53 protein-coding genes (1 of these 53 cut by a window edge) are annotated in these 56,545 nt (G+C 67.0%); 28 read left to right on the top strand and 25 right to left on the bottom strand.

Going from position 1 to position 56,545, the window contains the following annotated elements; genetic code table 11:
• Positions 1-474: the 3' portion of an SMP-30/gluconolactonase/LRE family protein gene (locus FQU96_RS29490; RefSeq protein WP_146544963.1), read on the top strand. Its footprint begins 378 nt before the window's first position; the window shows 474 of its 852 coding nt (coding positions 379-852); its start codon lies off the left edge, out of view; it ends in the stop codon at positions 472-474.
• Between the two features lie 29 nt (positions 475-503).
• Here the strand turns inward: FQU96_RS29490 and FQU96_RS29485 are convergent, their stop codons facing one another.
• Positions 504-1,268 (bottom strand): alpha/beta fold hydrolase, encoded by a 765-nt coding sequence (locus FQU96_RS29485; protein ID WP_146544962.1) that lies wholly within the window; start codon positions 1,266-1,268, stop codon positions 504-506.
• A gap of 46 nt (positions 1,269-1,314) precedes the next feature.
• On the opposite strand from FQU96_RS29485, the gene FQU96_RS29480 reads away from it, so the two are divergent.
• Positions 1,315-2,376, top strand: coding sequence for a hypothetical protein (locus FQU96_RS29480; protein ID WP_146544961.1), 1,062 nt, complete (start codon positions 1,315-1,317; stop codon positions 2,374-2,376).
• Here FQU96_RS29480 and FQU96_RS29475 read toward each other — a convergent pair.
• Entirely contained in the window at positions 2,371-2,805 is a 435-nt protein-coding gene (locus tag FQU96_RS29475) for an NUDIX domain-containing protein (protein ID WP_146544960.1), read from the bottom strand. The genes FQU96_RS29480 and FQU96_RS29475 overlap by 6 nt on opposite strands.
• Before the next feature lie 222 nt (positions 2,806-3,027).
• Between FQU96_RS29475 and FQU96_RS29470 the strand changes: the two genes are divergently transcribed.
• Together FQU96_RS29470 and FQU96_RS29465 are read left to right on the top strand one after the other, a co-directional pair.
• On the top strand, positions 3,028-3,345 hold the full coding sequence (locus FQU96_RS29470) for a 2Fe-2S iron-sulfur cluster-binding protein (protein ID WP_218574923.1): 318 nt from the start codon (positions 3,028-3,030) through the stop codon (positions 3,343-3,345).
• Positions 3,346-3,372: 27 nt separating this feature from the next.
• Positions 3,373-4,293, top strand: a complete 921-nt coding sequence (locus tag FQU96_RS29465; protein ID WP_146544959.1) for a catechol 2,3-dioxygenase — start codon at positions 3,373-3,375, stop codon at positions 4,291-4,293.
• 70 nt (positions 4,294-4,363) lie between these two features.
• Here FQU96_RS29465 and groL read toward each other — a convergent pair whose 3' ends face one another.
• Together groL and groES are read right to left on the bottom strand one after the other, a co-directional pair.
• A complete protein-coding gene (gene groL, locus FQU96_RS29460) occupies positions 4,364-6,010 on the bottom strand; it encodes a chaperonin GroEL (protein WP_146544958.1) in 1,647 nt (548 codons plus the stop codon).
• Positions 6,011-6,063: 53 nt separating this feature from the next.
• A complete protein-coding gene (gene groES / locus FQU96_RS29455) occupies positions 6,064-6,393 on the bottom strand; it encodes a co-chaperone GroES (RefSeq protein WP_370461407.1) in 330 nt (109 codons plus the stop codon).
• A 318-nt stretch (positions 6,394-6,711) separates the two neighbouring features.
• On the opposite strand from groES, the gene FQU96_RS29450 reads away from it, so the two are divergent.
• Positions 6,712-6,978 (top strand): usg protein, encoded by a 267-nt coding sequence (locus tag FQU96_RS29450; RefSeq protein ID WP_146544956.1) that lies wholly within the window; start codon positions 6,712-6,714, stop codon positions 6,976-6,978.
• A 5-nt stretch (positions 6,979-6,983) separates the two neighbouring features.
• Here FQU96_RS29450 and FQU96_RS29445 read toward each other — a convergent pair whose 3' ends face one another.
• Positions 6,984-7,967 (bottom strand): nitronate monooxygenase family protein, encoded by a 984-nt coding sequence (locus FQU96_RS29445; RefSeq protein ID WP_146544955.1) that lies wholly within the window; start codon positions 7,965-7,967, stop codon positions 6,984-6,986.
• Positions 7,968-8,044: 77 nt separating this feature from the next.
• Here FQU96_RS29445 and FQU96_RS29440 point away from each other — a divergent pair, with 77 nt between their 5' ends.
• Positions 8,045-8,833, top strand: coding sequence for an HpcH/HpaI aldolase/citrate lyase family protein (locus tag FQU96_RS29440; protein ID WP_146544954.1), 789 nt, complete (start codon positions 8,045-8,047; stop codon positions 8,831-8,833).
• Between the two features lie 42 nt (positions 8,834-8,875).
• On the opposite strand, the gene FQU96_RS29435 is transcribed toward FQU96_RS29440, so the two are convergent.
• Complete coding sequence (locus FQU96_RS29435; protein WP_146544953.1) at positions 8,876-9,184, bottom strand: cupin domain-containing protein; 309 nt, start codon at positions 9,182-9,184, stop codon at positions 8,876-8,878.
• Positions 9,185-9,619: 435 nt separating this feature from the next.
• Between FQU96_RS29435 and FQU96_RS29430 the strand changes: the two genes are divergently transcribed.
• The gene (locus FQU96_RS29430) at positions 9,620-11,527 is read left to right on the top strand and encodes a potassium transporter Kup (RefSeq protein WP_146545068.1); all 1,908 of its coding nucleotides are present in this window, start codon (positions 9,620-9,622) and stop codon (positions 11,525-11,527) included.
• Between the two features lie 158 nt (positions 11,528-11,685).
• Positions 11,686-15,204 carry an FAD-dependent oxidoreductase gene (locus FQU96_RS29425; protein WP_146544952.1) on the top strand — a complete coding sequence of 1,173 codons (3,519 nt, stop codon included), beginning with the start codon at positions 11,686-11,688 and terminating at the stop codon, positions 15,202-15,204.
• A gap of 90 nt (positions 15,205-15,294) precedes the next feature.
• Here FQU96_RS29425 and FQU96_RS29420 read toward each other — a convergent pair whose 3' ends face one another.
• Positions 15,295-16,467 carry an MFS transporter gene (locus FQU96_RS29420; protein ID WP_146544951.1) on the bottom strand — a complete coding sequence of 391 codons (1,173 nt, stop codon included), beginning with the start codon at positions 16,465-16,467 and terminating at the stop codon, positions 15,295-15,297.
• Between the two features lie 219 nt (positions 16,468-16,686).
• Here FQU96_RS29420 and FQU96_RS29415 point away from each other — a divergent pair, with 219 nt between their 5' ends.
• The gene (locus tag FQU96_RS29415) at positions 16,687-17,343 is read left to right on the top strand and encodes a protein-L-isoaspartate(D-aspartate) O-methyltransferase (protein ID WP_146544950.1); all 657 of its coding nucleotides are present in this window, start codon (positions 16,687-16,689) and stop codon (positions 17,341-17,343) included.
• Between the two features lie 103 nt (positions 17,344-17,446).
• Here FQU96_RS29415 and FQU96_RS29410 read toward each other — a convergent pair whose 3' ends face one another.
• The 6 genes from FQU96_RS29410 to FQU96_RS29385 all read right to left on the bottom strand — a co-directional run bounded on the left by FQU96_RS29410 (position 17,447) and on the right by FQU96_RS29385 (position 23,274).
• A complete protein-coding gene (locus FQU96_RS29410) occupies positions 17,447-18,610 on the bottom strand; it encodes a mandelate racemase/muconate lactonizing enzyme family protein (protein WP_146544949.1) in 1,164 nt (387 codons plus the stop codon).
• Positions 18,610-19,017 carry an MAPEG family protein gene (locus FQU96_RS29405; RefSeq protein WP_146544948.1) on the bottom strand — a complete coding sequence of 136 codons (408 nt, stop codon included), beginning with the start codon at positions 19,015-19,017 and terminating at the stop codon, positions 18,610-18,612. Before FQU96_RS29405 ends, FQU96_RS29410 begins: the two co-directional genes overlap by 1 nt.
• Positions 19,018-19,047: 30 nt before the next feature.
• Positions 19,048-19,755, bottom strand: coding sequence for a sulfite exporter TauE/SafE family protein (locus tag FQU96_RS29400; RefSeq protein ID WP_178130774.1), 708 nt, complete (start codon positions 19,753-19,755; stop codon positions 19,048-19,050).
• 164 nt (positions 19,756-19,919) lie between these two features.
• A complete protein-coding gene (locus FQU96_RS29395; protein WP_146544946.1) occupies positions 19,920-20,624 on the bottom strand; it encodes an ABC transporter ATP-binding protein in 705 nt (234 codons plus the stop codon).
• Positions 20,621-22,372 carry an ATP-binding cassette domain-containing protein gene (locus tag FQU96_RS29390; RefSeq protein WP_146544945.1) on the bottom strand — a complete coding sequence of 584 codons (1,752 nt, stop codon included), beginning with the start codon at positions 22,370-22,372 and terminating at the stop codon, positions 20,621-20,623. The genes FQU96_RS29395 and FQU96_RS29390 overlap by 4 nt, the downstream gene beginning before the upstream one ends.
• On the bottom strand, positions 22,369-23,274 hold the full coding sequence (locus FQU96_RS29385) for a branched-chain amino acid ABC transporter permease (protein WP_218574921.1): 906 nt from the start codon (positions 23,272-23,274) through the stop codon (positions 22,369-22,371). Before FQU96_RS29385 ends, FQU96_RS29390 begins: the two co-directional genes overlap by 4 nt.
• A 91-nt stretch (positions 23,275-23,365) precedes the next feature.
• On the opposite strand from FQU96_RS29385, the gene FQU96_RS29380 reads away from it, so the two are divergent.
• The gene (locus FQU96_RS29380; protein ID WP_146544944.1) at positions 23,366-24,490 is read left to right on the top strand and encodes a COX15/CtaA family protein; all 1,125 of its coding nucleotides are present in this window, start codon (positions 23,366-23,368) and stop codon (positions 24,488-24,490) included.
• A gap of 28 nt (positions 24,491-24,518) precedes the next feature.
• Entirely contained in the window at positions 24,519-25,673 is a 1,155-nt protein-coding gene (locus FQU96_RS29375; RefSeq protein WP_146544943.1) for an SEL1-like repeat protein, read from the top strand.
• Positions 25,674-25,675: 2 nt separating this feature from the next.
• Here the strand turns inward: FQU96_RS29375 and FQU96_RS29370 are convergent, their stop codons facing one another.
• The 3 genes from FQU96_RS29370 to FQU96_RS29360 all read right to left on the bottom strand — a co-directional run bounded on the left by FQU96_RS29370 (position 25,676) and on the right by FQU96_RS29360 (position 30,263).
• Entirely contained in the window at positions 25,676-26,551 is an 876-nt protein-coding gene (locus tag FQU96_RS29370) for a 4-(cytidine 5'-diphospho)-2-C-methyl-D-erythritol kinase (protein WP_146544942.1), read from the bottom strand.
• Between the two features lie 43 nt (positions 26,552-26,594).
• Entirely contained in the window at positions 26,595-28,460 is a 1,866-nt protein-coding gene (locus FQU96_RS29365) for a tetratricopeptide repeat protein (RefSeq protein ID WP_146544941.1), read from the bottom strand.
• Between the two features lie 147 nt (positions 28,461-28,607).
• Positions 28,608-30,263, bottom strand: a complete 1,656-nt coding sequence (locus FQU96_RS29360; protein ID WP_146544940.1) for an electron transfer flavoprotein-ubiquinone oxidoreductase — start codon at positions 30,261-30,263, stop codon at positions 28,608-28,610.
• Positions 30,264-30,440: 177 nt separating this feature from the next.
• Here FQU96_RS29360 and FQU96_RS29355 point away from each other — a divergent pair, with 177 nt between their 5' ends.
• Positions 30,441-31,301 (top strand): uracil-DNA glycosylase, encoded by an 861-nt coding sequence (locus FQU96_RS29355; RefSeq protein WP_146544939.1) that lies wholly within the window; start codon positions 30,441-30,443, stop codon positions 31,299-31,301.
• A gap of 15 nt (positions 31,302-31,316) precedes the next feature.
• Here the strand turns inward: FQU96_RS29355 and FQU96_RS29350 are convergent, their stop codons facing one another.
• Positions 31,317-31,991 carry a GntR family transcriptional regulator gene (locus FQU96_RS29350; protein ID WP_255468628.1) on the bottom strand — a complete coding sequence of 225 codons (675 nt, stop codon included), beginning with the start codon at positions 31,989-31,991 and terminating at the stop codon, positions 31,317-31,319.
• 139 nt (positions 31,992-32,130) lie between these two features.
• Here FQU96_RS29350 and FQU96_RS29345 point away from each other — a divergent pair, with 139 nt between their 5' ends.
• From FQU96_RS29345 to FQU96_RS29330, 4 genes are read left to right on the top strand one after another with little or no spacing between them, the layout of a single operon-like run.
• Positions 32,131-33,471: an aspartate aminotransferase family protein gene (locus FQU96_RS29345; protein WP_178130773.1), complete on the top strand. Its 1,341-nt coding sequence runs from the start codon at positions 32,131-32,133 to the stop codon at positions 33,469-33,471.
• Between the two features lie 23 nt (positions 33,472-33,494).
• Complete coding sequence (locus FQU96_RS29340; protein WP_146544937.1) at positions 33,495-34,532, top strand: ABC transporter ATP-binding protein; 1,038 nt, start codon at positions 33,495-33,497, stop codon at positions 34,530-34,532.
• Between the two features lie 28 nt (positions 34,533-34,560).
• Positions 34,561-35,589, top strand: coding sequence for an extracellular solute-binding protein (locus tag FQU96_RS29335; protein ID WP_146544936.1), 1,029 nt, complete (start codon positions 34,561-34,563; stop codon positions 35,587-35,589).
• The gene (locus FQU96_RS29330) at positions 35,529-35,957 is read left to right on the top strand and encodes a hypothetical protein (protein ID WP_146544935.1); all 429 of its coding nucleotides are present in this window, start codon (positions 35,529-35,531) and stop codon (positions 35,955-35,957) included. The genes FQU96_RS29335 and FQU96_RS29330 overlap by 61 nt, the downstream gene beginning before the upstream one ends.
• Here FQU96_RS29330 and FQU96_RS29325 read toward each other — a convergent pair.
• Both FQU96_RS29325 and FQU96_RS29320 read right to left on the bottom strand, forming a co-directional pair.
• The gene (locus FQU96_RS29325) at positions 35,872-36,591 is read right to left on the bottom strand and encodes a DUF6064 family protein (RefSeq protein ID WP_146544934.1); all 720 of its coding nucleotides are present in this window, start codon (positions 36,589-36,591) and stop codon (positions 35,872-35,874) included. The two genes, FQU96_RS29330 and FQU96_RS29325, sit on opposite strands and share 86 nt — an antisense overlap.
• Complete coding sequence (locus FQU96_RS29320) at positions 36,591-37,520, bottom strand: aldo/keto reductase (RefSeq protein WP_178130772.1); 930 nt, start codon at positions 37,518-37,520, stop codon at positions 36,591-36,593. The genes FQU96_RS29325 and FQU96_RS29320 overlap by 1 nt, the downstream gene beginning before the upstream one ends.
• Positions 37,521-37,626: 106 nt before the next feature.
• Between FQU96_RS29320 and FQU96_RS29315 the strand changes: the two genes are divergently transcribed.
• Complete coding sequence (locus tag FQU96_RS29315; protein WP_178130771.1) at positions 37,627-38,691, top strand: alpha/beta fold hydrolase family protein; 1,065 nt, start codon at positions 37,627-37,629, stop codon at positions 38,689-38,691.
• Between the two features lie 39 nt (positions 38,692-38,730).
• Here FQU96_RS29315 and FQU96_RS29310 read toward each other — a convergent pair whose 3' ends face one another.
• Complete coding sequence (locus FQU96_RS29310) at positions 38,731-40,941, bottom strand: rhodanese-like domain-containing protein (protein WP_146544932.1); 2,211 nt, start codon at positions 40,939-40,941, stop codon at positions 38,731-38,733.
• 183 nt (positions 40,942-41,124) lie between these two features.
• On the opposite strand from FQU96_RS29310, the gene FQU96_RS29305 reads away from it, so the two are divergent.
• A complete protein-coding gene (locus FQU96_RS29305) occupies positions 41,125-43,068 on the top strand; it encodes a lytic transglycosylase domain-containing protein (protein WP_178130770.1) in 1,944 nt (647 codons plus the stop codon).
• Between the two features lie 117 nt (positions 43,069-43,185).
• Positions 43,186-44,331, top strand: coding sequence for a CaiB/BaiF CoA-transferase family protein (locus tag FQU96_RS29300; protein ID WP_146544930.1), 1,146 nt, complete (start codon positions 43,186-43,188; stop codon positions 44,329-44,331).
• A 2-nt stretch (positions 44,332-44,333) separates the two neighbouring features.
• Here FQU96_RS29300 and FQU96_RS29295 read toward each other — a convergent pair whose 3' ends face one another.
• Positions 44,334-45,971, bottom strand: a complete 1,638-nt coding sequence (locus tag FQU96_RS29295) for an NAD(P)/FAD-dependent oxidoreductase (RefSeq protein ID WP_146544929.1) — start codon at positions 45,969-45,971, stop codon at positions 44,334-44,336.
• 102 nt (positions 45,972-46,073) lie between these two features.
• On the opposite strand from FQU96_RS29295, the gene moaB reads away from it, so the two are divergent.
• From moaB to FQU96_RS29265, 6 genes are all read left to right on the top strand, one after another.
• Positions 46,074-46,622, top strand: coding sequence for a molybdenum cofactor biosynthesis protein B (gene moaB, locus FQU96_RS29290; protein ID WP_146545064.1), 549 nt, complete (start codon positions 46,074-46,076; stop codon positions 46,620-46,622).
• Positions 46,623-46,712: 90 nt separating this feature from the next.
• Positions 46,713-47,915: a PA0069 family radical SAM protein gene (locus FQU96_RS29285; RefSeq protein WP_178130769.1), complete on the top strand. Its 1,203-nt coding sequence runs from the start codon at positions 46,713-46,715 to the stop codon at positions 47,913-47,915.
• Positions 47,916-47,996: 81 nt separating this feature from the next.
• Entirely contained in the window at positions 47,997-48,602 is a 606-nt protein-coding gene (locus FQU96_RS29280) for a ribonuclease HII (RefSeq protein WP_146544927.1), read from the top strand.
• 173 nt (positions 48,603-48,775) lie between these two features.
• Positions 48,776-49,882, top strand: a complete 1,107-nt coding sequence (locus FQU96_RS29275; RefSeq protein WP_146544926.1) for a site-specific DNA-methyltransferase — start codon at positions 48,776-48,778, stop codon at positions 49,880-49,882.
• A 38-nt stretch (positions 49,883-49,920) separates the two neighbouring features.
• A complete protein-coding gene (locus FQU96_RS29270; protein WP_178130767.1) occupies positions 49,921-50,484 on the top strand; it encodes a GNAT family N-acetyltransferase in 564 nt (187 codons plus the stop codon).
• Positions 50,485-50,603: 119 nt separating this feature from the next.
• On the top strand, positions 50,604-51,038 hold the full coding sequence (locus FQU96_RS29265) for a hypothetical protein (protein WP_146544924.1): 435 nt from the start codon (positions 50,604-50,606) through the stop codon (positions 51,036-51,038).
• A 22-nt stretch (positions 51,039-51,060) separates the two neighbouring features.
• Here the strand turns inward: FQU96_RS29265 and FQU96_RS42295 are convergent, their stop codons facing one another.
• From FQU96_RS42295 to FQU96_RS29250, 4 genes are all read right to left on the bottom strand, one after another.
• A complete protein-coding gene (locus FQU96_RS42295) occupies positions 51,061-51,216 on the bottom strand; it encodes a hypothetical protein (protein ID WP_178130766.1) in 156 nt (51 codons plus the stop codon).
• Positions 51,217-51,298: 82 nt separating this feature from the next.
• Positions 51,299-52,420: an A/G-specific adenine glycosylase gene (mutY, locus tag FQU96_RS29260; protein ID WP_146544923.1), complete on the bottom strand. Its 1,122-nt coding sequence runs from the start codon at positions 52,418-52,420 to the stop codon at positions 51,299-51,301.
• Positions 52,421-52,515: 95 nt separating this feature from the next.
• Positions 52,516-52,905, bottom strand: coding sequence for a hypothetical protein (locus FQU96_RS29255; protein ID WP_146544922.1), 390 nt, complete (start codon positions 52,903-52,905; stop codon positions 52,516-52,518).
• A 71-nt stretch (positions 52,906-52,976) separates the two neighbouring features.
• On the bottom strand, positions 52,977-53,516 hold the full coding sequence (locus FQU96_RS29250; protein WP_178130765.1) for a hypothetical protein: 540 nt from the start codon (positions 53,514-53,516) through the stop codon (positions 52,977-52,979).
• Positions 53,517-53,665: 149 nt separating this feature from the next.
• On the opposite strand from FQU96_RS29250, the gene FQU96_RS29245 reads away from it, so the two are divergent.
• The 3 genes from FQU96_RS29245 to FQU96_RS29235 all read left to right on the top strand — a co-directional run.
• Positions 53,666-54,199, top strand: coding sequence for a DUF721 domain-containing protein (locus FQU96_RS29245; protein WP_178130764.1), 534 nt, complete (start codon positions 53,666-53,668; stop codon positions 54,197-54,199).
• Positions 54,200-54,370: 171 nt separating this feature from the next.
• Entirely contained in the window at positions 54,371-55,009 is a 639-nt protein-coding gene (locus FQU96_RS29240; RefSeq protein ID WP_178130763.1) for a DsbA family protein, read from the top strand.
• A gap of 39 nt (positions 55,010-55,048) precedes the next feature.
• A partial coding sequence (locus FQU96_RS29235; RefSeq protein ID WP_146544918.1) for an AAA family ATPase occupies positions 55,049-56,545 on the top strand: 1,497 nt, incomplete at its 3' end.

Below are 56,545 nucleotides of genomic sequence, written 5' to 3'. Positions count from 1 at the left end.
GTGATCGACATCGATGGCACGGCGCGCACCATCTCGGACGGCATCATGCTGACCAACGGGCTGGGCTTCTCGCCCGACGGCAAACGCCTGTACCACTCGGATGCCCGTGGCGGGCTGGTCCGGATCTATGACGTCAACGCCGACGGCTCGGTCGGCCCCTGGCGCAAGTTCGCGTCGCTGGGCGAAAACGGCGTGGCCGACGGCCTCAAGGTCGCCGGCGATGGTTCCGTGTGGGTGGCAGACGCGCATGGCGGCCGGGTCGCGGTGTTCAATGCCGACGGCAGCCATCGCACCGACGTCGCCGTACCGCTGCCCATGGTCACCAGCCTCTGCTTCGGCGGTGACGATTTGCGCGACCTCTACATCGTCACCGGCTCGCGTGGCGGCCCACACGAGAATTGCGGCACCGTGTTCCGCACCCGTGTCGACACCCCTGGCCTGGCCCTGGCACCGGCGCGCGTGACAGCGCGTTAATCCTTCTCCCGCCTCCGCGGGGAGAGGAACTACTCCAAATATCCTTCCAGGAAATCGAACACTGCGGCCTTGAACAGTGCGTGCGGGATGGCGGAGAAATGATCGCAGCCCGGCAGCGTCACGGCCCGTGCACCCGCAATGGCCGACACCAGGTCGTCGGGGCTGCCCGCCAGCGAGTCGCGGGCGCCGACGACCACCAGGACCGGCATCCGCAGCGTGGCCAAGCTCGCGCGATCGACCGGCGCACCGCCGGCGCGCGAACAGGCGGCGAGCGCCAATCGATCCTCGCGTTGCTCGTCGGCGAAATGGCGGAAGCTGCGCAACAGTGGATCGTCGATGCCGGCCGGGTCGTCGATTTCCATCGCCGCCGCCATGCGGCCGTCGTTGGGACGGGGCTCCAGCAGGCGGCCACCGACGCCGCCCAGCACCAGGTTGTCGATACGCTGCGGCTGATCGAGCGCCGTTGCCAGCGCCAACCCGGCACCCATCGAGTAGCCCATGAGATCGACCCGATCGAGGCCGAGGTGATCCATCAATGCCACGATGTCACGCACCATGGCGGCACGATCGTAGGCGGCGGGATCGTGCGGCTTGCCGCTTTCGCCATGACCGCGGCAATCCAGCGCCACGGCGCGGATCGCCTTGCGCTCCAGCGCGTCGTACCAGCCCATGCGCTTCCAGTTCTCGTAGCGATTGGACGTGAAGCCATGGACCATGACGACCGTACGGCCGCTGCGCCGCGGACCGCTGTCGTCGTACGCGATGGCCACGCCATCGGAGGTGAACTGTGCCATGTTCCTCCCGAACTCCTTTGTCCTTCAGAAGGTGTAGCCTAACCCGATGACCGATCCGTCCGCGACAGCCCAACCCGACATGTCAGCCGCCTATCAGGCGCTGGCCGCGCTCTACAACGCCCTGATGACCGGCACGGTGCTGTCGCTGGTGACGCGGCGCGGCGCCGACACCGCGCGCGAATTCGTGTTCCGCCACTTCCGCCGCCAGCACCACGAAAAGTTCCTGCCCGGCCTGAAAAAGCTCGGCCTGGACGACCAGCCGGCCGCCGTCGCCTGTGCCCTGTATCACTACCATTCCAACGCGCTGGGCGGCGTGAAGACCGAGTATCTGCGCGTTTCGGACCGCAAGGCCTGGGTGCGCTATCCGCCGCCGCGCTGGATCTGGCGCGGCACCGCCGCCTGCGGCGTGCCGCATCCGGTCAACGAAGCCATGCTGCACGGCTGGCACGGACACAACGGCGTTTCGTTGGGCAATCCACGCCTGGGCTTTGTCTGCACCGGCATGATCACGACAGGCGCGCCGGGCCTGGAGGGCTACTACTACGAACACGACCACGATTTGGCACCCGAGGCGCGCGTGCGCTTCGTCGACAACGAGCGCATGCCGCGGATCGATCCGGCGGCACAGCCGCAGCTGGATACGGCGACATGGCCGGCGGAGCGGTTGCGCCGCACCTATCGCTCCTATGCCATGGAGTATGTGCGTACGATGATGCCGACATTGATGGATCTGCTCGGTACACGCGATGCCGAGACCGAGATCGGTCGCACGGCACGACTGATCGGCATGCAGCTCCACGAGGAAACGGTGGCAGCATTGGGAATCGATCCGCGCGGCGGGGCAGCGGGATTTGCCCGCTATCTCGCAACGCTGCTGGCAGCCCAGGGCGAAGAGGTCGCCAGCACCGTTGACGGCGGCAACGCCGTCGTGCGGCAGAACGGTTGGCGGCTGATGAAGGGCATTGCGTTCGCCAGCGACGGTGACGCTGCCGCCGGATTGCGCGCCTGGAATGAGCTGTGGGTCGGTGCGGCGCTGGCGCACGACAGGTTCATGACGGTTGCCATGGCCGGAAACCCGCGCGACACGATCACCTGGACGATTTCATAGCGACCCGGAAGCGCGGTCGTCTCGCCCGCGCTCCCAAGCGTTCCACGTATCGATGACCGCGCGATAGCCGTCGTGCAATGACAAGCCGCCGATCTCCCCCACGGGCCAGAAGCGCAGTTCACGGTGCTCTGCGCTGACAAGCGCCGTCGCCGCACGTGCGAGCTGGCAACCGTAGGCAGCGATCCACACGCAGCGGCCGGGCAGCACTTCGTAGGGCCATTCGTGCAGCAGCGGTCCGACCTCGACCGACAGATTTGCTTCTTCATCGATCTCGCGCTGCAGCGCCTGCGGCCATGTCTCAGCCGCCTCCGGTCGGCCACCGGGCAGCTCCCATTCATCGCGATCGTTACGCAGCAGCAGCACCTGCCGGTCGACGAAAAGGACGCCTTTCACCGACACGGGATGGCCGTGCCTGTGCGTCGCCGTCATGCCGGCATGACCGAAAGCGCGGCCGGACGGCCGATACGGCCGCTTGCGCCGCCCCGGCGCGCGGGCAAAGATCGTGACAGAGCGCGTTCGGTTCGTGGCATGTGCCCTCCATCGAAGCTGGCTGGTCCCGCAGACCCGCCGTCGCCTGACGTCACTCCATCCTCATTCCGGTCCAGCGCCAAGCAGAATCCGGATCGGCAACCTGTTGCCGCGGCGACAGACGTGCCCGACGTGGCGCGGCGCTTTTCGATCATGGTCGACGGCGCGGCAGGCGCATTCGCCTGCAATGCCGACACACCCGTGCTGATCGCCATGGAACGCAGCGGCAGAAAGGCGATCGCCGTGGGCTGCCGCGGCGGCGGCTGCGGCTTCTGCCGCGTGCGCATCCGCGCGGGCGCCTATCGTACCGGCCGGATGAGCCGCGCCCATGTGACGGCGGAAGAGGAACGCCAGGGTTACGCGCTGGCCTGCCGGCTCTTTCCCCTGGAAGACCTGGTGCTGGTACCGGCCCGCCGGGTCGCCGGGACCGGACCGCCATGATCACCAACGACGTTGAAGGAGGAAGCGATGTCTCTGACGGGAGTGCTGCGCCCAGGCTATGTCCAGCTGCGTGTCCTCGACCTGGCGGCGGCGGTGACACACTATGTCGACCGCATCGGCCTGGATGAGGTCAGCCGCGAAAAGGATGGACGTGTCTATCTCAAGGGCTGGGACGAGTTCGACCGGCACAGCGTGATCCTGCGCGAGGCCGATACACCGGGCATGGACGTCGTCGGTTTCAAGGTCGCCAGCGACGGTGAACTCGACGCCTTCAAGAACCGCATCGAAGCGAAGGGCATCGCGGTGCGCGAGGTTCCCGCCGGCGAGCAGCCCGGCATGGGCCGCAGAGTAAGCTTTGTCGTGCCGACCGGACATCGCATCGAGCTCTTCGCCCAGGTCGAGCAGTCAAAGACAGCACCGCCGATCATGAACCCCGACGTCTGGCCGTCCGAGCCGCGCGGCATGCGGGCCACCCGCTTCGATCATGTGCTGCTCTATGGCCCCGACATCGACGGCGTGACGGCGTTCTTCACCGAGGTGCTGGGCTTCGGCGTGGCGGAGAAAGTCGAGATGCCGGACGGAACGCTCGCGGTGTGGCTGAGCTGCTCGAACAAGGCGCACGACATCGCCTTCGTGAAACACGCCGAGCCCGGCAAGTTCCATCACGCGGCGTTCTTCCTGGAGTCGTGGCACGATGTGGGGCACGCTGCCGACATCATCGCCCGCTACAACGTATCGCTCGACATCGGACCGACGCGGCATGGCATCACGCGCGGCCAGACCATCTATTTCTTCGATCCCTCGGGCAATCGCAACGAAGTGTTCGCCGGCGGCTACACGCACTATCCCGATCATCCGACCCGGATATGGACGGCGGACGAACTGGGCAAAGGCATCTTCTACTATCAGAAAGAGCTCAACGACCGCTTCCTCGGCGTCGTGACCTGATCGACGCCAAAACAAAAGGGCCGGGGTTTGCACCCCGGCCCTCGTGTTCCGTGCGGAACAGGCGTCGGACTTAGAAGTCCATGTCGCCCATGCCGCCCATGCCACCAGCGCCACCCGGCATCGGCGGCGCCTTCTTCTCCGGACGCTCGGCGATCATCGCCTCCGTGGTGATCAGCAGGCCGGCCACCGAAGCGGCGTCCTGCAGAGCCGTGCGCACGACCTTGGTCGGGTCGATGATGCCGGACTTCACCATGTTGACGTACTCGCCCTTCTGGGCGTCGTAGCCGTAGTTGGCGTCCTTCGACTCCAGCAGCTTGCCGACCACGACCGAGCCGTCATCACCGGCGTTCTCGACGATCTGACGCACCGGCGCCTGCAGCGCGCGGCGGATGATGTCGACACCAGCCTTCTGGTCGGCGTTGCCGGTCCGCAGCTTGTCGAGAGCGCGGGTGGCGTACAGCAGCGCAACGCCGCCGCCAGCCACGATGCCCTCTTCGACCGCGGCGCGGGTCGCGTGCATCGCGTCATCAACGCGATCCTTGCGCTCCTTCACCTCGACCTCGGTCGAACCACCGACCTTGATCACGGCCACGCCGCCGGCCAGCTTGGCCAGCCGCTCCTGCAGCTTCTCCCGGTCGTAGTCCGAGGTGGTCTCCTCGATCTGCGCCTTGATCTGCACGATGCGCGCCTCGATGTCCTTCTTCTTGCCGGCGCCATCGACGATCGTGGTGTTCTCCTTCTGGATGATCACCCGCTTGGCCTTGCCCAGCATGTCGAGCGTGACGTTCTCGAGCTTGATGCCGAGATCATCGCTGATCAGCTGGCCGCCGGTCAGGGTCGCCATGTCCTCCAGCATCGCCTTGCGGCGGTCACCGAAGCCCGGCGCCTTGACGGCCGCGACCTTGAGGCCGCCGCGCAGCTTGTTGACGACCAGGGTGGCCAGCGCCTCGCCCTCGACGTCTTCGGCCACGATCAGCAGCGGCTTGCTCGACTGCACGACCGCCTCGAGCACCGGCAACATCGCCTGCAGGCCCGAGAGCTTCTTCTCGAACAGCAGGATGAACGGGCTCTCCAGCTCCGACGTCATCTTCTCGGCGTTGGTGATGAAGTACGGCGACAGGTAGCCGCGATCGAACTGCATGCCCTCGACGACGTCGAGTTCGGTCTCGAGGCTCTTGGCCTCCTCGACCGTGATCACGCCCTCGTTGCCGACCTTCTTCATCGCCTCGGCGATCATCTTGCCGATGGCTTCCTCGCCGTTGGCCGAGATCGTGCCGACCTGCGCGACTTCATCGGACGACGAGATCTTCTTGGCCCGGCCCTTGATGTCCTCGACCGCAGCCGCGACGGCGATGTCGATGCCGCGCTTGAGGTCCATCGGGTTCATGCCGGCGGCGACCAGCTTGGCGCCCTCGCGCACGATCGCCTGGGCCAGCACGGTCGCCGTCGTGGTGCCGTCACCGGCCACGTCGTTGGTCTTGCTGGCGACCTCGCGCACCATCTGCGCGCCCATGTTCTCGAACTTGTCGGCGAGCTCGATCTCCTTGGCGACGGTGACGCCGTCCTTGGTGATGCGCGGCGCGCCGAACGACTTGTCGAGCACGACGTTGCGGCCCTTGGGGCCGAGCGTCACCCTCACGGCATTGGCGAGGATGTCGACGCCGCGGACCATGCGGTCACGCGCGTCACCCGAAAAACGTACGTCTTTAGCAGCCATCGTTCCTACCTCTCAAAAATGGAAAATCCGTCCGCGCGGCGGCGCAGGACGGATCAGGCGGCTTTCTTCGCGCTCTTCGTGACCTCGAGGATGCCCATGATGTCGGACTCCTTCATGATCAGGAGATCCTGGCCATCGAGCTTCACCTCGGTGCCCGACCACTTGCCGAACAGGATGCGGTCGCCAACCTTGACGTCGAGCGCAACGAGAACGCCCTTCTCATCGCGGGCGCCGGGGCCGACGGCGACAATCTCGCCTTCCATCGGCTTTTCCTTGGCGGTGTCGGGAATGATGATCCCGCCCTTGGTCTTCTCTTCTTCCGCGACGCGCTTCACCACGACGCGGTCGTGCAGCGGACGAAACTGCATGGACTCCCTCCTCATAGGTCAAAAACGAGCGCCCCCAATCGAGCCATGGGGGCCTGGATATCGCCGTTAGCACTCCCTCAAAGTGAGTGCCAATGCGCGGCGTGGATGTAAGAGGCGGTCGGAAATGAGTCAAGGCGCGCGGAGGCGGATTGCCGTTATTTTTCCGATCTTTACCAATCCGGCGCGGGGTTGTCCGGGACGACGCGCGGCAAGAATGGCAGCACTCTTCACCAATTGCTGCTAATACATTGATTTCTTTGCATAATTCTTGCAGGTCGATGAGGAACGTGTGACTATTCGACAGCGTTCGCGTTGTCAAGGAGCCTCGTTCCCATGACCAAGGCGTTCGAAAAGCAACTCAAGAACTACCGCCTGACGACAGCTGAGATCCTGTACTGGATGCCGGACCACCAGCATGTCCTCCAAACGTTCGTGTGGCAGGACCTGGATATCGCCCCCAAGTTCCCCGTTCTCGCCCGTTTCCTGGGCTTCTGGCACCGCAACCTCGAGGGCAAGCTGCACCGTGTGCGCATCGCCAGCGCGGGGCTGATCCAACCCGCCGAATTCCGCTTCACGGAAGCGTTTCACCGGCTTCACTAGAGTTTTCAAAGCGAGAGCATGTCACGCCGCGCCGCGGCGTACTCGTCGGACGTCCGCGCGACCAGATCCGCCACGGCCGGGACATCGGCGACGCCTGATACCGAATGCCCGGCGCTCCAGATGTCCTTCCAGCGCTTGGCCTCACAGGCATCGGTTTCTTCGCGCGCGCTCCGGTTGATGTCCTTGGCCACGTCGATGGTGCCGCGGGCCGGTAGCCGATCCGGATCCAGCCCTGCCGCCAGCAGCGAGGGCCGCAGGATATTGGTTTCCAGGCCAGTGATCGCCTTGGTCAGCAGCACGTCGTCCAGCCGCGACGTCACCAGCATGTCCTTGTAGCCGCGCGCGGCCATGCTCTCGCGCGTCGCGATGAACCGCGTGCCCATATAGGCGAGGTCGCAACCCAGCGCCTGGGCAGCGAACAAGGCCTGGCCGTCCGACACGCCACCGGCCAGCACGATCGGTCCATCCCACATCGCCCGCACCGCGCGAACGAAGGCGAACGGGTTGGCCCAGCCGGTCTGGCCGCCGGCGCCGGCCGTGAGCAGCACCAGACCGTCAGCACCGGATGCGATGGCCTTTTCGGCGTGGCGGAGCGTCGCGACGTCGGCCAGGACCCGGCAGCCGATATCGTGCAGGGCGGGAATGATCGGCGCCGGGTTGCCGACGCTGGCGATGACCAGTTCGACCCGGTGCGCGACCAGCACGGCAACGTCGGCATCGCGCCGGTGATTCGACGGATGCACCAGGATATTGGGGCATAGCGGTGCCGCTCGGCGTCCGCTGCACTGCTCGCCGCCTTGCACCCGCTTCTTCATGTCCGCCAGCCAGGCGTCGAGCTCATCCGTCGTCCGGCAATTCACCGTCGGGAAGGCGCCCACGACGCCGGCACGGCAGGCCTCGACCACGAGATCCGGCCCCGACACCAGGAACATCGGCGCCGCGATCAGCGGCAGCGACAGGCGGTCGGCAAGGTCCTGCGGCAGCGTCATGTCTCTCCCCCTCTGGCATTGCTTGAGGGTCGCGTAGACCGCGCGCTACGGTCACGCAAGAGCTCGAGGGAGAGACGATGGCAGGATCCGGCAACAAAACGGGATTGCGTTCGCATGTCGGCACGCCGGCACCCAAGATCGGCACGTTCGTCTTCGAATTCGTCGTGCCCGGGATCGGCCAGATCCTGAAGGCGGCCGGCGCCGACTTCGCGGTCATCGACATGGAGCACACCGGTTTCGGTTTCGATACGGTGCGCGCGACGGTGAAGTACATGCACGCCGGCGACCTGCCGGCGATCGTGCGCGTGCCGTCAAAAAGCTACGACCACCTGGCCCGCGCCATGGATATCGGCGCCGACGGCGTCATGGTCCCGATGGTCTCGTCGCTCGAGCAGGCCGTCCAGGCCGTGCGCACGGTGAAGTACTTCCCCGACGGTCATCGCGGCGTGGCCATGGGCCTGGCGCATGAACGCTATCGCATGACCGGCGGCACGCTGGCCGAACGCTTTGCCGAGCACAACGCGCGGACCCTGGTGATCCTGCAGATCGAGGATGGTGCCGGTGCGGCAGCGGCCGACCAGATCGCGGCATTGGACGGCGTCGACGTCCTGTGGATCGGCCATAACGATCTTTCGGTCGCGCTGGGCAAACCCGGTGCCTTCGACGATCCGGCCTTTGTCGCTGCCGAGGAGCAGACCATCGCCGCTTGCCGACGGCATGGGAAATCGGCCGGCCGACTGGCACGCGACGCAACCGAGGCCGCGGCCTTTATCAAAAGGGGCTACGACTGGGTATCGGTCGCTGGCGACGTGATGCTGCTGCAGGGCGCGCTGGCCGACGGGATCGCCCGGGCAAAAGGACGGTGAACGCGCCGCATTCACCGCGCCGAATCATGAAGCGACCTCGTGCTACGGCTTGATCTCGATCTCGATGAACACGAACTCGAAGCTGTTGGGATTGATCACGTCGTGCTCGACGCCGGCGGCACGGGTGTAGGAGACACCGCTGACCAGCGGCGAGCGGATCTCCTGCGTCCCGTTCCAGATCGCGAGGTCGCCTGATGTGATCGGCACCACGATGTAGTCATGCCCATGCCGATGCCAGCCGGTATGACCGCCGGGCGGGAAACGCCATTCGGTGATGATCGCGCGATCGGTCTCGCCTTGTTTTGTCCCTTGCGCCAGCACCCGCTTGGCATCCTCGGGCCGCTCCGCCATGTCACCCTCTCCTTCACCGAAGTCTGTCGGGGTGGACCATATCAATCCCGCTTTGTTGCAGCCATAACCTGTTGAAACACTTGTCAGTTTTTTTGAGAACGCGCAGACTGCGACGTCTGGGAGCGCGGCATCGCTTGACTTGCGGGGAGAGCAAGCGCATCACGCGGCCCCACGTCGACCGGGGTCCCTTCAATCGGGCCGGACGATGACTGATGGTGCCATCCGGCCGGGACCTTCTTACGTATGACTTCTTCGGACAGCGCCGCCACAGGCGCTTCTACCGGTCCGGCCGGGCAGCCGGGTCACGGTCGGGATGGAACTGCCGCCGACGGACCGGTTGCAGCAGGTCCTTCGCCCGAGCCGGCTGTCGTCGGCGCGCCCAGCGCTGCCGCGGCTGAGCCCGTGCTGGGCAATCCGACTCTGGCCGATGCCATGATGCCCGAGCACAACCCCGACAGCGCCGCCACCGACAATCGTCATAAAGGTGCATTGCAGGCGCTGACCATTGCCGCGCTGGGCGTGGTCTACGGCGATATCGGCACCAGCCCGCTCTACACCGTCCGCGAAGCCTTCCATCCCGGCGGCGGCCTGTCCGTCCGGGATCCCACGGCGGTGCTGGGTGTGCTGTCGCTGGTGTTCTGGGCGATCATGCTCACCGTGACGGTGAAGTACGTCATCCTGATTCTGCGCGCCGACAACCGTGGCGAGGGCGGCGTGCTGGCGTTGGCACGACTGGCGTCGAATGCCTTGCCGGTCGGCGCGACCCGGCAGCGCTCGCTGATCCTGCTGGCATCGATCATCGGCCTGACACTGTTCTTCGGCGATGGACTGATCACGCCGGCGATGACCGTGCTGTCGGCGGTCGAGGGCATCCAGGCGGTCCAGCCCGGGCTGAAGCATTTCGTCGTGCCGATCGCGGTCGGCATTCTGACCTTGTTGTTTCTCATCCAGGCGCGCGGCACCAGCCGCGTGGGTCAGCTGTTCGGGCCGATCATGTGCCTGTGGTTCATCACCCTGGCCGGGCTGGGCGTGTGGCACATCGCGCACAATCCCTCGGTCCTCAAAGCGCTGAATCCCTACTACGGCATTGTCCTCATCGATGCGCTGGGCTGGAAGACGTTCCTGGCCCTGGGCGCGATCGTGCTCGCCATCACCGGCGGCGAAGCGCTCTACGCCGACATGGGTCATTTCGGCCGTAAGCCTATTCGCATCGCCTGGTTCGGCATGGTCCTGCCGGCCCTGGTCCTCAACTATTTCGGCCAGGGCGCACTGCTGCTGCGCCACCCCGAAGTGCTGGATCACCTGTTCTTCGAGTTGGCGCCCGACTGGGCCCTGATCCCGATGATTGCGCTGGCCACCGCAGCGGCCATCATCGCCTCGCAGGCGGTGATCTCGGGTGTCTTTTCACTCACCCAGCAGGCGATCCAGCTCGGCCTGCTGCCGCGCATGACCATCCGGCATACGTCGGAAACCGAGATCGGCCAGATCTACATCCCGCGCGTGAACTGGATCATGATGGCGGGTGTCATCGCGCTGGTGATCGGCTTCGGTTCGTCCAGCAACATTGCCGGCGCCTATGGCATCGCCGTGACCGGTGCCATGACCATCGATGCCGGGCTTGCCGCCATCGTCGCCGCCCTGATCTGGAAGTGGAACAAGTGGACGGCGCTGGCGGTCTTCGCGGCACTGGGGCTGGTCGACGTCGCCTTCTTTGCCGCCAATGCGCTGAAGATCCCGGAAGGCGGCTGGTTCCCGCTGGCCATGGCGGTGGGCGCCTGGTTCGTGATCACCACGTGGCGGCGCGGGCGTGCCGTGCTGTACGAAAAGCTGCATGGCAGCGCCATGCCGGTCGACCTGTTCCTGTCGACCATGCGTGAGGCGCCACTGCGGGTCGCCGGCACTGCCGTGTTCATGACCGGCGACATCAACACCGTGCCGCTGGCCCTGCTGCACAACCTCAAGCACAACAAGGTGCTGCACGAACGCATCATCCTGCTGCAGGTGCTGACGGTCGACATCCCGCGCGTGGCCGAGGTCAAGCGGGTGGAGGTGCGGCGCCTGGGCAAGGGCTTCCATGCCGTCGTCGTGCGTTACGGCTTCATGGAACAGCCCGACGTACCGGGCGCGCTGTCGAAATGCCGCGTGCACGGTCTTGCCTACGACGAGATGCAGACCTCGTTCTTCCTCGGCCGCGAGAGCCTGATCCCTGCGGCGCGCTCGACCCTGGGCCGCATTCGGCAGGCACTGTTCATCTTCCTGTCGACCACGGCGCTGGCATCCAAGGTCTTCTTCCGCATTCCGCCCAACCGCGCTGTCGAATTGGGTGGTCAGGTCGAGATCTAAGTGGACCTTGCCGGCCGACGCGCGGCCGGCCACATGTGTCGCATGAGCACGCCTAATTCCAGCCGCGACGGGACGTCGTTTGAATGCCGCCGCGGCCTTGGCTACAATTTAATGTCGTTCGTATACAAACAATCGCAGCCCAGGCTGCGGGAGCCAGCATGACCGCCCTGAGCCTCCAGCACGGTCTCGCCTTCGAAGACCTCTATCGCCGCGACGGGCTGGCCCGTCTCGATGCCGCCTTCGTTGCCGGCCTGGCCGCCGCCAATGTCGAGTTGCACAACCGCTTCGTGACGGCCCGCGCCCATCCGGACGCGCTGGCCGCCAAGGACGAATCGACGCTGCTGATCGATCTGGCGCCGCATGTGGAGGACTTCGTCGCCGGCCTGTTCGGAGTCTCGGCTGAAGCCGGGGCGCTGCGCGCCCGGCACGACCGGCTGATGCCGGCCTATGACTGCAAGCGACTGTTCGTGCAACGCCATGCCGCCCGCGCCGTCAAGGCGCCGGAAGCGGCTGCCCTCGACGGCGCCGCCGTGACGGCGGCGGCAAATGCGGTGGCCGGCGTCGACCTGGCAGACGCCACGATCGATCTGGAAGTGCGCGAACTGGCCTTCGCCGAAGCCGTGCGACAGCGGCTCGGCAGCGAATACAAGGTCGCCACGCCCACGCCCGATATCGACGCGCTGACCCGCTATGCCGCCTGGGCACTGAATGCCGCGGAGGGCAAGAAGCGGCACCGGCCGGGCGTTCTGTTCAAGCAGCCGCACAAGCTCGATTTCGAGCATCTGGTGCCGCTGGAAACCGAAGCGGCCGATGGCGTGACCAAGCTGAAGCTGCCGCTGGCCTTGCAGCGTCATCGCGAGGGCTTCGCCCTGACCGATGCCGGCTTCGACCTCAATCATGCGCTCGACCAGAGCCAGTACTGCATCTGGTGCCACAACCAGGGCAAGGACAGCTGCTCGCGGGGCTACAAGGACAAGAAGACCGGTGCATTCCAGAAATCACCCTTCGGGGTGACGCTCGCCGGCTGTCCGCTGGAGGAGAAGATCTCCGAGATGAACCTGGTCAAGGGCCAGGGCTTCTCGGTCGGTGCGCTGGCGATCGTCGCCGTCGACAATCCGCTGTGCGCCGCCACCGGCCATCGCATCTGCAACGACTGCATGAAGGCCTGCATCTACCAGAAGCAGGAGCCGGTCGACATCCCGCAGGTCGAGACCCGCACCCTGAAGGACGTGCTGTCGCTGCCCTGGGGTTTCGAGATCTATGGGCTGCTGACCCGCTGGAACCCGCTCGACCTGCGCCGGCCGTTGCCCAAGGCTTCCAGCGGCCGCAGCGTGCTGGTGGTCGGGCTGGGACCGGCCGGCTTCAACCTGTCGCATCACCTGATGAACGACGGCCACACCGTGGTGGCGATCGACGGGCTGAAGATCGAGCCGCTGGCCACCGACATCTCGGGCGTGAAGCCCGACGGCACGCGCGTACCGTTCCGTCCGATCCGCAGCATGGACGAGCTGCGCGAGGATCTGGGCGATCGCGCCATGGCTGGCTTCGGCGGCGTCGCCGAGTACGGCATCACCGTGCGCTGGGACAAGAACTTCCTGAAGGTGGTGCGCCTGCTGATCGAACGGCGGGCGCAGTTCTCGATGTTCGGCGGCGTGCGCTTCGGCGGCACCGTCACCATCGAAAGCGCCTTCGCCATGGGCTTCGACCACATCGCGCTGTGCGCCGGTGCCGGCAAGCCGACCGTGATCGACATGCCCAACAAGCTGGCGCGCGGCGTGCGCCAGGCGTCGGACTTCCTGATGGCGCTGCAGCTGACCGGCGCCGCCAAGAAGGACTCGCTGGCCAACCTGCAGATCCGCCTGCCGGTGGTAGTGATCGGCGGCGGCCTCACCGCGATCGACACCGCGACGGAGTCGCTGGCCTACTACCCGCTGCAGGTCGAGAAGTTCCTGTCACGCCACGAGGCCCTGATCGCTGAGCGCGGGGAGACGACGGTGCGCGACGGCTGGAGTGCCGAGGAACGCACCATCGCCGACGAGTTCATCGAGCATGCCCGCGCCATCCGTGCCGAGCGCGAGGCAGCGGCGCGCGACGGCCGCGAGCCCGATCTGGCGGGACTGATCAACGGCTGGGGCGGTGTCACCGTCGCCTATCGCCGCAAGCTGATCGAGTCGCCTTCGTACACGCTGAACCACGAAGAGGTTCACAAGGCGATGGAGGAAGGCATTCGCTTCGCCGAGGGCCTGTCGCCGATCGGTGTGGAGATCGACCAGTACGGCCACGCCAGCGCCCTGCGCGTCACGGGTGAGCAGGGCGGCGAGCGCATCGAGGCGAGCCTGCCGGCGCGCTCGATCCTGGTCGCCGCCGGCACGCAGCCCAACACGGTGCTGGCCCGAGAGGATGCCGAGCACATGATGCTCGACGGCAAGTATTTCCGGGCCCTGGACGAAAACGGCGAACCCTGCTCGCCCGAGCGCGTCGCCAAGCCGACGGCGGTGCGCGTGCTGACCTATCGCCACGACGATGGCCGCATGGTGTCGTTCTTCGGCGACCTGCACCCGTCGTTCGCCGGCAATGTCGTGAAGGCGATGGGCGGTACCAAGCAGGGCTATCCGGTGGTGAGCCGGGTGATGGACCAGCTGCCGGCCGCCACCCGCGCACCCGAGACGATCCTGGCCGAGGCCAACACGCAGTGGCGCGCCTCGGTGCATGTGGTGAACCGCCTGACACCGACCATTGTCGAGATCATCGTGCGGGCGCCGGCCGCCGCACGCGCCTTCTCGCCCGGCCAGTTCTATCGTCTGCAGAACTACGAGTTCCACTCCCGACGGGTCGAAGGCACGCTCTTGTCGATGGAAGGCTTGGCGCTCACCGGCGCCTGGGTCGACAAGGACGAAGGCCTGCTGTCCCTCATCACCCTGGAAATGGGCGGCTCGTCCGACCTCTGCGACCTGCTGGAGCCGGGTGAGCCGGTGATCCTGATGGGCCCGACCGGCACACCCACCGAGATCGAGCCCGGCGAAACCGTGGCGCTGGTCGGCGGCGGACTGGGCAATGCCGTGCTGTTCTCGATCGGCGCCGCGTTCCGCAAGGCCGGCAGCAAGGTGCTGTATTTCGCCGGCTACAAGCACATACAGGACCGCTACAAGGTCGAGGAGATCGAGGCAGCTGCCGACGTGATCATCTGGTGCTGCGATGAGGCGCCGGGCTTCACGCCCAGCCGGCCGCAGGACAAGTCCGTCGTTACCAACATCGTCGAGGCGATGCGCCTGTACGCCGCCGGTGAACTGGGTGAGCAGCCGATCCCGTTCAACCACACCAACCGCCTGATCGCGATCGGCTCGGACGGCATGATGAATGCCGTGCGTCAGGCACGACATGGCGTGCTGAAGCCGTTCCTCGATCCCAAGCACAAGGCGATCGCCAGCATCAACAGCCCGATGCAGTGCATGATGAAGGAGATCTGCGCCCAGTGCCTGCAGCGCCAGGTCGATCCCGAGACCGGCGAGGAGACGATCGTGTTCTCCTGCTTCAATCAGGACCAGCCGCTGGACCGCGTCGACTTCCACTGCCTGCGCCAGCGCCTGATCCAGAACAGCGTGCAGGAGAAGGTGGCCGAGCAGTGGATCGACCGTTCCCTGCGCCGCGCCGGCCTGCGCGCGATCGCGGCGGAGTAGGAAATCCCGGGAGCGCGGGCGTCCCGCCCGCATTGGCGCGCAGCGCCAAGGTATGAGCGGGCGGAACGCCCGCGCTCCCATGTCGGACCGTTACCGTGCCGTCCGCTCCGCCGTTGTCCTGACGCGCGCCCGCAGGCTGTAGAGCCCGACCACCAGTGCCGGCAGAGCTCCGATCAGGAAGCCGACACGGTAGCTGCCGGCCAGGACCAGCATCGCGCTGAAGACCAGCGGCAGCAGCAGCGAACCGGCATCGCCGAAGGCCAGCACGACACCGGTCGTGCTGCCGATGCGTCCGCTGGGCGACAGGCGTGCGACTTCGGCCAGCAGCACGCCATGCCAACTGACGGCCGTCGCGCTGAATACCATCGTGACCGCAGCAATGGCCCAGAACGGCCATTGCCCATGGATCGCCGCAGTGCCGGCAGCGGCGGCCGACATCGCGATGGCGAGGGCCGCCAGCAATGTGCCGGGCCGTACCAGGCGCGACGCCACCCAGCCCCAGCCGATGCGGGCCGGCACCGCGACCGCGACCGCGATCGAGAAGACCAGGCCGGCATTGGCCAGGTCGTGCTGCAGGTCCTCGACGAGATAGAGCACGAAGAAGCCGGTGAAGAGCGCTTGCAATCCCACGAAGCTGAACATGGTGAAGCACAGCAGCCGCAGCGCCGGGTCACGCAAAACCTGCAGCGCGTTGCTGCGCATATCGGCCGGCGACAATTTCTGTGCCGGATTGCGATCGGTATCGAACCGCTCACGCAGGGGCTGCAGCGCCACCGCGGTGCCGGCACAGATCGCCGCGATGCACAGCAGTGTCGCCTGCCAGCCGACGCGTTCGACCAGCGCCGGCGCCAGGATACCGCCCAGCATCAGCCCGGCCGGAACACCGGTCTGCTTCAACGAAAAGATCAGCGGCGCCAGGCGCGGCGGCGCGTAGCGCCCCAGGATGTGGGAGCTGGACGGCGTCGAAACGGCCTGGCCGAGCCCACCGGCCAGCGCGCCCGGCACGAAGGCGGCCAGGCTGCCCGTGGCGCACAGGCCAAGCCCGCCGCCGAGGAACAGCATGCCCACCTGCGTGATGCGCAGCGCGCCGTAGCGCAGGATGAAACCGCCGCACCCCAAGGTCGACAGGAATGCGGCGGCCGACGACAGGCTGAGATAGACACCCACCAGCGCTGCGCTGATATCGAGGCTGGCGACGATCGCCGGCGCGATCAGCGGGATCACCGAGCGCCCCACCGTTGCACAGGTCTGCTGGGCCAGCATCGCGGCGAGCGCAATTTGGAGATGTGAGATGTCGGGCTCCCGTTCGCCGAAGACTGGACTGTGATCGCTATCATGGATCCGGTGCCGCGACCCCTGCAGCTTTGCAGGTCTGATCGCCGCAGCAGGACCTTGCCAGGCCGCCGAACGGGTTCCGCATCAACCCGGCCTGACGTAGAGTCGAGGGCATGCGGTTCAGCCGCGCGCAAGCCCGAGTGCTTGATGACGAACGATCCGTACGCCGCGCAGCGCAACGACATGGTGGATCGGCAGATCGCCGCCATGGGAATCGAGGACGGCCGCGTACTGGCGGCGATGCGCGCCGTACCCCGCCATGCGTTCGTGCCGGATCGGTTCAAGATCGCCGCCTATGCTGACACCCCGCTGCCGATCGGCGAAGGCCAGACGATCTCGCAGCCTTACATCGTGGCCCATATGATCGAGGCGCTGCAGCTGCAGGGCGCCGAGCATGTCCTGGAGATCGGAACGGGTTCCGGATACGCAGCCGCCGTATTGGCGCAGATGGCGGCCGATGTCGTCACCGTCGAGCGGTTGGCAGCGCTGGCGGCACCGGCGCGGGCGCTGCTGGCGTGTCTTGAATACCACAACGTTCAGGTGGCCCTGGGCGACGGCACGCTGGGATGGCCGGAGGCCGCGCCCTACGACGCCATCGTGGTCAGCGCCGGCGGTCCCTCGATTCCTCCAGCCTTGCGCCAACAGCTCAAACCGGGTGGCCGGCTGGTGATGCCGGTCGGACCCGATAGCCACGGCCAGATCCTGGTGCGCGTGACGCACGGCGTTGATGGCCAGGACCACGAAGAGCAGCTGAGCCTGGTCAGCTTCGTACCGCTGATCGGCGCACAGGGATGGCATCCGTGATGCAGTTGCCACTGTCATCCCGAGCGAAGCGAGGGATCTTTCGATCGGCGCTTGATCATCCACCGACGAAAGATTTCTCGCTACGCTCGAAATGACAGTATCGTCAGTCGAGCAATGTCTTCATCACGGCCCACAGATCGTTCTTGGCCTCGAAGCCGATGCCCGGCAGGTCGGGCAGCCGCACGCGCCCGTCCACCACCGGGCAGTCGTCGGCGAAACCGCCGAACGGCGCGAACACCTGCGGATAGGACTCGTTGCCGCCAAGCTGCAGGCCGACCGCGATGTTGAGCGCGAACTGATGCCCGCCATGCGGCACGCAGCGGCGCGGCGACCAGCCGTTGGCCTTCAACATCTGAAGCGTGCGCAGATATTCGACCAGGCCGTAGCTCAGCGCCGGATCGAACTGCAGGATGTCGCGATCCGAACGCAGCCCGCCATGGCGGACCAGATTGCGGGCGTCTTGCATCGAGAACAGGTTTTCGCCCGTGGCGATGACGCCGTCGTACTGCGTCGCCAAGGCGGCATGGGCGAGGTAGTCGAGCGGATCCAGGGGCTCCTCGTACCATTTGAGCCCATAGGGCGCGAGCGCACGGCCCCATGCCATCGCGGTCGGCAGATCGAACCGGCCGTTGACGTCGACGGCCAGCCGTTCGCCCTCGCCGACCAGCTTGAGAACCGCCTCGATGCGTTTCAGATCGTCGGCCAACGGTACGCCGCCGATCTTCATTTTCACGTGCCGGTAGCCGAGGTCGAGGTAGTGGCGCATCTCCTCGGTGAGCTGTTCGACATCCTTGCCGGGATAATAGTAGCCGCCGGCGGCGTAGACCCAAGCCGCCTCGTCGGCCTGGCTGCCGTTGTAGCGATCGGCCAGCAGCTTCCACAGCGGCTTGCGCTCGGCCTTGGCCACGGCATCCCACACCGCCATGTCGAGCACGCCGACGGCGACCGAGCGCTCGCCATGCCCGCCGGGCTTCTCGTTCTTCATCATCGCAGCCCAGCACCGGGCCGGATCGAGCAGGCCGTTATCGCCCAGCAGCGACTCGGGTTCGGCCAGTTGCAGGCGTGGCATGAAGCGCTCGCCGAGCAGGCCGTGCTGAGCGTAGCGTCCGTTCGAGTTGAAGCCGAAGCCGACCACCGGCTTGCCGTCGACCATGTGGTCGGTGACGACGGCCACGACACTGGCCGTCATCTGGCTGAAGTCGATATAGGCGTTGGCGATCTGCGAACGGATCGGCGCGACGATGTCGCGGATGGCAACGATGCGCATCAGAGAACGGCGCCCCGTGCGGTCCAGATCAGGGTGATGCCTGTCACCAGCATCACCGCCCATGTGGCCACCATGCCGACCACCCGCCCCGTCGACACGCCGCGGCTACCGGTGATTCCCCACGCATGCACGAGGCGCCCCAGCAGCAGCGCCGCGCCGCAGAGGTGGATGAGCCAGCGCGGGCCCGCCAGCATGTCCAGCAGCGCGATCATGATCAGGCAGATCGCCGTATACTCCGCGAAGTTGCCGAAGACGCGTGTGGCGCGGATGAGTTCTTCGTGGCCGCCGTCGCCCAGGCCGACATCGAGCTTGCGGCGCAGACGCACCACGTTGATCGAGAGCACGACTCCCAGCAGGCCGATCAGGCCAGCCCAGAACGCCGTGATCAACGGCAGTGTTGTCGGCATCAATCTCTCCTCCCCGAGTTTGTGACGATCCTACCCCATGATCCAGTCGCGCAGCAGGCCGAAGGCACCGGCACCGAACAGAATGACGAGCGTCACGTTGCGGTAGAGACGTTCATTGCGCGGATCGAACAGCAGGCGGCCGACCCATGCGCCCAGCAGCATGAGCGGCAACAGCACCAGGCCGCGCGCGATCGAGCCGACACCGGCCAATCCATACCAGAACATGATCAGGATCAGTGGGAACTGCGTCGCCATGTAATAGGTGATGATGTTGGCGCGATGCCGCACCGGGGGATCGTTGCCGGCCAGCAGGTACATCAGCACCGGCGGACCGCCGACGCTGGTTGTCGCCATCATCACGCCGGAGACCGCCCCGACCGCCATCCCGGCGGCAACCGAGCGCTGGCCGCGATAACGCACGCCGGTGGCCATGATGGCGACGAATACGACAATGATCCCCGACACCGCTTTGACGATGAGGCCCTTGTCCACGCTGGCCAGCAGCCAGGCGCCCAGCGGCATGGCGAGACAGGCCACGACGCTCATCGGGCCGATGATACGCCAGTCGCAATCGCGCCGCGCGGCGGGAAACAGCTGCAGGCTGACGGCCAGTTCGATGGCCACCACAGTGGCGATCATATCGGTGGGACCGAACAGCACGGCGAACACCGGCGCCATGAGCATCGCCGAGCCGAAGCCCGCGAAGCCGCGCATCAGGCCGGCGATGAAAACGACCACGGCGGGCATCCAAAAGCCCGTGGACGCGAACAGCGACGCTATGTAGGCCAAGGCAGAGTCGATCACGCGACGGTCCGGCGGGCAAACGCCCGCGATACGGGCCACCCGTCGTATCATCACGAGCCGCGTGGCGACAAGCACGTCGCTCCCGCACGCGGCGCTTGTCAGGCCAGCAGGGCCATCAGTGCGTCGTCGTCAGCCGACATCGTCTTGGCGGCGCCGGCCAGCGCAATGCGGCCATGCGCCAGCACAACGGCTTCGTCGGCGATCGCCAGCGCACGCGCTGCGTTCTGCTCCGCCAGCAGGACCGCAACGCCATCGTCGGCGATGGCGCGCAGGCGTGCGAACACAGTCGCTGCCACCTGGGGCGCCAGGCCCAGGGAGGGTTCGTCGAGCAGCAGCACCCGCGGCCTGCGTGCCAAGGCGCGGGCGATCGCCAGCATCTGCTGCTGGCCGCCCGATAGCCGCCAGGCGCGCTCGGTTGATTTGGCCGCCAGGTCGGGAAACAGCGCCAGCATGTCGGCAACGCGTCCCGCACGCTGACGCGCGGCGGCGTCGACGACGACCTCGATGTTCTCGCGCACGGTCAGGCCGGCGAACACGCGCCGGCCCTCCGGCACGTAACCCAGTCCGGCATCGGCACGCTGCTCCGGCGGCAGCTTTGCGAGATCGCGGCCATTCACGACGAGCCGGCCGGCGACCACCGGCACCAGCCCGATCACCGCGCGCAGCAGCGAGCTCTTGCCGGCGCCGTTGGCGCCCAGAAGAGCCACCACCTGCCCGCCGCGGAGCGTGAGCGACACGTCATCGACCGCCCGGGCACCGCCGTAGCTGACCGACAGGCCGGTAATCTCCAGCGCCGGTGTCATGAGTCTACCGCTGCATCGTCGCGGCCGAAGTAAGCCTGCCGCACCTGCGGGTCGCGCCGCACGGTTTGCAGGGGTCCGTCGGCGATGACGCGCCCCCGCTCCAGGCAGATCAGGCGATCGACGCACGCGGCCAGAAAATCGATGTCATGATCGACAACCAGAAGCGCCGTACCGCTGCTGTGCAGGGTGCGCAGCCGCTGCGCCAGTTCGATCCGCTCGCCGCGTGACAGGCCGGCGCCGGGCTCGTCGAGCGCAAGAAGGCATGGACGCACCATCAGCGCACGCGCCACCTCGACCAATCGCCGCCGCCCGGCCGGCAGCGCACCACAGCGCAACGCCGCGGCGTCGACGATGCCGACCCGCATCAGCCAATGCCGCGCCTCGGCGCGGGCCACCGCGCGCGTGGGCCGCGGCGCGCGGGCGAACGCCGCCGTCGCGACGGCATCGAGTACCGTCGTGTCGGCCGACAGCTCGGCCTGCTGAAAGGTACGCGCGATGCCCAGGCGCGCGATCGCGAAGGCAGGCTTGCGCTGCAGAGAGTCGGTGCCCAGGCGTACCTCGCCCTCGTCAGCGGACAGAACGCCGGTCACGACGTTGAGCAGCGTCGTCTTGCCTGATCCGTTGGGGCCGATCACGCCGACCGCTTCGCCCGGTGCCACGCTCAGGCTCACGTCGTGCAACGCACGTACGCCGCCAAACGCCTTGCCGACATGCGCGACACGCAGCGCCCCGGCCTGTCGGATGATGTGCGCCGGTGGTGCCAGCACAGCGTTCGATGTCTCCGGCTGCGGTGGCCACAGACGCTGGCGCGCCGTCGCCAGCAGATCCGCCAGGCCGTTGGGCGCCACGATCACCATCGCCAGTGCCAGCAGGCCGAAGGCGATGAGGTGCCGGTTCTCGAGGAACCGAAACCATTCCGGTGCGTGCGTCAGCAGGATGGCACCCAGCGCCGCACCGGCCACGGCACGGCGGCCGCCGATGACAGTGGCGATCAGGCAACCCACCATCACCGGCATGTCGGTCACATCCGGCGACACTACGCCTACGACATGCGCGTGCAATCCACCGGCGAGGCCGGCCAGCCCGGCGCCGGCGACGAAGGCCGTGAAGCGCAACGCGCCGACATCGATGCCGACGCTTTGCGCCGCCGACGGATGCTCGCGCGCGAGGTCCAGCGCCAGACCGTTCAACCCCGCCAGCACACGCGCCACAGCCCAGGCCGCTGCCGCGAACAGGCTCCACGCCAGCACGAGCATCGGCCAGCCGCGCCCGAGTGCGACGCCGGCCAGTGTGACCGCCGGCACACCCGGCAAGCCGTTGGCACCACCGGTCAGCGTCTCCAGATTGACGGCCGCGAGGTGGATGAGCTGCGCGACGGCCAGCGTCGCCAGCGCGAAGTAGTGGGTCTCCAGGCGCAGCACGATGGCGCCGACCACGGCCGCGACCAGCATCGCCGCCAGCGCCGCCGCCGGCAGCGTCAGCGACAGACCCCACGGCGCCTGCAGCGAGACCATGGCCGCCACGTAGGCACCCAGGCCGAATAGCGCACCCTGCGCCAGGGAGAGTGCGCCGGCATGGCCGAAGACCAGCTGGTAGCCCAGGACCAGCAGCGCCTGGGTGCCGGCCAGCGTCGCCAGCCGGATCGCATACGAATCACCCGTCGTGGCCAGCCAGGCAACAGCCGCCACGACCACGATCGCCACGGGCGCGGGTCCACGCATGATGGCGGCGAATGGCTTCGTACTCACGCGCGTCGACCGACCACTTCGCCGAACAGGCCTTGCGGACGCCACAGCAGGATCGCCAGAAGCGCGAGGTAGAGCAGCGCCTGGGCCCACACGGCCGACAACACCGCCGATACCAGCGTCTCGAACAGCGCGATCAGCAATGCGCCCAGCAGCGCACCCGGCACACTGCCCCATCCGCCGACGGCGGCGGCGATGTAGGCCTTGAGCATGTAGCCCGGCCCTTGACCGGCACTGACGAAGAACTGATGCCCCAGGAGCGCACCGGCAAGACCCGCCAGGCCACCGGCCAGCACGAACGCACCCACGACCAGGCGTACCGCACGAATGCCCAGCGCGCGCGCCATGTCGCGATCCTGCGCCACGGCACGGAAGCGCCGGCCGGCCTGCGTCCGCTCGAGCAGCGCATAGACACCGGCAATCGCCAGGCCGGCGATGATGATGAGCGCAATCGGTTGTCGGCCGAGCGCGACGCCACCGATCATGAGCGGCGCCCCGTCCCACACCGGCGGCGCGGTGCGCGGCTCGGGGCCGAAGAACGCCGTCGCCGATTGCTCGAAGACGGCGGCGAGCGCAATGGTGGCGACAAACATCGCGCTCGGCGGCTTGTCGCGCAGCGGCCAGAATCCCAGCGCAGCAACACCGAGACCGACCAGCCCCGCGACCATCACGACCAGCGGCAGCAGGACCACGCCTGGCAATCGCCAGCCGGCGCCCGCCAGCATCGCCGCCATCGTGACGGCAGCGACGCCGCCCAGCATCACCATATCGCCATGGGCAAAGTTCACGGCACCTGCAGCGTTGAGCACCAGCACAAATCCGAGCGCCACCAGAGCGTAGGCGGCGCCCAGCGCCAGCGCGTTGATCAGGAGCTGCACCGTCAGCATGCGACGGTTATACGGCACCATCCCTCGCTGTCGAAGCCGCATCCCGGGCGGGCAATCCTGGCTCCCGTATGGCCGACCGCGACGCTGGCGCGGGTTGACTCCGTGATCCATGCTGCCCACAACCCGCGCCATGAGCTTGGCAACGCCGACCGTCGACAGACCAGCGATCGCCACGACCGGCCGCGCCGATGAGCGCGCCATCGGTCGCTGGCTTGCCGTCGTGACGGCCATGGTGCTGGCCATGATCGTCCTGGGCGCGCTCACCCGACTGACCGAGTCGGGCCTGTCGATGGTGGAGTGGAAGCCGGTGACCGGCTGGCTGCCGCCGCTGAGCGAAGCCGCCTGGCAAGCTGAGCTGGCGAAATACGCCCAGTCGCCGCAGGGCCGTCTGGTCAATCAGGGCATCAGCGTCGCGCAGTTCAAGGAGATCTTCTGGCTGGAATACCTGCACCGGCTGTGGGGACGTTTGATCGGGCTGGCGTTTGCCCTGCCGATGCTGTGGTTCTTCGTCAGGCATCGCGTGCCCAACTGGCTCAAGCCGCGACTGATCGCGCTGCTGCTGCTGGGTGGCCTGCAAGGCGCGGTGGGGTGGATCATGGTGGCCAGCGGCCTGCAGGACGCGCCCGCCGTGAGCCACTACAAGCTGGCCATGCACCTGGTGCTGGCCGTCGGCCTCTACGCCTACATGCTCTGGCTCACGCTTGGCCTGCTGCAGTCTCAGCCGCTGACACCGCGGGTCGGTGACCGACGGATCGGCCGCGCGGCCGCGGTCTTGATCGGCCTGCTGCTCATCGTCCTGACGTTCGGCGCGTTTGTCGCCGGCCTGCGCGCCGGCCAGATCCACACCACGTTCCCGACCATGTCGGGCTACTGGGTGCCGCCGGGGCTGTTCGAGCTGTCGCCGTCGTGGCTGAATTTCGTCGCCACGCAGACCGGCACGCAGTTCGCGCATCGTTGGCTCGCCAAGCTTCTGGTGGTGCTGTGCCTGGCGCTGTGGGTATGGGTGCGACGCATCGAGGCCTCGGCGCCCGTGCGGCGCGCCACGACCATGGTGGCCATCATGGCGCTGATCCAGCTCGGCCTGGGTGTCGGCACCATCCTGACCGGCGCGCAGATCGCCCTGGCCACGGTCCATCAAGCCGGCGCCGTGCTGCTGTTGTCCACGCTGATCCTGACCTTGCGGCGCGCATGGCCGCCGATCAACGCCCTCGCCGTGCCGACGCGGGCGGGCTAACGTCGCGCGTCCACCCCCGGGACTTCGCATGACCTACAGAATGCCGATCAAGCACAGGACCGACGTGATCACCGAAGCACAGCCGTTGTCGGCACCCAGGACATCGCGCGGCATGGCCGCCCTCGCCGGACTGATCGCGGTCGTCGCCGCCGGCGCATCCACCTGGTCGGCCTTCAGGCCGCACCATGAGCTGCAGGCACAGCCAACGACCACCCCGCCGCCCGCCGCGCCAGCGCCGGCACCGGCTCCCGCCGTCAGCGGACCACCGTTGCAGCCACGCACCGGTCCGATCACCGACGAAGCATTGGATCTGGTGAAGCGCCGCGCGGCAGCCGGCGAAACCGATGCGATGGAGGAGCTGGGACGGCGCTACCTCGAAGGCGCTGGCGTCAAGGTCAACCCGGCCGAGGGTACTCAGTGGCTGCAGCGCGCGGCTGAGCGCGGCGCGCCGGGCGCCATGTACAACGTCGCCGTCATGTATGAGCGCGGCATCGTGCTGAAGCAGGATCCGGCCCAGGCGTTGGCGTGGTACACCAAGGCGGCCGCCGCGGGCGTGCCGATGGCGATGCACAACCTGGCGCTGATGTACCGCGAGGGTGTCGGCGTACCGGCGGACCACAAGCGGGCCAGCGAACTGCTGCTGGCCTCGGCGCGCAACGGCATGAGTGCCTCGATGTACGCGCTCGGGGACATGTACGAAGCGGGCGTGCAGGGGTTTGATCGGGACCTGGTGCGGGCCGTGGTCTGGTACGCCATGGCACTGCAATTCCAACGCGCCAGCCCGATGACGCAGCACAGCAACCTGGCGCAGCGGGCCGAAGAGAAGATGACCGGTTTGCAGCTGATCCTGCCGACCGAGGATCTTCAGCGTGCGCAGACCCTGGGCGAGACGGAATTCCGCCTGATCGTCGACACCATCAAATCCGGCCCCAAGCCGCCCCCGGCATCGGTCCTGACGCCGCCGGCAGCGCCGAGCGATCCCAAGGAGCAGTTGGCCGATATCCAGAAGCTGCTGTCGGCGCTGGGCCTGTACAACGGCAAGCCGGATGGCGCCATCGGCCCCGCGACCCGTGCCGCGATCAAGTCGTTCCAGCGCTCGGCGGGCATGCCGGAAACGGGCGAGCCCTCGCCGGCGCTCGCCGAGGCTCTGCGCGACAAGGTCGAAGCTGCCAAGAAGAAGTAGCGCTACGGGAGGAACGTCCCGCTGTAGGTCCACCAGCGCGGATTGGCTTGCGTTATGTCCAGCCGTGCTGCTTCGGCCATCAGCACATCGTCGAACAGCGCGAAGCATGTGGCGCCGCTGCCGCTCATCGCGGCATAGCGGCATCCTGGCGTGGCATGCAGGGTCGCCAGGATGGTGCCGATTTCCGGCATGAGGGACAGCGCCGCGTCGGTCAGATCGTTGCCGCGTGTGGTCAGGGCCTGCGCCAACGCGGCAACCGTCGTCGGCACGCGTGTGATCGGCAGGGGCGCGGTGGCCGGCGCGACGCCGATGCGGGCGGCGTTGGCACGGAAGACCGCGACCGTCGCCAGCGGCGCCATCGGATACACCAGCACCAGGCCGCACTCGGGTAAGCCGATCGCCGGGCCGATCTCCTCGCCAATGCCGGCCACCGTGGTGGTACGGCCTGCCAGGCACATCGGCACATCGGCACCCAGGCCGGTGGCGATGGCGACGAGCTCGCTCTCCGGCAGGTCGGCCCGCCACAGGGCGTTCAACACACGCAGCGTCGCGGCGGCATCGGCCGAGCCGCCGCCCAGGCCGGCCGCGATCGGGATGTTTTTGGTCAATCGCAGGCGCGCCTGGGGCGTGATCCCCAGTCGGGCAGCCAGGGCGCGCGCGGCACGCAGCACCAGATTGTCGTCGGTTGTCTCGACTGCCAGCGGATAGGCGAAGGGGCCGTCCAGCGCGAGCGACAGGTCATCGGCGGTGTCGGCTTCGAGCCGATCGGCCACCGTGGCGAAGGCCACCAGCGAGTCGAGCAGATGGTAGCCGTCGGGGCGGCGGCCCACGACGCGCAAATAGAGGTTCACCTTGGCCGGCGCGTTGCGCGCGATCATCGGCGCGCGTCACGGATCACGGCCGTCATCCCCGGTAGCGGCACTACTTCTTCTCGGCCGGCTTGTCCGCCGCCGGTGCTTCCGCCGGCGACCTGATGATCGTCGGCTGATCGAGTTCCTTGGTGAGCCCCTCGGCGAGCTTGCGGTTGAGCGGCTCGACGCGATCGGGTTCGGGTTTCTGGCGCAGCGCCCGCTCCCACTGGAACCGCGCCTCGCGCTGGCGGCCGACATGCCAATAAGCATCGCCGAGATGCTCGACGATGGTTGCGTCATCGGCCTTGAGCTGGATGGCCTTCTCCAGCAGGGCGACGGCCAGGTCGTATTTCCCCAGACGATAGTAGGCCCAGCCCAGCGAGTCGGTGATGGCCCCGTCGTTGGGTACCAACTCGACGGCTTCCATCAGAAGCTTGAGGCCTTCGTCGAGGTTCACGCCCTGGTCGATCCACGAATAGCCCAAGTAGTTCAGGACGAAACCGCGGCTGCGCCGCTTGGGTTCATCGACCGGCGGGACCATGGACAGGGCGCGACGGAAATCAGACTCGGCGGCCGGCCAGTTCTTGATGCGCTCCCTCGTGATGCCGCGCGCATAAAAGAGCGCCCAATGCCGATCCTCGGGTTTGTGCAGCCGGTCGACGGCCGTGTCATAGGCCTTCGCCGCCTCGGCGAAGCGCTCCTTGCCGCGCAGCAGGTCGCCCAGCGCCGCGGCGGCATCGATCCGCTCCGGCCGCTCGGCAACCATCGCCTGCAGGCCTTTCACCGCGTCGTCGACCTTGCCGACCTCCGCCAGCAGGGCGGCGGCCCGCATGCGGGCCCGCCACTGCAGCGGCGAGGCGCTGTCGACGGCGGTCAACTGGGCGATCGCCTTCTCGGGCTGGTTCAAGCCCTCGAGCAGATCGGCGGCCAGCAGGTGGGCGTTGTCGGACGTCGGCGACAGTTCAAGCGCCAGCCACGTAAAGACAAGGCCGAGATCACCGGCGTTCTCGCGCTGGGCAGTGGCAATGGCGCCGCCGATATCGAGCAGGATGTCGGCGATCATGTCGGCCGCCGTCGGCTGCCGCGGCAGCGAATCGTTGCGGATCAGGCCGTCCAGCACCACGGCATCGGCATTGGCCTCGCCGTACTTGCGCAGCATCTCGCGCGCTTCGTCGGTCTTGCCGGCCCGGCGCAGCACGCCTGCCAACACCATGACCGCACGCAGCGGCGCCTGCTCGTCCGATTTCACGATTTCGCGCAGTTTGCGCACCGCCGCCTCGCGGTCGCCGGCGGCCTCGTCGATCAGCGCTTCATGGATGCGGAACATGCCCATCAGCGCTTCGTCGTCGGGCCGCGCCGCTTCGAGCCGGCCGCGCGCCGCCTCGAAGTCCTTCTGGGCGACCTTGAGCCATGCCTCGATGATCGGACGCATCAGGCCGGTGGAGGCTTCGTCGCCCAGATTGGCGGCGTAGGACTCGGCGGCCTTGAAGTCACCCTTGCGGATGGCCATCACCGCCAAGGTCAGGTTCGGCAGGCCTTCGCTCGACGCGGGTTGTCCCTCGTTCGCGCTGGTCGGCAGGACCTTGGACGCGAGTTCGGCGGCAGCCGGTATCTTGCCGGCCAGCAGGCGCAAACGGAACGTCAGCAGCTGCACGTACGGATCGTCGGGGGAGCGGCGGAAAGCCTGCTCGACCTGCGCCAGGGCGCCTTCATAGTCCTTGCCCAGTTCCGCGACACGGGCCGACAGGTAAAGGCCATCGATGCTGCGGGCCATGCGGCCCCGGGCCGGCGGATCGCCGCTGCCCCGCCCCGGCCCCGACTGCGCCAGCGCCGGATACTCTCGCCGTACCAGGTCGACCGCGATCACGGCCGCCGCCCCCAGGGCGAGCGTGACGAAGGAAGCGACGACCAGAAAACGTCCCGCCTTGGCATTCATGCGCACGTGCTCCGCGCCATATCTGTCGGAAATCCCGCCGGCTTTCTGCAAGGGAAATGGGGCGGGACTGTGCTCCAGCCCCTCGCATAGCAGGGGCGGCCCATCACGTCCACGTGGCTGCGCCGCCCCGGCCCGGGGGAATAACCCCTACATGCTGGAGTAGTTCGGTCCGCCACCGCCCTCGGGAACGGTCCAGTTGATGTTCTGCGACGGGTCCTTGATGTCGCACGTCTTGCAGTGCACGCAATTCTGGGCGTTGATCTGGAAGCGCTTCTGGCCGTTGTCGCCGTCGACCACCTCGTAGACTCCCGCCGGGCAATAGCGCTGGGCCGGTTCGGCCCATTTGGGCAGGTTCACGCCGATGGGGATCGACGGATCCTTGAGCTTCAGGTGGACCGGCTGGTCCTCTTCATGATTGGTGGCTGACAGGAAGACCGACGACAGCTTGTCGAAGCTCACCACGCCGTCAGGCCTGGGATAGGCGATCGGCTTGCACTCGCTGGCCGGCTTCAGCGTCTCGAAGTCGGCCTTGTGGTGGTGCAGGGTCCACGGCAGGCGCATCCCCAGATCATGCATCCACATGTCAAAACCGCCGTAGACCGTGCCGACCAGGGTCCCCCACTTCAACGCCGGCTTGACGTTGCGCACCTTGTCGAGGTCCTTCCACAGCCACGACTGACGCAGCGCTGCGGGATAGGTGGTCAATTCGTCGCGGCCCTGGCTGCCGTTCTTCAGGGCCTCGAACGCCGCTTCGGCGGCCAGCATGCCGCTCTTCATCGCGTTGTGGCTGCCCTTGATGCGCGGCACGTTGACGAAACCGGCCGAGCAGCCGATCAGCGCCCCGCCCGGGAACGTGAGCTTGGGGATCGATTGGATGCCGCCCTCGTTGATGGCGCGCGAGCCATACGCGATGCGCTTGCCGCCCTCCAGGTACTGGCGCACGTCCGGGTGCGTCTTGAACCGCTGGAATTCGTCAAACGGCGAGACGTAGGGATTTTCGTAGTTGAGATGCACCACGAAACCGATCGAGACGAGATTCTCGTCGTAGTGGTACATGAACGAGCCGCCCTGCGTGCCCGACTCGGTCAGTGGCCAGCCCTGGGTGTGCACGACCAGACCCGGCTGGTGCTTGTCCTTGGGAACTTCCCACAGCTCCTTCAGGCCGATGCCGAACTTCTGCGGGTCGACGCCGTCGCGCAGCTTGAACTTCTCGAACAGCATCTTGGCCAGCGAACCCCGCACGCCCTCGGCGATCAGGGTGTACTTGGCGTGCAGTTCCATCCCCGGCGTGTAGCTGTCCTTGTGATGGCCGTCCTTGGCGATGCCCATATCGCCGGTGGCGACGCCTTTGACGCTGCCGTCTTCGTTGTAGAGCACCTCGGCGGCCGCGAAACCGGGATAGATCTCGACTCCCAGCGCCTCGGCTTGCTGGCCCAGCCATCGGCAGACGTTGCCCAGGCTGACGATGTAGTTGCCGTGATTGTCCATCAACCGCGGCATGGTGAAGTTGGGAAACCGGATCGACGACGGTTGCGTCAACCACAGGAAGCGATCGTCCGTCACCTGGGTCGCAATCGGCGCGTCCTTCTCCTTCCAGTCGGGAATCAGTTCGTTCAACCCGATCGGATCGATCACGGCACCCGACAGGATATGGGCGCCGATCTCCGAGCCCTTCTCCAGCACGCAGACCGAGACCTCGTGCCCATGTTCGGCAGCGAGTTGCTTCAGCCGGATCGCCGCCGACAGGCCTGCGGGCCCACCACCCACGATCACGACGTCATATTCCATCGACTCGCGCGACATCGACCCCTCTCTGCACTGCGCCACCGGGTCCGCGGCCGGACGCTCCCCTGTTGGCAAAAGGACGATAGACGGACCGCATCGCATCGCCCATGCTTATGCTAGCAATAGCGTACCCGTTTGCGCCGCGCTACCTGCGGCCGCGGATCATTGCTCGCCGCATTGCGAAACGCCCGTCCGATGGATTCGTTGCCACCCACCACCTCTGTCGCTGCCCTGTTGCGCTGGTACGCCGACGCCGGGGTTGACGAGACCATCGAGGAAACCGCGCTCGACCGCTACGCGCTGACGGCGGCGCTGACGGCACGACCGGCTGCGACAACTGCGACAACAACGCCCCCCCCGGCGTCGACGCCACCACCGCCGCGAACCGCCGTCCGCGAGCCGCCGATGACGGCACCCTCGCGCGTGCCGCTGGAATCACCGCAGCTGGTCGAGGATGCTCGGGCCGCGGCCGCCAGCGCATCGTCGCTGGCCGAACTGGAAGCAGCCATCCGCGCTTTCGAAGGTTGCTCGCTGAAGCGGCTGGCCAAAAACACGGTGTTTGCCGACGGTGCCGTCGATGCGCCGGTGATGGTGGTGGGCGAAGCGCCGGGCGAGGACGAAGACCGGCAGGGCAAGCCGTTCGTCGGTGTCAGCGGCCGGCTGATGGACCGCATGTTCGCGGCGATCGAGCTCACACGCGAACGCGATGTCTACATCACCAACATCCTGAACTGGCGGCCGCCGGGCAACCGCACGCCCAACCTCAGCGACGTCGCAATCTGCGTCGCCTTCGCGCGCCGCCACATCGAACTGAAGCGGCCCCGCCTGCTGGTGCTGGCCGGTGGCGTGCCGGCCAAGAGCCTGCTGGAAACCGAGACCGGCATTACGCGCCTGCGTGGCCGCTGGTTCGAATACACCTTGCCCGATGGCACGCGCATTCCGGCCATGCCGATGTTCCACCCGGCCTATCTGCTGCGCTCGCCCGGCGGCAAGCGGCAATCGTGGATCGACCTGTTGAACATCCGCGACCGGCTCGACCAGATCCTGGCGACCTAGCACCCAGCCAAAGCGCTATCGCGTGTCGGCGCGCTCCAACTTGGCGATGATGAGCGTGGCTGCCTCTTCACGTTCCACGCGCAAGGCAAGACAGAGCGCCTCGACATCGCCCGCCTCGATGGCGGCGATCTGTTCGCGCGCGCGCTGGATACCGATGCGGTCGATGGCGTATTCGGGGTAGCACAGGTGCAGCATGGGGCCTGCGAGCAGCCACAGGCTCTCCAGGATGCGCAGCGCGATGGGTAGTTGTGCCGCTTCGAGAATCGCAAAGATGAAATCGCGATTGAGCTGCAGCGACGTGCTGAAGTCGTCCCGGTCAAGTGCCGCGACACGACCGGCGACGTTCTCCTTCAGCATGTCGATATGTGCGCGCCCCAGATGCGGAAACGCCGCGCGCGTTGCCATCTCCTCGAGCGGAATGCGGATCTCGTAGAGTTCGCGCGCCCGCTCCGGGTACAGGCGCGGCAGCCGGTAGGTCCGGTTCTGCTCGAACTCCAGGGCGCCCTCGGCCACCAGGCGGTTGAGAGCCTCGCGTGCTGGCGTCGGGCTGACCTCCATCAGGCGGGCCAACGAGCGGATCGTAAGCCGTTCGCCGGGTTGGAACGCACCGCCGATCAGGGCGCGGCGCAGGCGCGCGTAGACCTTCTGCCCCAGCGTGTCGCCGCGCTCGATGGCCGCCAGTTGCTCCATCACGAACCTTTCTCACCAGCCAAGTCCTTGAAAACCCATACCCCATTACAGCGTGGGAGACTCGCCTTGTTGTCTCATTAAATTTGTTATAACAGATAACATACGTCACATAACGTACGCGATGGCCAGGAGGCCTGAAATGGTTGAAGCAACGGCGGTGTCGACATATCCGTCCAACACCGGCACGGCGTCGGCGGCCCTGTACGCCCGCGCGCTGAAGGTGTTTCCGGGCGGAAACACGCGAATCACCTATGCGATGAAGCCATTCGCGCCCTACGCATCACGCGGCGCCGGTGCTTACGTGTGGGACGCCGACGGCAAGGAGCACCTTGACCTCGTCAACAATTTCTTCTCCCTGATCCACGGCCACGCCCATCCCGACATCGTGCGGGCGATTACGGCGTGCGCAGCGTCCGGCACGGCGTTCGGCCTGCCGACGGAACATGAGGTCCTGCTGGCCGAGGCGATCTGCCGCCGTTCGCCGGTCCTCCAAGAAATCCGCTTCGTGGGCAGCGGCACCGAGGCGGTGATGACGGCGATCAAGGCCGCGCGCGCCTACACGGGCCGGGCCAAGATCGCCAAGGTCGAGGGCGCCTATCACGGCGCCTATGATCACGTCGAAGTCAGCCTCGATCCGACACCGCAGACCTGGGGCGCCGGCGATCCGTCGCCCGTCGGCTACGTCCGGGGCACGCCGCCCAGCGTGATCGCCGACACGGTCGTCCTGCCGTTCAACGATCCCGAGCGCGCGATCGCCTGCATCGAGCGGCACGGCAGCACGCTGGCCGCGGTGGTGATCGATCCCCTGCCCTCACGCGTGGGGTTGATCGCGGCGACATCCGACTATCTGAAGGCGCTTCGCGAGGTGACGCAGCGTCTGGGCATTCTGCTCGTCTTCGACGAGGTGATCAGCTTCCGCCTGCATCACGGCGGCGCGCACACGCTGTTCGGTATCAGCCCCGATCTTGTCGCCTTGGCCAAGGTGATCGGCGGCGGATTGCCCGTGGGCGCCGTCGCCGGCCGACGGGACGTCATGGCCGTTTTCGACTGGCGTGACGGCAAGCCCTTCCTGCCGGCCGGCGGCACCTTCAACGCCAATCCCCTCACCATGACGGCGGGCCTGGCGGCGATGACGTTGCTGACGCCGGCGGTCCTGGCGGAACTCAACGCGTTGGGCGACCGCTTGCGGGCTGGTGCCACGGCAGTCTTCCGCGATCTGAACGCGCCCTGGCAGATCACGGGTCTGGGGTCGCTGTTCCGGCTGCATCCCCATCAGCGCCCCATCCATGACTATCGGACTTGTTACCCCACACCGGTCGAGCGCGAGGCGCTCAGCCGGCTTCATCGCCATCTGCTGGAGCATGGCGTTTTGATCACGCCGACGGGCTCGGGTGCTCTCTCCACGCCCATGCGCGAGGCCGACGTCGAGCGCTTCCTGTCGGCATTGCGCGACGCGGTGATCGCCGTCACCGCCCCCTGACCGTCGACTGAAGGGGCTGCGCGATGAGTGCGATCCGGCTCGAGGATCTGGGCAAGACCTATGGCGCCCTGCGCGTCATCGAGGGGATCGACCTCGTCGTCGCCGATGGCGAGTTCTTCACCATCCTGGGGCCGAGCGGATCGGGCAAGACCACGCTGCTGACACTCATCGCCGGGCTGACGACGCCCAGCGGTGGGCGGATCCTGTTCGACGACCGCGATGTCACGCACGTGCCGGCCGCCGGCCGCGATGTCGGCCTCGTGTTCCAGAACTACGCGCTGTTTCCCCACATGACGGTGTTCGACAACATTGCCTTCCCGTTGTCGGTGCGCCGCACGCCGCGCGCCGAACTGGAGCGACGTGTCGCCGAAGCGTTGTCGATCGTCCGCCTGACCGGACTGGAGCGCCGCAAGCCGTCGCAATTGTCGGGCGGGCAGCAGCAGCGTGTTGCCCTGGCGCGCGCGATCGTATTCCGGCCGGCGATCCTGCTGTTGGACGAGCCGCTGGGGGCGCTGGACCGCAAGCTGCGCGAGGAGTTGCAGGTCGAGCTCAAGGAACTGCAGCGTTCGCTGCGCATCACCACGATCCTGGTGACCCACGACCAGGAGGAAGCGCTGTCGCTCTCCGATCGGATCCTGGTGATCGACAAGGGCGCGGCGCAGCAGATCGCGCCACCGCAGGAAGCCTATCTGCGTCCCGCCAATCGCTTCGTCGCCGAGTTCCTCGGCATTCCCAACTTCATTCCGACCGATGGCGGACGCGAAGGCATCGTTCGTCCCGAGCGCCTCGAGGTCGCCCCGTCCGATCAGCACCGCTCTGGCAACCCGAGCCGACAGGGTCGCGTGCGCGAAGCGGTGTATCTCGGCCAGACGGTCCGCCTTCACGTGACCCTCGATGAGGGCCGCGAGGTGATCGCGGCCGTGCCGTCAAGCCAACCCGCCGCCGCTTTGCGGGCGGGAGATGCCGCCACGGTGTCCTGGAAACCCCAGGACGTCTGGCCGCTGACACCGGCTGTGCCCACAGCGCCACACCCGGGCGCCGTGGCAGCTCAGCCGTCATGAAGAAAGACTCGCTGAACAGGAGAGGAACATGAAACGCAGGAACCTTACGTTGGCGCTACCTGCCGTCGTTGCCGCCTCGTCGCTGGGGCTGTCGCGACCGGCCGCCGCGCAACCGCGGACGCTCCGCATGGTCGAGTCCGGTGGCAAATCAGGCGAATCGATCGAGGCGGCCTACGTCAAGCCGTTCACCGAAAAGACCGGCGTCAAGGTGGTGCGCGAGGCGCCCAACCAACTGGGCAAACTGCGTGCCATGGTCGAGAGCGGCAATGTGACGGCGGCGCTGTTCGAGCTCGGATCGCCCAACGTCGCGCAGGCCAAGGCGCTGGGACTGCTCGACAAGCTCGACTGGCAAGAGATCAACCCGTTGCCGATCTTCCCCGAGGCGCGCGACGACTACGCCATGGGTTTCCAGTATTTCTCCACGGTCATGGCGTGGCGCACCGATGCCAAGGCGCCGGCGACGTGGAGCGATTTCTTCGACGCTGCCCGCTTCCCGGGCAAGCGGGCCCTGCCCGACTATCCGCATTACGTGCTGCCCTTCGTGCTGATCGCCGACGGTGTGGCGCTGGATCAGGTCTTTCCGCTCGATGTCGATCGCGCCTTTCGCAAGCTCGAGTCGGTCAAGAAGTCCATATCGATCTGGTGGAAAGCCGGCGCGCAGCCGCCGCAGCTCCTGGCCGACAACGAGGTCCAGTATGCGATCTCGTGGTCGACCCGTGTCGTCGACGAACCCAAGGCGCATTTCACCTACCAGCAGGGCATGTACGACATCTCGTGCCTGGTCGTCCCCAAAGGCACCAAGCCGGCCGAAAAGGCCCTGGCGATGAAGCTGCTGCACGAAGTCACGGTGCCACAGAACCAGGTTCGCGCATCACAGATCCTGAAGCTGGGCGGCAACAGCCCCGACCTCGAAAAGCTGGTCGGGGCCGAGAAGTTCGCCAGCTTCCCGACGGCGGCCAAGAACAAGGCTGGCCAATTCCGCCAGGACGGGGAGTGGTGGCGCGCCAATGGCGACGTGATCAACAAGCGCTGGGAAGCATTCAAGCTCACCCTGTAACGTCCCGTCGCATCCACGAACACCGCGGTGTTGTCGGCAGCACCGCCTACCATTCCATGAAAATCCATCCGCCATCTGCCGACACACAGCGTGTCTGGCCTCTGCTCGTCCTGTTGCTCGTCGTGTTCGACCTGCCGCTGCTGTTCACGCTCGGCCTGTCGATCCATGGCAAGGACGGCTTCACGCTCGACCGCTACAGCGATGCGCTGGGCCGCCACGTGATTGGCCCGCGCGATGGTTCGGCCGACGGGAACGGGGGCGAATTCACCGTTGGAGGTGGAATCAAGCCTGATCGGCAGTATCGGCTGGCTGGCCATCGCTTCCTCCTCTTGCTCTGGTTCCTGACCTCTTCCAAATCGCAGTGCTGACAACCACGAGTGCCGCCAGTGGCGTCACCAAGGCATCCGTTGCCTCCATCGTCCACAAGGTCATGCCGGTGATGGCGCACCACGCGAGCGGCCCCGCGGCAAGCCACCAGAAGGCGCGGTCGGCCGTACACAACAGGGCGCCAAGCGTTGCGACAGCGGTGGGGTCGGGCGCCACACCAAAGAGTTCCACCTGCCCCAACGCCCTGCCCGTCAGAGGACCGATCACGGGTTGGACGACGAGGGCAAACAGAAAGATGCCAAGCCCCACGCGATGAATGGTGTCGTCGACTGGGAGCCAGGCACGGCGTGCGGCCAGGCCCAGGCCGATCAACAGCAATCCCTCCGCCGCGAAGCCGAGCGCGACATAGGTCGCGGCCCAGTTGATCGTCGCATACCGTTCGTAATGAAACGCCCACGCGATCCAGATCCAGCACAGGCCGAGAATCGCGGTGACAGCGCGTCCGCGCCACGCACCGCCCCAGCCGATCAGCGCCGCAATCGCGAACCCCAGCAGCAGCGCCATGATCTGGGCCGGCCAGATGTCGGCGTTATACAACTCGAACAGCCGGTAGTACGTCCGCGGCGAGAACAGCAGGAAGTCCGAGAGGGTATAGGTCCACCACTGCGACGGCATCAAAGCGCCTCGATATGCGCGATCATGCGCCGGCGCAACGCCTCGTCCGGCAAACGACTGTAGGCGGCCTGCATGTTCTCGCGCACGTGCGCCACACTCGTGGTTGCCGGTATGACACACGTCACGGCCGGATGCGACGCGATGAACTTGAGGATCACCTGGGCCCAGCTGGTGCAATCGATCTCCTGCGCCCAGGCCGGCAGTGGATGGCGCATCACCTTCTTGATCAGCGCGCCTTCGCGGAATGGTCTGTTGACGATGACGCCGATTCCACGATCGCGCGCCAACGGCAGGATGCGGGACTCGATCTCGCGATCCACGACATTGTAGGTGACCTGGACGAAATCGATCGGATGGCGGCGCATGATCTGCTCGATCTCGTCGTGGCGACGGCCTTCCGATGTCGTGATCCCGACATAGCGCAACTGCCCGGCCGCCTTCATCGAGAACAGCATCGGCAGATGCTCCTCCCAGGCCAGCAGATTGTGTACCTGCATGAGATCGAAACGCGCGACGTCCCAGTGCCGGCGCGACTGTTCGATTTGATCGCGACCGCGGGCGCCACGCGAGATCCAGACCTTGTCGGCGGCGAACAAGGCCGCCGGCTTGCCCAGCTTGGCAAGACCGTAGCCGATGACGTCCTGCGAGGACGCATACATGGGCGAGGAGTCGATCAATCGCCCGCCGCCGCTGAAGAAAGCACGCATGACATCGGCGCAGCCGTCGCGCGCCGCCCGGTCGTTGCCGACATTGAACGTGATCCAGCTGCCCAGCCCGACGACGGGCAGCGCCTCGCCGCTGGAAGGCACGGCACGGGTGATCATCGCCACGGGCTGCGCCCCGGCCGCGACTGGTAGGACAAGTCCGGCACCAGCGGCACCGAGTCCACGCATGAGCGTGCGACGACCGATGTTCGACGACGACGGCATCGCTGAAGTCTCCATGTGAACCGCGCGTCCTGGCAATGCTACCATCCGCATGATGTTCCTGAGGCCGGCCCCGCCAGCCTCTTCACGAAATCTTGTGAGGTCGGATATGGATGGCGAACTTCCGGGCGTCGAGGGCAAGACGTTCACGTCGCGCAATTTCGCGCTCGACCTGGGCGGCACGCTGCCACAATGCGATGTCGCCTACGAAACGCACGGGACACTCAACGCCACCGGCGACAACGCCATCCTGATCACCCACGGCTACACGTCGAGCGCCCACGTCGCCGGCCGCTATGCGCCTGGCAAGGCGGCCAAGGGCGTGCCGCAGGATCAACTCGGATGGTGGGACGCGCTGATCGGACCAGGCAAGGCGGTCGACACCACGCGCTACTTCGTGGTGGGCGCCAACGCCCTGGGTTCGGCGCATGGCTCCTCCGGCCCCAACACCATCGACCCGACGACCGGCAAACCCTACGGCCCGACGTTCCCCGATGTCACGCTGCGCGATTCGGTGCGGGCGCAGAAGCAGTTGCTCGATGCACTTGGCGTGAAACGGCTGCAAGCCGTCGTCGGCCCCTCGATGGGCGGTTTCCAGGCCTTCCAGTGGGCCGTGACATTTCCCGATTTCATGCGCGGCATCGTGCCCACGGTAACGGCGCCGGCGATGCGCGGCGGTTTGTCTCCCATCGAAACGCTGATCGAGCGGCTGGCCACCGACCCGAACTGGAACGGCGGCTGGTACTACGACAACGGCGGCATTGCGAAGGTACTGGAGGACATCCGCTACGACACGCTGGTGCAGTACGGCCAGCGCGAGATCCTCGCCGCCTCGATCCCTGACCCGAAACAGCGCGAGGCGGCGATTCGCGACACCGCCCGCGCCTGGGCAGCGACCTACGACGGCCACTCGCTGGTCGCGCTGCGCAAGGCCATTCAGCGGTTCGACATCACGGCCGAGTACGGCCGCATCAAGGCCAAGGTGCTCTACGTCATCGCACCCAACGACAAGTTGTTCCCCGGTACCATCGGCCCGGGCTACGCCACCGATCTGCGCCGCGCTGGCGTCGACATCACCTACGTCGAGCTGGTCACCGACAAGGGTCACCTCGCCAGCCACGCCGACGCCGAACAATGGGCGCCGATGCTGCGCGCTTTCCTGGATCGGTTGTAGTTCAGTTCCTTCCCCCTCCGGGGGGGAAGGAACTGTTCGTCACGACACCTTCAGCACGTTGAACCGCGTGTCGCCATCGCGCTGAACCTGTCCCACGAGGTCGACTTCCCAGGTCAGGTACTGGTTCATCGCCGCTTCGATGTTCTCGGTGCGGTCATAGGGGCGGTACCAGACATCGGTCGGCGGATCGGCCATGCGGGTCTGCCCCTTTTCGATCGGCAGACGCGTATCGCGCCACGCCCGCATGCCGCCTTCGAGCACCGAAACGGGCAGCGTGGTCGAGCCGTTCTCGATCACATCGATCGCCGCCAGCCGCGCCGAAACGCTGTCGGGTGACACCAGTACGACATGCTTGGCATTGGGCGTCTGCGCCAACATGTCGGCCAGAGTCTTGCCCAGGCCCGCCCGTACGGCGAACCAGGCGCCGGGCACATGGCCGTCGCGATAGCGGAGCGACGTGTCGAGATCGACCACCAGCACCTCGCCGGCGTCGACCGCGGTCTTCAGGTCGGTCGGCGCGATCGTGGGCACGCTGATCCGGTTGAGACCCGGAACGGCGCGGCGCTCCGGGCCCGTCTCGATCTCATCGGTCATCGGCCGATGCTTCAGCACGTGGACCTTTTGCCAGCCCATCTGCACCAGCCAATGCGCCGTCATGATCGCCCGCACGCCGTCATTGTCATGCAGCACGATCGTGGCGTTGCGCACGCCGACATAGTGATCGGTGGACTGCACCAGCTGGCCGCCCGGGGCGTGCCGGAAGCCGACCAGATGGCCTTTGGCGTATTCCGCCGGATCGCGCACATCGAACCTGTAGACGCTGCCGCCGGCCGCCGCGGTCTCCTCCTCGATCCGACGCAACGCCGACATGGGGATAGGCCGGATGCCGGCCTTCTGCGCCACGCGCGACGCGGCCTCCTTGGCCCAGCCCGCCGCCGCGGCGCTCTGGCCGCGGTAGGTGTCATGCCGGCCGCGCGCCACCTGCAGGCCGGCAAGGTGCCAGCCCATGGTGCCGTTCTTCAGCGCGATCACCTTGTTGGGGAGCCCGGCGTTGATCAGCGACTGCGCACCGATGATGGAGCGTGTGCGGCCAGCGCAATTGACCACAACCAGCGTTTCCGGCTTGGGCGCGAAGTCCTTCACCCGATAGACCAGTTCGGCACCGGGGCAATCGATGCCGCCGGGGATCGACATGTTGCGGAACTCGTCCATCGGCCGGCTGTCGAGGATCACCAGATCGGTGCCTTCGTCGACCAGCTTCTTCAGGTCGGCCGCCTCGATGCGCGGCGTGTCGCAATCATGCTCGACGACCTCGCCGAAGGCCTTGCTCGGCACGTTGACGCCGCCGAACACCTCGTAACCGGCCTCGCGCCAGGCCTTCAGCCCGCCATCCAGCACGGCCACGTTGCCATAGCCGCAGCGCGACAGCCGGGCGGCGGCACGGTTGGCGCGCCCCGTCTGGCCTTCCTCGCCGCTGTCCATCAGCACGATGTGCGCATCGGGATTGGGTACCAGCGCACGCACACGCAGCTCCAGCTTGGACAGCGGCAACGGCGTCGCGAACAGCGGGTGCCCTTCGTTGAACTCGCCCTCCTCGCGGGTGTCGAAGAAGGCGAACTCCGCATCGGTCCCCAGCGCCGCCTTGATCTCCGCCGCCGATACCAGCGGCGTCAGAATCTTGGGCTTGGCCATGAAGCGCATGGCGCGGCCGGTCTCGGGGTCCACGGTGACCCGGTCGGGCAGATGCTCGAGGCTGAGCCCATAGAGATGCAAGTGCAGTGCCGGCGCGCCACCTTGCGGTACCTGGATGGTGTGGAAGTCGTCGGGCAGATACTCGATGACGTTGCCCTTGACGATGGTGCTCTCGCCGCCGCGCTCCAGGGTGATGAAGTCCGGATCGTTGCGACCGTCCTCGACCCGGCTGTAGCGTACATTGTGCTCCTGGCCGTGGACGCCGGCGATACACGCCCATGTCGTATGATTGTGCGGCGGCACCAGCTTGCCTTCCAGGCCAGCCGACGCGTAGAGCGCAAAGCGGTGATCGGGATCCTCGGCGATACGGTAGATGCCGCCGTCGGCGCGGACCGGAAACTGCTCGAGGGGAAAGAGTTCGGTCTGCGTCGCCAGCTCGGTCAGCTTTTGACCGATCTTGGCCAACGCCTCGCGCGTGACGCCCTCGCCGGTCTCGATCGCACGCACCGCGGTGAGCATGTCGCGCGCTGCTGTCGCACGCTGGTTCCACAGCGACATGGCTGTCTCCTTGGGATCCTCGAATGGTGGGCGGACTATAGGGCGGCGGACAGGCGGGTCAACGCATGGCAGGTAATCATTTCTCTATGCACCACGGATGCGCGCAGCCACGCTTGCCGGCCCGCCTGCGATCCATTAACCAAGCCGATGGCCTGGGTCGCCGCGTTGGGGGAGACCACAATCATGAGACATGTCGTGTTGCCGGCTCTCGCCGCGCTGTTGCTGTGGGCCGCAGGACCGGCTGCGGAGGGATGGGCACAGGCCAATCGGCAACCTCGCCCCCACGTCCCCACGGCCAAACCCGGTGCCAAGCCGGCCGCCGCCAGCCAGCGGCCGACGGCAGCGCGCCCGACCGCAGCGCGTCCGACCGCGACGCGGCACACCGGAACCCGGTTGACGGCAGCGCGGCCGGCGCCCGCCAAGCGCACCGCTTTCCGTCCGCAGGCGGCACCGCGGCGAGCTTATGTGCCGCCGCCGCCGGTCATCGACATCGACCCCACGGCGCAGATCGCCGGCAGCCCGCCAACGGTGCTGGAGTCGTCGGACATCGCACGCTACCAGCGCATCGTCGCGGCCCAGGCCAGCGGCGATTGGGCCGCCGCCGATACCGATATCAGTGCCCTGCGCGACAAGGTGCTGCTGGGTTACATGCTGGCGCAGCGCTACCTGTCGTCCAGCTATACGGCCAGTTATGAGCAACTCGCCGACTGGCTGCGCGACTACGGCGACCATCCCGACGCCCCCAACATCTACAAGGCGGCAATAGCCCGCAAGCCATCCGGCGCCCCGGAGCCGCAATCGGCCACGTTCGCGGCCACCGGCTCTCGCACCATGGCCCCCGACGCGCGCATGCTGGGCGGCGAATCGGTACAGGCCGCGTCGATCCGCAGCCGACTGGCGCGCATGATCGAGGATCGCGGGTTTTCCGCCGCCCGCCTGCTGCTCGACTTGCCCGACACGCAACGATCGCTGCCGGCGGACGAGATCCAGCGTTGGCGCGCCGAGATCGGCAGCCGCCAGGTGCAGAGCGGCGGCGAGGACCAGCCGGTCGTCCAGGACTACGACGAGCGGCCGTCGGCCGCCTTCCAGGCCGGCATCGCCGCCTGGCGCCAGGGCGCCTTCAGCGAGGCCGCTCGCCATTTCGAGCGCGTGGCCGAAACGCCGGGTGATCGCGCCTATTCCTCGACCATCGCGGCCGGCGCGTTCTGGGCGGCGCGGGCCAATCTGGCCGCCGGCAACCCCGAGCGCTTCGGACTGTGGATGAAGCGGGCGGCGATCTACGACCGCACGTTCTACGGCCTCATTGCCCTGCGCACCCTGGGCGTCGAGGTTCGGCCGCACTGGAAGGCGGCCGAACTGACCGGCGCGCGCCGCAGCCTGCTGCGCGATGACCGCACCACACGGCGCGCCTTGGCGCTGCTGCAGCTCAAGGCCGTTAGCAATGCCGAGGTCGAGCTGAACGCCGCCGCCGTCGACGCCGATCCGCGCCTGGTCGAGGCGGTGTTGGCGCTGGCCGAAGAGGCGAAACTGACCGGCTTGGCTTACAAAGTCGCCTCGGGCGCGCGCGAGCGGCCCGATCGCATCGAGGGCCTCGACAGCGCGCTCTACCCCATTCCGCCCTACACGCCACGCGAAGGCTTCACCGTGGATCGTGCCCTGGTCTTCGCCGTGATGCGCCAGGAATCGGCGTTCAATCCGCGTGCGCGTTCATGGGCCGGCGCCATGGGGTTGATGCAGCTGATGCCGGGCACGGCGGGCCAGGTCGAGCGCCAGTACATGCCCGACCGGGTCGGCGCCGACCGCTACGAACCCAGCCACAATCTGTCGCTGGGCCAGACCTACCTGCAGATGCTGCTGGACGACTACGGCAACAACCTGATGCATGTCGTGCCGGCCTATAATGCCGGGCCGGGCAACGTGAACCGCTGGCTGGCCTCGGCTGATCTGGCCAGCGATCCGCTGCTGTTCGCGGCGTCGATTCCGATCAACGAGACGCGCGGCTACCTCGAGGCCGTGCTGGCCAACTACTGGATCTATCGCATGCGGCTGGGCCAGAAGGCCGATTCGCTCGATCAGGTCGTGCAGTATCAATGGCCCACCCATCAGTCGCGCGACGCGCGACGGTGACACACTGTCATCCCGAGCGCAGCGAGGGATCTTTCCAAACGGATGCGCGGCGCGCGCCAAACGCGAAAGATTCCTCGCTGCGCTCGGAATGACAAACGAACGGAAAGGACGACGAGAATGTTGCCGCTGGCTGGCGTCAAGGTCATCGAATTCTGCCAGGTCGCGGCTGGCCCGTTCTGCGGCATGTTGCTGGCCGACCTGGGCGCCGACGTCATCAAGGTCGAACCGCCCGAGGGCGACATGCTGCGGCAGTGGCCGCCGATTTCCGACGGCTACAGCGAGAATTTCGCGTCCCTCAACCGCAACAAGCGCTCGGTCGTGCTCGACCTGAAGAATCCCGAGCACAAGAAGCGGGCGCGCGCGCTGATCCTGGACGCCGACGTCGTGGTCGAGAACAATCGGCCGGGTGTCATGGACCGGCTCGGCCTGGGCTACGCCAGCCTGAAGGCGGAAAAGCCCGGACTGATCTACTGTTCGATCTCCGCGTTCGGACAGACCGGCCCGCGCAGCGGCGAAGGCGGCTTCGATGTCACGGTGCAGGCCGTGTCCGGCATCATGAGCGTCACCGGCGAGCCCGACGGTGCGCCGGTGAAGTGCGGTGTGCCGGTATCCGACTTCGCCGCCGGCCTCTACGGCGCCTTCACCATCGCCGCCAAGTTGCGCGAGGTGCAGATGGGCGGCGCCGGCGGCCATATCGATGTGTCGATGCTGGGCGCCAGCCTCGGCATCGGGGCGCTACAGACCAGCGAGTATTTCGGCACCGGTCGCGATCCGCGCAAGCTGGGCTCGGCCCATCCGCGCAACGCGCCATACCAGGCGTTCAAGGCCCAGGACGGCTATTTCGTGATCGCTGCCGGGAACGACCGGCTATGGCAGTCGGTGACCGACGTCGTGGCGCGACCCGACCTGCTGGCCGATGACCGCTTCACCACCACGTCGCTGCGAGCCCAGAACCAGGTCGCGCTGAAAGCCATTCTCGAGACCGAATTCGCCAGGCAGCCTGTCGATCATTGGATTGCCGCGTTTGAAAAAGGTGGTGTGCCGCACGGGCGCATCAACAGCTATGCCCAGGTGCTGGCCGAGCCGCAGGTCGCCCACATGGGCTGGGTACAGCCGATCACCTTGCCGTCGGGTGTCGCAACCCGCACGTTCGGCTTCCCGGTGCGCATCGACGGCCAGACCCTGGCCTTGCAGCGCGATCCCCCGGCACTGGGCGGCGACAACGAGACGGTGTTTGGCGCGGCCGGCAAGGCAGCGGAGTGATATCAGGTGCGAAATCCGCGGCGGCTGTCGGCGATGATGGAACGCGCGGCATTGTGGCCGGGCGCGCCGGTGACGCCGCCGCCCGGATGGGCACCCGAACCGCAGAGATATAGCCCCGGCAGCGGCGAGCGATAGTCCGCGTAGCCCAGCATCGGCCGGGCGCTGAAGATCTGGTCCAGCGACAGCGCGCCATGGAAGATGTCGCCGCCGATCAGGCCGAACGTGCGTTCCAGGTCGAGCGGGCTCAGGATCTGGCGCCCGATGACGCTGGCGGCGAATCCGGGCGCGTAACGATCAACGGTCGCGATCATCAGGTCAGCGACCGCCTCGCGATGATCATCCCATGAGCGGCCGTCCGACAGTTGCGGCTGCACGTGCTGGCAGAACAGGCTGGCGACATGCGCCCCCGGCGGCGCCAGACTGTCGTCGAGCGTCGAGGGAATCAGCATCTCGACGATCGGTTCCCGGCTCCAGCCATCACGCTTGGCATCATCGTAGGCGCGGTCCATGTAGGTCAACGACGGGGCAATGATAATGCCCGCGGTGTGATGATCGGCGACTGTGTTGCCGGGCAGGCACGCGAAGTTGGGCAGCGCCGAGAGCGCCACATTCATGCGGAACGTGCCCGACCCGCAGCGCCAACGCTGCATGCGGTTTTGGAACTCATCCGGCAGGATGCCGGCTGGCACCATCTGTTCGAACAGCAGCTTCGGATTGACGTTGCCGGCCACGGCGCGGGCCCGCACGGTTCTGCCGTCCGACAGCACGACACCGGCAGCGCGCCCCTTCTCCACGATCACCTCACGCACCGGCGCGTCGATCTCGATGTCGACACCGCGTTCGCGCGCCGCCCGCGCCATTGCCTGCGTGATCGCGCCCATGCCGCCGATCGCATGGCCCCACGCCCCTTTGCGACCGTTCACCTCGCCGAAGACGTGATGCAGCAGGACGTAGGCGGTGTTGGGCGTATAGGGACTGGCATAGGTGCCGACGATCGAGTCGAAGCCGAACAGCGCCTTCACGACATCGGTCTCGAACCAGCCATCGAGATAATCGCCGGCCGACTTGGTGAACAGGTCGAAGAGCGTGCGCTGCTGGCGCGCCGTCAGGTGGCGCAAGCGGTTGGTCGTGGTGAGCGTGCGCCAACCTTCCATCAAACGCGCGCGCCATGATCCGTCGACCAGGTTCGGGGGTTGCCGCAGGACGAGATCGCGCAACACATCGGCGACCGCGTCGATTTCAGCGCCGTAGGCGTCGTAGCGCGCGGCGTCGCGTTGACTGAAGCGTGCGATTTCGCCCTGTGTGATGCCCTCGCCGGCCCTGAAGTAGTTGCCGTCCGGCAGTGGCAGGAAATTGTCCAGGCGCCGATGCACGATCGTGAGGCCGTGGCGATGCAGGTCCAGATCGCGGATGATCTTGGGGTTGAGCAGGCTCACCGTGTATGACGCGATCGAGTTGCGAAAACCCGGATGGAACTCCTCCGTGACCGCGGCGCCACCGACGACACCCCGCCGCTCAACGACCTTCACCTTGAGGCCGGCCGCGGCAAGATAGGCCGCGCACACCAGGCCGTTGTGGCCGGCGCCGATGATGACGACGTCCCAGACTTGCGCTGCAGGCGATTGATCTTGGGCGGCCATGAGAGAAATGCGAGCACGTGCGTCGAAGGAATGCATATATTCCTCAACACAGGATCGAGATACCCCGAACACGCCGCCCGGCATGAGGATGTCATGACGCGCATGGACCGCATCGACGAGAGCCGGCCCTTCAAGCCGGTCAACATCGCCGTGCTCACCATTTCCGACACACGCACGCTCGCCGACGACAAGTCGGGCGACACGCTGGCCGAGCGGGTCAATGGTGCCGGCCACCATCTCGCCGATCGCGCCATCGTCACCGACGACGTCGACCAGATCCGGCGCCGGGTCACGTCCTGGATCGAGGACCCCGCCATCGAAGTGGTGATCACCACGGGCGGCACCGGCGTCACCGGCCGTGATGTGACGCCGGAGGCGCTGAAAGGCCTGTTCGAGAAGGAAATCGAGGGCTTCGGCGAGACCTTCCGCTGGATCAGCTTCCAGAAGATCGGCACCTCGACCATGCAAAGCCGGGCCGTCGCCGGCGTCGCCGGCGGCACGTATATTTTCGGCCTGCCCGGCTCGCCCGGTGCCTGCCGCGATGGCTGGGATGAGATCCTCAAGTACCAGCTCGATATCCGCTACCGGCCCTGCAACTTCGCCGAACTGCTGCCGCGCCTGAACGAAGGCAAGACGCCGCGCAGCGGCTGACAAAGCCTCGGTCGCCATCATCCGGAAGCCTTGACTCTTGGCTCAGCCAGAGTCAGTTTGTTCTTCTTTCGTTCTCATCCGGGTATGGTCATGGCACCCCGTTCGACGCCCCTGCCGGGGCCGGACATCGAGGGCTTCGATGCGGCTCCTCACAGTCCCGACGCGGCCGTCGCCGCCCGCGCGCGCAAGGGGCGTGGCGCGATCGGCAATCCGGCCAACCGCTATGACAGCCAGTCTACCGTCGCGGTCGATGACGGTTGGGGTTCGTCGGATGATCGCGACGCAGCCAAGGCCAACGCCCATCCCGACGATGAAGACCCGCCACGCCTGGCCACGACGCTGACGCGTGACGCCACCCGCACCATCATCGCCCGCAACACCTCGCCCGACGTGCCGTTCGATCGCTCGATCAATCCCTACCGGGGTTGCGAGCACGGTTGTATCTACTGCTTCGCCCGGCCCAGCCATGCCTATCTCGGCCTGTCGCCCGGCCTCGATTTCGAAACCAAGCTGCTGTTCAAGCCCGACGCAGCCCAACTGCTGCGCCAGGAGCTGTCGCGGAAGGGCTATCGCTGCAACGTCATGGCGATGGGCACCAACACCGATCCCTATCAGCCGGTGGAGCGCGAGCTGAAAGTGACGCGGGCGATCCTGCAGGTGCTGGCCGAGTTCAATCATCCCGTCGGTATCGTCACCAAGAACCACCTCATCACGCGCGACATCGACATCCTGGCGCCCATGGCGCAGCGACAGCTGGCGGAAGTGTTCGTCTCGGTGACCACTCTCGACCGGCATCTGGCCAACGTCATGGAGCCGCGCGCCTCGACGCCCACGCGACGCATCGCGGCCATCAAGCAGCTGAGCGAGGCCGGCATCCCGACAGGCGTGATGAGTGCGCCGATGATCCCCGCCATCAACGATCACGAAATGGAGGCGATCCTGGAGGCCGCCGCCGCAGCCGGCGCGACGCGCGCCGGCTATACCGTGTTGCGCCTGCCGCTCGAGATCGGGCCACTGTTCGAGGAGTGGCTGCGCGAGCATTTCCCCGGCCGGGCCGAGCACGTGCTGTCGCTGGTACGCCAGACGCGGGGCGGCAAGCTCTACGATTCGGACTGGGCCCAGCGCATGACCGGCACCGGCACCTACGCCGAATTGCTGCGCACGCGCTTCGCGCTCGCCACCAGGAAGTTCGAGATGAACCGCTTTCGCTATACGCTCGACATCACGCAATTTCGCGTGCCGCCGGGCGCTGCGGACTCGAAGCAGGACCGGAATCAGCTGTCGCTGTTCTGAGATCTCCACAGCTGTTGAAACTTGGCGCTGTGCCGCGGCGGGAGTTGGGGCAATGTGAGGGTCCCTTCTTTGCCGTAACCAATGCCGCATTTCCGATTTGAAACCCGCTTCGAAGGCCCCGTCGCCGGGATCGACGAGGCCGGCCGTGGCCCGTTGGCCGGCCCGGTGCTCGCCGCTGCCGTCGTTCTGGACCGCACGCGTGCCAAGCGCAGCCTGCTGCGCCTGCTCGATGACTCCAAGAAGCTCACCGCCGAAGACCGCGAGAAGGCGTTCCAGGCGCTCAGGAAAAGCGACGCGGTGCTGATCGGGGTCGGTGCCGCCAGCGCCCGCGAGATCGACCGCTTCAACATCCTGCAGGCGACCTTCCTGGCGATGCGCCGCGCCGTCGGCGCCCTGCCGGCACCGCCCTGCGTCGCGCTGGTCGACGGCAACAGGCCGCCGCGGCTGGCCTGTCCGGTGGAACTCATCGTCAGCGGTGACTCGCGCAGCTACTCCATCGCCGCCGCGTCGATCATCGCCAAGGTCACGCGCGATCGCATCATGCATCGCCTGCACGAGCGCCACCCCGGTTACGGCTGGTCGAAGAACGTGGGCTATTCCGTGCCCGAGCATCTCGCGGGACTGCAGAAGCTTGGCCCGACGCCGCACCACCGCTTCAGCTTCGCTCCCTTGGGCCGCCTTCTGTGAGGCCGATGGCACAACATCTTGAGTCCTCGTCTATCCACACCGCCAATAACTTGAAGAAAAAGACATAACTTACTGATTCAAATAAAGTAAATTGACTTTATCCACAATTGTGCACATGTTCTTCGCGTTCTCGGCCGCTCATCCTCCTTGGCCGACATCCATGGTGCGAAGGAATGGGGCGCATGCCGAGGGACAATGGGCTGTCCGATCAAGTCCTTGTCGGTGATTGCATCGAGATCCTGAACGGGCTGCCCGCCGGATCGGTCGACATGGTGTTCGCCGACCCGCCGTACAACCTGCAGCTCGCCGGCGCCCTGCACCGCCCCGACAACAGCAAGGTCGACGCCGTCGACGACGACTGGGACAAGTTCGAGGACTTCGCGAGCTATGACGCCTTCACGCGCGCCTGGATGACGGCGGCTCGGCGTGTGTTGAAACCCGACGGCACGATGTGGGTGATCGGCAGCTACCACAACGTTTTCCGCATGGGCACGGCGCTCCAGGACCTCGGCTTCTGGCTGCTCAACGACATCGTGTGGCGCAAGAGCAACCCGATGCCGAATTTCCGCGGCAAGCGTTTCACCAACGCGCACGAGACGCTGATCTGGGCGGCGCGCGACAAGCGGCGCAAGAACTACACATTCAACTACGAAGCACTGAAGGAATTGAACGAAGGCCTGCAGATGCGCAGCGACTGGACGCTGCCGCTGTGCACCGGCGCCGAGCGGCTGAAGGGCGACGACGGCAAGAAGGCACATCCGACGCAAAAGCCCGAGGCACTGCTGTTTCGCTGCATCATGGCCGCCAGCAATCCGGGTGACGTGATCCTCGATCCGTTCTTCGGCAGCGGCACCACCGGCGCCGTCGCCAAGCGGCTGGGACGCCGCTTCATCGGCATCGAGCGTGAACAGGCCTACGCCGAATTGGCGCGCAAGCGCATCGACGCGGTCCGCACTCTGCCCGCCGAGGATATCGCACCTAAGCCGGCGCGCCGTGCCGAGCCGCGCATTCCGTTCGGTGTCCTGATCGAGACCGGCCTGCTGACCCCGGGCGTCACGCTGGCCGATCCGTCCGGCCGCATCCACGCGCGGGTGAAGGCCGACGGCACCCTGTCGACCAGCGGCCCGACCGGCGATCTGCGCGGCTCGATCCACCAAGTCGGCGCCGCCGTGCAGGGCGCGCCGTCATGCAACGGCTGGACCTTCTGGCACGTCGACTTCGACGGCAAGCGCCTGCCCATCGATCACCTCCGCCAGCAGATGCGCGCACGCCTGCAGTAGGCCTGGACTTCGCACCATCGGCAGCGCCATGGTGCGTCATGAGCGATGCAACAACACGCGTGTCCGTTCGACGCGCCACCGTCGACGACGCCGAGGCGCTGGCCGAGCTGACGCGCGGCCTCAACGCGCATCAGGGTGATCCGGTCGGCAACTTCAGCGCCGCCGTGGCGCGCCGCGATGGATTCGGCGCAACGCCGTGCTGGACGGCCCTGATCGCCGAACGCGACGGCGAGCCGGTCGGCTACGCCATGTTCCATGCCGCCTACGACGCTCCGCACGCCGCCCGCGGCCTCTATCTGCAGGACCTCTTCGTGCGCGAAGATGCCCGCCGCCTCGGTGTCGGCCGGGCCTTGATGGCCGCCGTGGCGCGCGAGGCGCGTCAGGCTGGATGCATCTTCTTCTGGTGGACAGCCAAGCAGTGGAACACCGAAGCGCTTGCGTTCTATCGCGCGCTGGGCGCCACGGCCGATACCGTGGTGGCGCATGCCCTCTTCGGCCCCGCGTTCGACCGCCTGATCGACGGCGCGGCGCCATCGGACAGCCAGCCCACCCCCAAGGCACCAGCGACACGTCGTCCGCGATCACGAACGCGGCTCCATTGAGCCCTGCGCATTTCCGGCTGTGACAGCGAGTCGCGAAGCCGCAGCGACGTCGCCCGCAACCGATGCCGCACACGGGGTGTTTCTTCATCGTCAGCAACCGCGAGACAACGGAGGCCGCCATGGCCATGATGCGGTCGCACGATGAGCGCCCTCACTCCGTGCATGTTCATCCCTGGATCTTCAAAGGCGTCGCGGGCTTCGTCCTGCTGATACTGATCGCCGCCTGGGGGTTCAGCGCGACATGGAGCCCCGACTCCGTCGAGGCCTACACCGGACTCGCCCTGGCGATGGTAAGCTACCTGTGCCTGATCGCCGTCGGCCTGGCCTACGCCATGAACCGCTTCACGCGTCAGCGGCCGGAAGCGGCACGCGAGGAAGACCGGCCGGCACGCACATCGTTCCATGACTGGAAATCGCGCGAGATCGAGGTCGGTGACGGACACCAGCGTGGCAGCCACGTCGCGATCGACATCCTGCTGGCGCCAGCCGCCGTCGCGATCGGGCTCACCATCCTGGTCATCGTGTGGCATCTGGCGCCCGCCGCGAGCCCATAGGCCGCGGCCAGCGCTTCGACCATCATTCCGGAATCATGATGTGGACTTCGAGTTCGCCGTCCTCCTGCGGAAGGGACTCGAGATGGGAGATTTCGCGCGGCGTTCCCTCGACATTGACCAGGATCGACGCATCGGCATCTTCGTTCTCGAGCAGGGCGATCAACTCGGCGACTGTCATCGGAACCTCGTTCTGAAGTCAGGGCGCGATCCGAGATTTTGTCCGGCAACAGGGCGTTGGCAATACCGTCAGCAGAAAAAAATCAGGTCGCCGCCGGGTTGGCATCGGCCATCGCCTTCAGGCCGTGCGTCAGCACCTTCTTCATCACGGTCGGCAAGGCCATCTCGTCCAGCCGGTCGATGGCGCACCATTGTGCGTCGGCGACTTCATCGGCCATGCCCGCCGTCGAAGCGGCGACGACCTCGAGCCGCAGTTCGAAATGCGTGAAGACGTGGCGCACGATACCGGGCAGCGACCGCCACGAGGCCGGCACGGGCGCGGCCGACAGGCAGTCATCGCGATCGAGCGTGCCTTCCCGCCAGGGGCTTGACGGCACTTCGATCATGCCGCCCAGCAGGCCGCGCGGTGGCCGGCGGCGCAGCAGCACCGCGCCATCCTTGCGCATCAGCAGAAAGGCGATGCCCTGGCGCACCGGTCGCGCCGGCTTGACGCGCCGACGCGGCAGCGTTTCGGCGACCCCCAGCCGCCGGCCGACGCACAGGTCGACCACCGGGCACAGCACGCAGCGCGGGGCGCGCGGCGTGCACACCGTGGCGCCCAGATCCATCATCGCCTGCGCGTAGTCGCCCGGCCGTTCGGCCGGCACCAGACGCCCGGCGTAGTCGCGGATCGCCGGCTTGACGTCGGGCAGTGGCGTCTCCAGCGCATAAAGGCGCGCGATGACGCGCTCGACGTTGCCGTCGACGGCGCTGGCCTGGCGGTCGAAGGCGATGGCGGCAATGGCACCGGCGGTGTAGGCACCGACGCCGGGCAACGCACTCAACGCCTCGATGTCATCGGGGAACTGGCCGCCATGGCGTTCGACCACGGCCTGGGCGCAGGCATGCAGATTGCGGGCGCGTGCGTAGTAACCCAGTCCCTGCCAGGCGTGCAGAATCTTGTCGAGCGGCGCGGCAGCCAGATCGCGCACCGTGGGCCAGCGGTGCAGGAAAGCATCGAAGTACGCGCCCACGGTCACCACCGTGGTCTGCTGCAGCATGATCTCGCTCAGCCACACGCGGTAGGGATCGGCTTTCTCGCCCGGCAATGCCCGCCAGGGCAGCGTGCGGCGATGGCGGTCGTACCACGGCAGCAGTCGGCCAGCATGGACCTCGGGCGTCGGGCCTTCCGGCAGTTCGGTAATGGTTTCGACAGTATCGCGCATGGGTGCCCGCAAATGATTAAGGCACCCATCACAACTAGCTTGCGAAAACAAGATCGCGAACGCCACGCCCTGTGAATTGTATCAGGGGTTGCCCGTCAGTTCGCCGCACCTGTGGGCAGCGCCAGCACCAGGTCACGCGCGATCAGCGCCGCCAGCGAAGGGCCGAGTTGCACCGTGAATGCATCGCCGGTGTCGGTGACCAGATTACCCTGAACATGGCCGGTCTGCGGGTCGGCGCGAAACGATGCCGACGCCACGGGAATGCCTTGATATGGCTCCTCGTCGAGCACCGGGCCAGGCGTCTGGCGCTTGGCCATTTCGGTCGCCGCATCGCACAGGCGCGAGACGAATTGCGTGAACTCGTTGAAATCGGCCAGGCATTCGACCGAGCGCGCCTGGTCATCGACGAACACCATACGGCACAAGCGCCCGTCGTCACTGAAGCCCAGGCTGAACTGATGCAGCTTCGACTGCGTGTCGGGCATCTTGACCTCCAGATCCATACCCACGTGAAGGTAACGGACGAGGGCCGTATGGCGTTCCATCACATCGGGTGTCAGTAGCTGGCCCGTGCGTTTTGCTGGTGACGGCGGGCACACCCCACCAGCGCCGAGAGCGCAGTGTTGGTGCCGTTGAGCGTCAGGTTGAACGTCTCGTCGCCGACCTTCAGGTACATCCGCGAACCGGTGCGGATTTCCTCGAACAGCTGCGTGGAGTCGGCCAGCATCACCATCAGCGCCTTGGCGCTCAACGCCTTGGCCTTGCCGCTGCGCGCCCGGCCGTCGTCGACCCAGTACGCGACCTGGCCGGTGACACCGGGGTTCAGGTTGAAGCCGGGATTGACGATGCCGATGCCCCAGTTGCCTTCCCGGGTCAGCATGAACATCACCTTGGCGCCGCGACCATAGTCGGCGGTAACGGTGCAGCTCTGGAACGCACCGTCCGAGGCGTTGGCCTCGACCACCCACTGCTCGGCGTCGTAGCGGGCGACGACCTCGGCGCGCGCGCCGGTGGCCATGCCGAGTGTGATGGATGTCGCCGTCATCGCGATCGCAACGGCAATCGCCTTCAGTGCACCGTGCTTGCTGCGTGTCATTGTCCTCGTTTCTCCTGCCGGGCCGTCCTTCGCGACGTGCCGTGATGGCAGTGGTGTACGCTTGGCCTGTATCGCCCCCATGTTGCGGCGGACGCGGCTTTGTTTCGTTGGTGTCGCCTCTGCGCCGCAGCCGGCGTAAACTTGCCGGCATGGCCGATGAAGAACGCGACATCGCGCTGGACCGGCGCGGCGGGCTGAAAGCCGTCGGCGCCCATGTCGGCCGACTGACCGGGCCGCTGGTGCGCCGGCGCGGTACGGCCACGGCGCGCCTGCAAGCTGAATGGTCGCTCATCGCCGGCACCGAGATCGCGCGTCACAGCCTGCCCGAACGGCTGGTGGGCGGCCCGGCGCCGCCTGAAGCCCGCGGCGCCCGCAAGACCGGCAAGCCCACGGGCGGTGGCACCCTGAAACTGCGGGTCGACGGGCCGCTGGCGCTGGAACTGCAGCACCAGGCGCTGCAGCTGATCGAGCGCATCAACGGCTATTTCGGCTATCCCGCCGTCGCCCGCCTGCAAATCGTTCAGGGGCCGTTGCCCAATCCACGCCCAGCCCCGCCGCCGATGCCGCGGCCGCTCGATGCCGCCCGCCAGCGGGCCCTGCGCGAACAGGTGGCGCCGATCGGCGACGATGCCCTGCGCCAGGCCCTGGAACGACTGGGTCGGGCCATCCTGACCCGCCGCTGAGGGTCACCCGGACACGGTGACTTCAAGTTGTTTTGACCGCCCGCTGCCGGCCCTGCTACGGGCGCGCCACATTCGGCCGACATTTTGTGCATAACCGGAAGGCCGGTTTCGTTGACTTTTCACATGCCTGGCTCTCAAAATGTGGGGGCTGAAGGGGGTTCGATGCGTAAGATGTTGATCTTGGCGGGCAGCACGTTGTGCGCCGCAGCAATTCTGGGGGTCGTTACCCCCAGCGCCACGCTGCGCGCTGCCCCCCCCGTGGTCCAGCTGGCCCAGGCACCCGCGGAGCTTCAGGTGACGCCTGAGGACCATGTGATGGGCAACGCCGATGCGCCGGTGACCATCATCGAGTACGCCTCGATGACCTGCCCGCACTGCGCCACCTTCCACACCGACACCCTGCCGACGCTGAAGCAGAAGTACGTCGACAGCGGCAAGGTCCGGTTCATCTTCCGCGACTTCCCGCTCGACCAGATCGCCCTGCAGGCCGCCCAGATCGCCGAGTGCTCGGGCAAGGACCGCTACTTCGGCGTCATCGACGTGATCTTCCGGACCCAGGCCCAGTGGGCCGCCAGCAAGGAGCCGATGGCGGAGCTCGGCAAGACGCTGCGCATCGCCGGCATCACCGAGGCTGACATCAAGACCTGCCTAGCCGACCAGAAGCTCGCGACGGCGATCGTCGGCGAGCGGCAGGGCGGCGAGAAGGCCGGCGTCGACTCGACACCGACCCTGTTCATCAACGGCCAACGCTGGAACGGGGCCCGCTCCGTTGCCGCTTTGGACGAGGCTCTGGCCAAGCTGGTAAAATAGTCGGCCGTTCCGCGTTCTCCATTTGGGTGAGTTCACGACGTGCAGTTCAACAAGCTTCGCCTGTCCGGTTTCAAGTCGTTCGTCGATCCGACCGAACTCAGCATCGAACCGGGCCTGACTGGCATTGTCGGTCCCAACGGCTGCGGCAAGTCGAACCTCGTCGAGGCCCTCAAATGGGTGATGGGCGAGACCTCGGCCAAGCAGATGCGCGGCTCCGAGATGGAGGACGTCATCTTCGGCGGCACCGGCCAGCGGCCGGCGCGCAACATCGCCGAAGTGCTGCTGCGGCTCGACAACAAGAACCGCACGGCGCCGGCGGTGTTCAACGACAGCGACGAGCTGGAGGTGATCCGCCGTATCGAGCGCGGTCACGGCTCGCTCTACAAGGTCAACGGGCGCGAGACGCGCGCCCGTGACGTGCAGGTGATGTTCGCCGACGCCGCCTCGGGCGCCCGCTCGACGGCGATGGTGAGCCAGGGCCGCATCGGCGCCATCATCAACGCCAAGCCGGTCGATCGCCGCAACATCATCGACGAGGCGGCGGGCATCACCGGCCTCTACTCGCGCCGGCACGAGGCCGAGCTGCGCCTGAAGGCGGCCGAGGCCAACCTGCTGCGCGTGCAGGACGTGCTGGCAGCGCTGGAAGAGCAGCACCGCCAGCTCAAGCGCCAGGCGCGCCAGGCCAGCCGCTACCGCAACCTGTCCGACCACATCCGCCGTGCCGAGGCGGCGGTGCTGGCCCTGAAGCTGGCCCAGGCCGACCAGGACATGGCGACGGCGGCCCAGGAGCTGGAAGCAGCCACGGCGGCCGTCACCGACCTGACCCGGCTGGCCGCGCTCGCCGCGACGGCACAGACCGAAGCCGCCGCCGACATGCCGACGCTGCGCCACCAGGAAGCGGCGGCCGCCGCCAAGCTGCAGCGGCTGCGCGTGGCATATGAAACTCTGGCCGACGAGCTGCGCCGGGTCGAAGCGGCGCGCGAGGAAGGCCGGGTGCGCCTGGCCCAGATCGAGAGCGACGGGACCCGCGAAGGCGAGCGTCACCGCGACGCCGAGACGGCGCTGGGCGAACTGGGCCGCGAGGCGGAGAAACTCAACGGCGAACGCGTGGGCGAGGACGAGCGGCAGGAAGCCGCCGTCGAGGCCCGCGATGCGGCCCGCATCGCCATGGACGGCGCCGAGGCCGAGCTCGATCGCCTGACCCGCCAGATCGCGGCCGACGAAACGCTGATGGCCAGCGTCCAGCGCGAGATCGCCGAGTTCAACGAGCGGCTGATCCGGCTGAAGGCACGCCGCGACGAGACCGATAACCAGCGCCGCCAGATCGGCAGCGAACTCGCCACCCTGCCGGCGCTGGCCGACATCGAAGCTGCCGCCGAGGCCGCCCGCGAAGCCTTGATGCAGGCCCGCGATGAGGCCGCCGAGCGGGTCGAGGCGGCCCAGACCGCCGAACGCGCGGCGGTCGAGCAGGCCCGCGGCGCCCAGGCCACCGCGGCAGACGCAACACGCGCAGCCCAGGCGCAGGCGGCCGAGGCC

The sequence above is a fragment of the Reyranella sp. CPCC 100927 genome (genome assembly GCF_007859315.1).
In the GTDB taxonomy this organism is placed as follows: Bacteria; Pseudomonadota; Alphaproteobacteria; order Reyranellales; family Reyranellaceae; genus Vineibacter.
Note: the sequence above shows the minus strand (reverse complement) of the source record. Positions and strands in the feature narration are given on the sequence as shown.

Coding starts and splice junctions, on each gene's coding strand:
- FQU96_RS29435 (WP_146544953.1), bottom strand. CDS start 9,184: ATGGCGGAGCGGCCCGAGGATGCCAAGCGGGTGCTGGCGCAAGGGACA.
- FQU96_RS29420 (WP_146544951.1), bottom strand. CDS start 16,467: ATGCTGGCCCAGCAGACCTGTGCAACGGTGGGGCGCTCGGTGATCCCG.
- FQU96_RS29285 (WP_178130769.1), top strand. CDS start 46,713: ATGGCACCCCGTTCGACGCCCCTGCCGGGGCCGGACATCGAGGGCTTC.
- FQU96_RS29440 (WP_146544954.1), top strand. CDS start 8,045: ATGGCAGGATCCGGCAACAAAACGGGATTGCGTTCGCATGTCGGCACG.
- FQU96_RS29305 (WP_178130770.1), top strand. CDS start 41,125: ATGAGACATGTCGTGTTGCCGGCTCTCGCCGCGCTGTTGCTGTGGGCC.
- FQU96_RS29320 (WP_178130772.1), bottom strand. CDS start 37,520: ATGCCGTCGTCGTCGAACATCGGTCGTCGCACGCTCATGCGTGGACTC.
- FQU96_RS29360 (WP_146544940.1), bottom strand. CDS start 30,263: ATGTCGCGCGAGTCGATGGAATATGACGTCGTGATCGTGGGTGGTGGG.
- FQU96_RS29425 (WP_146544952.1), top strand. CDS start 11,686: ATGACCGCCCTGAGCCTCCAGCACGGTCTCGCCTTCGAAGACCTCTAT.
- FQU96_RS29265 (WP_146544924.1), top strand. CDS start 50,604: ATGGCCATGATGCGGTCGCACGATGAGCGCCCTCACTCCGTGCATGTT.
- FQU96_RS29250 (WP_178130765.1), bottom strand. CDS start 53,516: ATGACACGCAGCAAGCACGGTGCACTGAAGGCGATTGCCGTTGCGATC.
- FQU96_RS29295 (WP_146544929.1), bottom strand. CDS start 45,971: ATGGCCGCCCAAGATCAATCGCCTGCAGCGCAAGTCTGGGACGTCGTC.
- FQU96_RS29350 (WP_255468628.1), bottom strand. CDS start 31,991: ATGGAGCAACTGGCGGCCATCGAGCGCGGCGACACGCTGGGGCAGAAG.
- FQU96_RS29245 (WP_178130764.1), top strand. CDS start 53,666: ATGGCCGATGAAGAACGCGACATCGCGCTGGACCGGCGCGGCGGGCTG.
- FQU96_RS42295 (WP_178130766.1), bottom strand. CDS start 51,216: ATGACAGTCGCCGAGTTGATCGCCCTGCTCGAGAACGAAGATGCCGAT.
- FQU96_RS29370 (WP_146544942.1), bottom strand. CDS start 26,551: ATGATCGCGCGCAACGCGCCGGCCAAGGTGAACCTCTATTTGCGCGTC.
- FQU96_RS29480 (WP_146544961.1), top strand. CDS start 1,315: ATGACCGATCCGTCCGCGACAGCCCAACCCGACATGTCAGCCGCCTAT.
- FQU96_RS29450 (WP_146544956.1), top strand. CDS start 6,712: ATGACCAAGGCGTTCGAAAAGCAACTCAAGAACTACCGCCTGACGACA.
- FQU96_RS29280 (WP_146544927.1), top strand. CDS start 47,997: ATGCCGCATTTCCGATTTGAAACCCGCTTCGAAGGCCCCGTCGCCGGG.
- FQU96_RS29380 (WP_146544944.1), top strand. CDS start 23,366: ATGCTGCCCACAACCCGCGCCATGAGCTTGGCAACGCCGACCGTCGAC.
- FQU96_RS29310 (WP_146544932.1), bottom strand. CDS start 40,941: ATGTCGCTGTGGAACCAGCGTGCGACAGCAGCGCGCGACATGCTCACC.
- FQU96_RS29275 (WP_146544926.1), top strand. CDS start 48,776: ATGGGGCGCATGCCGAGGGACAATGGGCTGTCCGATCAAGTCCTTGTC.
- moaB (WP_146545064.1), top strand. CDS start 46,074: ATGGACCGCATCGACGAGAGCCGGCCCTTCAAGCCGGTCAACATCGCC.
- FQU96_RS29340 (WP_146544937.1), top strand. CDS start 33,495: ATGAGTGCGATCCGGCTCGAGGATCTGGGCAAGACCTATGGCGCCCTG.
- FQU96_RS29485 (WP_146544962.1), bottom strand. CDS start 1,268: ATGGCACAGTTCACCTCCGATGGCGTGGCCATCGCGTACGACGACAGC.
- FQU96_RS29475 (WP_146544960.1), bottom strand. CDS start 2,805: ATGACGGCGACGCACAGGCACGGCCATCCCGTGTCGGTGAAAGGCGTC.
- FQU96_RS29465 (WP_146544959.1), top strand. CDS start 3,373: ATGTCTCTGACGGGAGTGCTGCGCCCAGGCTATGTCCAGCTGCGTGTC.
- FQU96_RS29315 (WP_178130771.1), top strand. CDS start 37,627: ATGGATGGCGAACTTCCGGGCGTCGAGGGCAAGACGTTCACGTCGCGC.
- groES (WP_370461407.1), bottom strand. CDS start 6,393: ATGAGGAGGGAGTCCATGCAGTTTCGTCCGCTGCACGACCGCGTCGTG.
- FQU96_RS29410 (WP_146544949.1), bottom strand. CDS start 18,610: ATGCGCATCGTTGCCATCCGCGACATCGTCGCGCCGATCCGTTCGCAG.
- FQU96_RS29430 (WP_146545068.1), top strand. CDS start 9,620: ATGCCCGAGCACAACCCCGACAGCGCCGCCACCGACAATCGTCATAAA.
- FQU96_RS29405 (WP_146544948.1), bottom strand. CDS start 19,017: ATGCCGACAACACTGCCGTTGATCACGGCGTTCTGGGCTGGCCTGATC.
- FQU96_RS29240 (WP_178130763.1), top strand. CDS start 54,371: ATGTTGATCTTGGCGGGCAGCACGTTGTGCGCCGCAGCAATTCTGGGG.
- FQU96_RS29415 (WP_146544950.1), top strand. CDS start 16,687: ATGACGAACGATCCGTACGCCGCGCAGCGCAACGACATGGTGGATCGG.
- FQU96_RS29255 (WP_146544922.1), bottom strand. CDS start 52,905: ATGCCCGACACGCAGTCGAAGCTGCATCAGTTCAGCCTGGGCTTCAGT.
- FQU96_RS29270 (WP_178130767.1), top strand. CDS start 49,921: ATGAGCGATGCAACAACACGCGTGTCCGTTCGACGCGCCACCGTCGAC.
- FQU96_RS29345 (WP_178130773.1), top strand. CDS start 32,131: ATGGTTGAAGCAACGGCGGTGTCGACATATCCGTCCAACACCGGCACG.
- FQU96_RS29355 (WP_146544939.1), top strand. CDS start 30,441: ATGGATTCGTTGCCACCCACCACCTCTGTCGCTGCCCTGTTGCGCTGG.
- groL (WP_146544958.1), bottom strand. CDS start 6,010: ATGGCTGCTAAAGACGTACGTTTTTCGGGTGACGCGCGTGACCGCATG.
- FQU96_RS29300 (WP_146544930.1), top strand. CDS start 43,186: ATGTTGCCGCTGGCTGGCGTCAAGGTCATCGAATTCTGCCAGGTCGCG.
- FQU96_RS29365 (WP_146544941.1), bottom strand. CDS start 28,460: ATGAATGCCAAGGCGGGACGTTTTCTGGTCGTCGCTTCCTTCGTCACG.
- FQU96_RS29395 (WP_146544946.1), bottom strand. CDS start 20,624: ATGACACCGGCGCTGGAGATTACCGGCCTGTCGGTCAGCTACGGCGGT.
- mutY (WP_146544923.1), bottom strand. CDS start 52,420: ATGCGCGATACTGTCGAAACCATTACCGAACTGCCGGAAGGCCCGACG.
- FQU96_RS29325 (WP_146544934.1), bottom strand. CDS start 36,591: ATGCCGTCGCAGTGGTGGACCTATACCCTCTCGGACTTCCTGCTGTTC.
- FQU96_RS29335 (WP_146544936.1), top strand. CDS start 34,561: ATGAAACGCAGGAACCTTACGTTGGCGCTACCTGCCGTCGTTGCCGCC.
- FQU96_RS29375 (WP_146544943.1), top strand. CDS start 24,519: ATGACCTACAGAATGCCGATCAAGCACAGGACCGACGTGATCACCGAA.
- FQU96_RS29445 (WP_146544955.1), bottom strand. CDS start 7,967: ATGACGCTGCCGCAGGACCTTGCCGACCGCCTGTCGCTGCCGCTGATC.